This is a genomic window from Butyricimonas sp. BSD2780061689_150309_C8 (genome assembly GCF_015560935.1).
GTDB classification, from domain to species: domain Bacteria; phylum Bacteroidota; class Bacteroidia; order Bacteroidales; family Marinifilaceae; genus Butyricimonas; species Butyricimonas paravirosa.
Window position 1 is genome coordinate 57,672 of sequence record NZ_JADMSV010000013.1, and the last position, 57,671, is coordinate 115,342.

Genomic DNA, 57,671 nt, shown 5'->3' on the forward strand with positions numbered 1-57,671 from the left:
CCAATATTTCTCCCGTAGAAGGTTCAATAGCCACGATTCCGCCTTTTTTGTTCTGCATGAGTTCGTAGGCGTATTCTTGTAGGTCAACATCTAACGTGGTGTATAGATTTTCACCGACAATGGCGTCTTCGTCATATTCTCCGTCCGCAAACGAACCCTTCACCCGGTTTTTATTGTCGACAAGAACGACCCGTTTTCCCTTGGTACCGCGAAGGTGTTTTTCGTATGTTTTTTCCAACCCACTGATCCCGATGTAGTCTCCTTGTGCATAATAGGGATCTTTCATCTGTTCGGAATTCACCTCTCCGATATAGCCGAAAACATCTGCAGAATGGTTTACGTTATATTTTCGTAATGTTCTGGTTTGTATATAGAAACCTGGATAACGATAAAGTTTTTCTTGAAGGACAGCATATTTGTTTCCGGGGATCTGAGAAACAAGAACCGAAGGTTTGAATTTCGCATAATCCCGACAATCCTGAATCCTTTTTTCCAAAGATTCTTTCGTTATATCCAGAATGGAAATCAATTCTAAAGTATCAAATTTTTTTACCTGGTTGGGGATAATCATTAAATCGTAGGCCGCTTGATTATCAACCAAAAGTTTGTTATTCCGATCATATATTAATCCTCGTGCCGGATATTCGGTTTCCGTCCGCTGGGAATTATTTTCAGCCATAACTTTATATTTGTCGGACACCACCTGATAGGTAAACAATCGCAGGAGGTACACGACACATACACTGATAATAATTCCTGATATAATCCCTTGTCTATACCCGAATTTGTTCATTTCAAGAATTCATTAATCGATTAAAACCACGCTTTTATTATTGCTGTACTTTCTTAATTCCGATGAAATAGTAGAGTAGCATGAATAACATTGAGATAAAGGTACTTAAAATAATCCGGATAATCGAGATCAGCATATCGTTAAAAGTAAAGGCCTCTGTCAAAATCAGTACCACGTTAAATAACAGCGTGGAAACAAACGTGTATTTCAGAAACCACCTGACATCCGTTAGACCTTGCCCTCCATGCGTGTCGTCTATTTCTTCCCGGGTAGAGGTCAACTGCAATAACCGGGGACGAATATAAGCGATGAAAGTAGATGCCGCGGCATGAATACCGACCGTGTTATCAGCCAAGTCCATGATTAAACCTAAAAAGAACCCGAATAACAGCAATGGTATACCTTTCATCTTATAAGGTAAGATGTAGAGAGCCAGAATATAAATATTCAAGTAAAAATAGGAGCCAAGGTGGATATTATCCACGATTACAATCTGTAATAAAGAAAGTATCAACAAATGAATGAAATAGTTTATATTATTCATGATAGTTTATGGCTTCTAAACTTGTTTGCTCATTTTTCTTGTTATTCAATATGACATAAACATGGTTTATGCGTTTGAAATCAACGGCTAGTTTGACCTTTATCTTTAAGAAGTTCGCGGTTTCCTTGTCAACAGATTCTACATATCCCACGACAATTCCTTCCGGAAAGATTTTTGAGAGACCGGAAGTGACAATCGTGTCCCCGGCATTTACTTCCACGTGATAGGGAATATCATTCAGATAGGAGTAGGCATAATCATTACCATCCCATTGCAAGGAACCGTAATAGTTATTCTTTTTTATTTTGGCCGAAATTCGAGAATCCACGTTGATCAAGGGGATGACTACGGCAAAATGATCACTTAAATCCTGAATAAGTCCCACGATCCCTTCCGGAGTGCAAACGGCCATTTCTTTCTGAAGACCGTTTTTTCGTCCTCGATTTAAAGTAATGTAATTTTTCGTCCGGTTATATGTTGCGTTGACTTGTTTTGCCCCGATATACTCGTAGACAGGTATACTATCTTGTACAACCGTCCCATGGATAATCGTATCCCGTAAAAGCTCATACTCTTCCAAACGATTTTTCAGCAAGATATTTTCATTTGCTAAAGATTCGTTCATCTCTTTTAGACGAAAATAATCTTTTATGCTCGTGATCGTTGACGAGACGTTTCCGAATAGAGTAGAAGCACTTTCAGAGAAAATTGCTCTCTGATATTCGTTATGACGAATAATCAGAGAGAAACTTACGATTTCCAGTAATATAAAAATAATAGTAAAATGATATTTTAATATCAGTTTTATAATCTCTTTCACATCACTATCTTATAAGGAATGAGAACCTGTCCACGTTCTTTAATGCAATTCCCGTACCTCTGGCCACGGCTCGCAATGGATCTTCAGCAATATGGAATGGAATGTTCAGCTTGTCGGTCAAACGTTTATCCAACCCGCGCAACAATGCACCACCACCGGCCAAGTATATTCCTTTGTTCACAATGTCTGCATACAACTCGGGAGGCGTCTGTTCCAAAGCGGCCAAGATTGCAATTTCAATTTTAGAAATGGATTTCTCGATACAATGGGCTATCTCTTGATAGGAAACAGGTACTTCAACCGGAAGAGAAGTCATCTGATTCGGTCCTTGCACCACGAAGTCGGCAGGAGGTTCATCCAGTTCGGACAAAGCTGAACCGACATGAATTTTAATTTCTTCTGCTGTACGTTCCCCAATCTTGATATTGTGTTGATGTCTCATGTATTCCTGAATATCATCCGTCAAGTCATCACCCGCAATACGGATGGACTTATTCGTAACGATACCTCCCAAAGAAATCACGGCGATCTCTGTGGTACCACCACCTATATCCACGATCATGTTACCTTCCGGGGCTTCCACGTCCAAGCCGATACCCAAAGCGGCAGCCATCGGCTCGTAAATCATATAGACATCACGTCCTCCGGCGTGTTCGGCAGAGTCTCGTACGGCACGTAGTTCAACCTCAGTACTTCCGGAAGGTATGCAAACCACAATACGCAAAGAAGGAGAGAAGAACTTGCTCTTTCCGTTTGCCATCTTAATCATACCCCGAATCATCTGTTCGGCAGCGTTAAAGTCCGCGATCACACCATCTCTCAACGGGCGAATGGTCTTTATATACTCGTGTGTCTTACCCTGCATTTGGCGAGCTCTCTCACCAATAGCAATTACCTTCTCTGTTTTTTTATCGACGGCAACAATGGATGGCTCGTTTACAACCATCTTGTCATTCATGATGATGATCGTGTTCGCTGTCCCCAAGTCGATCGCTATATCTTGTGTTAAAAAAGAAAACAAACCCATAATCAATTAATGTTTGAAGTGTCTCATTCCAGTAAAAATCATCGCAATATTATACTTGTTGGCCGCATCAATCGAATCCTGATCATGGATAGATCCGCCCGGTTGAATGATCGCGGTGATGCCGGCTTTGTGGGCAGCCTCAACACAATCAGCGAAAGGGAAGAAGGCATCGGATGCCATCACGCTCCCCGCAATTCGCTCCCCGCCTTGACGAATGGCATTTTCCAATGCCCAGATTCGACTTACTTGTCCCGGACCAACTCCCGTGGTGCATTTGTCTTTTGCAATCGCAATTGCATTAGATTTAGTATGCTTGACAACTTTCCATGCAAACAACAAGTCTTCCAGTTCTTTTTCCGAAGGACGACGATTTGTAACGTATTTCAATTCACCATCAAGCAACTGTTGGTCCATATCTTGAATCAACAGACCTCCCAATACGGTTTTTGCTTTGGGAGAAGTATAATCTCTTTTACTAATATTTGATACCTGTAATAATCTCAGATTTTTCTTTTTGGTAAGAATTGCTAAAGCTTCTTCCGAGAAAGAAGGAGCTACAATCACTTCCAAGAAAATAGGGGACATGACTTCTGCCGTTGCCTTATCTACTTCCCGGTTTACCGCGATGATTCCACCAAAAATAGAAACAGGATCCGCCTCGTAAGCTTTCTTGAAGGCCTCAGCAAGAGTAGCGGCACTACCAACACCACAAGGATTTGCGTGTTTTGCAGCTACAACTGTCGGTTCTTCGAACTCTTTCAAGGTTTCTAAAGCCCCGTCGGTGTCACCGATATTATTATAAGATAATTCTTTTCCATGTAACTGAACCGCCCCGGTCAACGTACCCTCCGTCTCCTGAATTTGGGTATAGAAAGTGGCTGACTGGTGTGGATTTTCTCCATAACGAAGATCTTGTTTCTTTTCGAACGTTAAGGTCAAGGTCTTCGGTGATTGAATATTCAATCGTTTAGAGAAATAGTTGGCTATTAGAGCATCATAGTGTGAAGTATGAATAAACACTTTAGCTGCTAATAGCTCTTTGGTTTCAAGTGAAGTATCTCCATGAGCTTGAATTTCCTCGATTACTTTCGTGTAATCTTCCGGATCTGTAATCACCGTCACGAAAGGATAATTCTTCGCTGCCGCCCGAATCATAGTCGGCCCGCCAATATCGATATTCTCGATAATTTCTTCGTGTGAAACTCCTGCTTTAAGAATGGTTTCCTTGAAAGGATATAGATTACAAACGACCATATCAATAGGTTCTATCCCAAGTTCGGCCATCTGTTGCTTATGTTTCTCGTTGTCTCGTATCGCTAAGATACCTCCCTCAACATTCGGGTGAAGGGTTTTCACTCTTCCGTCAAAACACTCGGGGAATTGGGTTAAATCTGAGATATCTTTCACCTGTAGTCCCTCTTCTTTCAATTTCTTAGAGGTTCCCCCAGTAGAAATAATCTCCCAACCCATAGAATTTAGCGATTTAGCAAAATCAACAATCCCACTTTTGTCAAATACACTGATTAATGCTCTTTTCGTTCTCATCCGGATATTTAATTTTTATTGTTCCAAACGTAATATTACTTGCAGACAAAGGTAAAAAAAGAATATTATTTTTTTATATAAAAAAGCGTTTCGTGCAATATTTTTCTTGCGATCGCTTTCCCGTGTTCAAAAAAACAGTATATTTGATAAATAATTGGATATTATTAAAGGTTTCGGAATAATTTATTTGTTGATATTATGAGCGATAAAGGTGTTGATTTAATTGTTTACTTACTGTTGACGTTAGGTGCGAGTGCAATAGGCTGGTTTAAGGCTTCCAAGGAGAAAAAAGCAAAAAATACACCTCCCGAATTTCATCTTCCGGAAGAAGAACATGATGATTTGGATGATGAGATTGTCGTGATTTCACAAGAACCGGAAATCCCATCTCCGGAACCTGTTCTTGCTCCTATATCTAATAGCGATGAACTTGTAGAAAGAGCGGGGAGAGAGATAAACGTGAATAATTTTGGTAAAACAGATGAAGAACGTTATGCCATGCTTGAACAACTGCAACAAGCCAGAAGAGGACGGACTAAGAAAGAGGTGGTTCTCTTTAAAGATGACGAAGAGTCTAACGAGCAACCAAACAATTCAATTACCGAACATTTTGATTTTGATATTCGTCAAGCGATAATTTCCAGCGAGATATTAAATCGTAAATATTAATTAGAAATTAATTCCGATTCCAGTGGAGAACGTGAACGAGTAAGGTTTAAAATCAATTTCTGCACTCTTACTCAAGGATTGTAAATAATATTTGAATCCCGGTTCCACTTTTATGTGGATTGATTTTGAAAGGGGATACTCGATACCGAAACCGATATTCGTACTGATATTAAACGTTCTGATGTCCTCGGCTTCTCCCATAAATTCTTTCTTCCCATTGTAATTCACGTAAGTATGGTTACGTACCATAAAACTGGCACCAAACCCACCTAACACACTAAATTTTACTCTATTATCATTCAAATGATAACGGAAAATTAAAGGAATCTCGATAGCATCGAATTGCTGCTCGATGCTTCCGTCTTCATCCTGTTCTGTTTTTAACGAAACAAAGGTTTCGGGAGAAGAAACGGTCGCATTGGCTTTGTTTTTTACGCTACCAAGTGGGGTATAGGCATGAGTGTTAGCATTATATGACACCATATCGGAACGAGGCACATACACTTGTGCATCATCCGTCTTTTGTCCCATACGGGAATACCCCAAACCTGTTTCTATAGAGATTCGTTTAGTCGGTTTTACGGCGAAAGTCAACCCTCCACCTACATTAAAAATACCACTCATCTGGCTACTTTCATACTGGGCGGAGCGGGCATTTGTTCCACTCGTTTTATAGCTACCGGACGAATATCCGGGAGAGACATATCCACCTACAGTAAACATTTTAGCATCTTCTGATTTTACTTTATTGGTAGTCTTTACCGTGGGTGTATTTTTCCCATCCAAAAGTTCCGTGTATTTACGTTGATTTTCTATCGCATTTTGATTTACCAAAGGGATAAACCCTGCACGAACGGATGTTTTTTTCAAATCACTTTCCGGCTGCTCGTTCTCCAAACTGGTTAAAGTAGAGGTAGAAACCGGAAGCGGAGCAAGATGCTCTACGGTATATTCTTCTCTTTTCTTCTTTATTTCTGGTATTGAATGAGGGGTGGAAGTAAATGCTAGTATCTTATTATTATCCTGATTGTTAATGTCTGAGTTTAGAGTGGCAACAGATGTCGGAGTATAGATGTTTGTATGTTTGCTTTGCATGAAAAATCCCACGCCGAACAATAATATTACCGCTGCAGCAATACCACTATACGTGTAAATTCGCCTTAGACGTCTTTGCTTCATCACGAAATGGGAGTTTATTCCTTCCCACACTCGTGCTGGAGGTTCAACGGAAACTTGTTCCAAAGCGTTTTTAAATAATTTCTCAATCTTCTCACTCATCTCTCAAATATGCATTTATCTTCCTTTTCAAAATTTCTTTCGCCCGTGCCAGGTTAGATTTCGATGTACCGTCGGATATACCTAATAATGCTGCTATCTCCTTGTGTTGCATGTCTTCCATGACGTACAAGTTGAAGACCAGCCGGTATTTCTCCGGTAATTGATTGACAAACTCGAACAGCACCTCGGGAGGTATGCTCACGTCATCATCAACATCATCTTCATCCACCACTTCCGGAACTTCTTCGACAACTTGCACGGATCGATTTTTTCTGAATTTCTCTAACGCCGTGTTGATGAAAATGCGTTTCATCCAACCTTCGAAAGATCCTTTTCCCTTGTATTGGCCAATGGACTCCAACACTTTGATAAAACCATCTTGCAAATTATCTTCCGCCTCTTCGCGTGATTTGGAGTATTGGATACATACGGCAAACATTTTAGCCGAGAACATATGGTAAAGTTGTTCTCCCGCTTTTCTGTCTCCCTTTTTGCATCGGTCTACTATTTTGTCCAAATTACACATTGATAACTATTGCTTAGATGCGCTATTTTGTAAATGGTTGCGTTCACTACGCGAAAAAAATGAAAAAAAATCATTATCAGCTAAAAAGCTGTCTTTTTTTTTGCATCGTATTGTTTTTTTGCGAATCTTCGCAGTGTGAAATGAAAATATGTGGTGATAATCACGGAATATTTAAAACTATAAAACAACTAAAATGAAGACAATCTTAAATTTAAAACAGTATGTAATTTTATTGGTTGCGGCTTTCGCAATGACATCTTGTTTGGATAGTGATGATCCAGATTTTCAATTTATAGGTGGTGGTGGATATATAATTCAAGTTACTCCTACCACCTTTTTTCCTATGATTGCTGCGTATACAAATGAGCCTATGACTAATGGATGTAAAATTTCTAATGGAAAAACGAATGTTTCATTAACCGATATCGAAGGGTATCAAAAAATGGGGGTTCAAACTGATCCGAATATGCAACAGATGCTTGCAACAAAACTAACAAACGTGACTGGGCAATACACACTAGAAGCCACTAATAGCGAAGGAAAAACTGCACAAACATGGATGAGTCTTTCTGCATCCAAAGGAATGGGAGAATTAGATGCAAAAATTGAATGTAGTGATGATGGAAAAATTACTGCTTATTTTAAACTAGCTGAAGAGGTTGATTATTATTATATTTTCTTACAAAAAGATAGTTATGATTTTACGAAATACGGATTAAAATACTGGAGTGAAGCTGACTTAAAGAAAGTAACACCTGAAACAAAAGAGCCATACAAGGATTACTACAAACTTTCGCTTAATGTAAGTGATCTACTATCTAGTTCGGCAGAGCTTGCTGCAGGAAGATATCGAGTTGTTGCTGCAGCTGCCATTACAGGTACTAACTATGGCAACTTTGTTGTATTACAAGAAGGGGATTACGATACCTATACAAAATAGTAAGATTTTTTTTAATAATAAAGCCGGAAGTTTTCTCTTCCGGCTTTATTATTAAAAAATTATATGAATTAATTTAGTATGAATAAAAACATAAGTTACGACTAAAAGTTTGCATACATTAACCCTGCAATTTATAGCCGTTTCATCACACGTGTTTCAAACGTAGGGGAAACGGCTATAATTCGTTTATGGTGACTTATCTCGGAACAAACTCTCGCTTAATTCTTATCAAATTGCTTTTGTCTTATTTCGCAACCAAACCTTTTCTTGTTTTTCAAGATAAGGAGATACTTCTTGATAAACCCGTTCGTTGTAAGCATTTAACCAATCGATTTCATTTTGATTCAAAAGTTTAGTTAATAGTGCGGAAGTGTCGAAATAACAAAGAGTTATTGTTTCAAATTGATAGAATTCTCCAAATTCATTCACCGCTTTGGGTTGGCACACGATCAAGTTCTCGTGACGGATTCCATGTAAACCTTCCCGGTACAATCCCGGTTCGTTAGAGGTTACCATACCCGGCAACATTTCTTGATTCTTCAAATCCGGGCGAATGGATTGCGGTCCCTCGTGTACATTGAGAAAATATCCTACACCATGTCCAGTTCCATGTCCGAAATTTCGAAGATTCATGTATAATGGTAATCTAGCAACTATATCAATATTACATCCTTTCGATCCTTTCGGGAAATATAGCATACTAAGATCAATCATACCCTTTAAAACAAGCGTGTAATCCTCTTTTTCCAATTCTGTCAGTTCTCCCAATGGCATCGTACGAGTTATATCCGTCGTACCGTGCATATATTGAGCGCCGGAATCCACAAGATATAATCCTTTGGGATGTATTTCCGATTGTTGTTCCGGAGTTGCGGAATAGTGTGGCAGGGCTGCATTAGGACCATAGGCAGAAATACACCCAAAACTATCCGACACGTATTCCTTATCCTGAGAGCGGAACCAAGTTAATTGTTCTGCTGCCTCCAGTTCTGTTATAGGTTGTTGTGATAATCTATTTTCCAACCAATAATAGAATTTGGATAACGCAACTCCATCTTTCCGGCAAGCTAATCTAAATCCATCCAGCTCGGTTGTATTTTTTACAACCTTCAGCAAGGGAATAGGTGATTCGATTTCACGTACCTCGAATTTTTTCGCCAGATGATTAAAAACAGCATAATTGCAAGTATTAGTATCAATGAAATACGTGTTTTCTTTATTCTGTTCATCCAGAAAGAGGAACAAATGATGGTAATCATGTAACTCAATCCCATCTTCTGCCAATTGTTGTTCTATTTCTTGAGAAATCTTGTCTAATTTGATGAATAAATGAGCTTTATCCTTTTCTACAATGGCGTAAGAAATGGCTACCGGGTTATAGGCAATATCGTTACAACGGATATTATATAACCAAGCAATTTCATCCAAACAACTGAATAACATGGCATCACCATGATTATCGCGTATAAACTCACGAATTTTACCTATTCGTTCTCCGGCAGATTCCCCAACATATTTTGTATCCAAACGAATTATTTTCTCCACGGGAAGAGCCGGACGGTCAAACCACATTTCTCCCAGCAAATCTATTTGTTCTTGGATAGTTATATTTTTAGGGCTTAATGCGTTTTTCAGGTTACGTACATCACTAACAGACATACAAAAGCCATCAATTCCTACTTTAGTTCCAGATTCAAGCACTTCAGCCAACCATTGAGGATAATCGACAGCACCGGGAATACGCAATTTATGGAGTTTTATGCCGGAACCAGCCAATTCTTTCTCTGCTTGAATAAAATAGCGGGTGTCAGTCCACAATCCAGCCTCGTTTTTCGTGACCACGACAGTACCGTATGACCCGGTAAAACCGGAAATCCATTTTCTCTGTTGCCATGGAGCGGGAAGATATTCGCTATTGTGAGGATCTGTTCCGGATATGATATAAGCCGCAATATTTTCTCGATCCATAATGCGTCTTAATTCGATTAATTTCTCTGGTATATTCATGACTATATTTTTTTATTTCTCAAATGTAGAGTTTTTGTTGAATATAACAAAATAGAGGAAAATTACATTTGTAAAGTCGTCGTGACGGAAGTTGTGTATTACATTTGTAATGCACATGCTGTTACAAAAAGGGGAGAGGAGTACACAAATGTAATCATTACAAGTGTCAGCTAACTCAAGGCGTTTTACGGATTAACAGTTGTAAACACATCAATTTATAATATTGAATTCCAATAAATAAACGCATAATATATGATGTTTATATTTAATGATGATTTAACCATAATAACAAATTCAGAATATGTTCGTTGTTAATTAGATTTAAATTTGAATTGTAAATCGCTAATATTTAGAGGTTATTAAGCACGAATATAAAGTTTAAGTATAAGTATTATCTCCTGTCACGAATGTATGTAAATTGTTGATTATTAATAATTAGAAGGTTTCATAATATAAGCGGCACAATAAAAAGATATAAATATTATGAATCATATTGATAACAAGCACATTACAACCATAGAATATAAATTGACAAATATCATCACGAATCATTGATTACATTTGTAATTCGTGTTGATTACAAATGTAATTTTGATTTCTCGACACGAATGATTACATTTGTAACTCTTGATTTTACAAAATAACAGACCTATGCAAGAACGTTTGAATCAAATTATCGAGAAAAAAGGATTGACCGCAACAAAGTTTGCCGCCATGATTGGAGTAAATGCCTCTACAATTTCCCATATTCTTGCAGGTAGGAATAAACCCGGTTTTGATATTATCAATAATATAGCTAAAACATTTCCGGATCTCAATCTGACTTGGTTAATCACAGGAAACGGATCAATGGATAATTCTCCTATACAAGAAGAAAAAAATCCGGTAGTAACCGAGCCTACGTTATTTGACATGGAACCGACGGAAAAACAAAATACACCTATTATGTCCGATAAAAATGTAAAATCAGAAGAAACAAGAGATCCGATAACATCCGTCAGGTCTTTAACGAAACAGACAAAAAAAATAAAACGGATTATATTATTTTTTGAAGATGGCAGTTTTGAGGACTATGAGAAAGAATAAAGAGAATGAGTCAAAAATCCATAAAATCGAACGGACTTTTGACTCACCTTCTTTTGTTTTCTATTTTTTATATCAAGCCAATAATTTCCTTTACAGACTTAAAACCGTTCTGATCCAGGTAATCGTTAATTCCATCAATCACTTTTATCGTTATTGTCGGATCGATAAAGTTTGCCGTACCGATCTGTATGGCCGAGGCTCCGGCCAATAAAAATTCTATCGCATCATTGGCGCAACTTATTCCCCCCAAACCAACTACTGGAATTTTCACGACTTTGGCAACTTGCCAAACCATACGAAGTGCAACAGGTTTCACGCAGGGACCGCTCAATCCTCCTGTAACTGTACTCAATACAGGTTTTCGAGTTTTTACATTGACAGCCATTCCCATCAACGTGTTGATGAGTGATACAGAATCTGCACCAACTCCTTCCACAGCCAAGGCAATTTCCTGTATACTCGTGACATTAGGAGATAATTTAACCATCAAGTGTTTTTTGTAGACTTTCCGAACTTCCTTGACTACTTCAGCCGCCGAAACACAACTTGTTCCGAAAGCCATACCACCTTCTTTCACGTTAGGACAAGAAATATTCAGTTCGATTGCCGGAATATGATCCAAAGCGTTGATTTTTTCTGCCGTGGCAACATAATCAGAAATAGTTGAACCGGATACATTCACCAGTATATTACTGTTTATGTCTTTTATCGTCGGGTAAATATGCTCGATGAAATAGTCTACACCTTTATTCTGTAATCCCACGGCATTCAACATTCCGGAAGGAGTTTCGGCCATCCGGGGATAAGGGTTTCCTTCACGATGTTTTAACGTTGTTCCTTTCACGATGAACCCGCCTAGACGTTCTAAATCAATAAAATCCTGGAATTCAGTTCCATACCCGAAAGTTCCGGATGCTGTCAACACGGGATTTTTCAGGGGTAAGCCGTTGATATTTATATTTAAATCTGCCATTTTAAATCTTTTATATTGAAAATAGGACCTTCCGTACACACGCATTTGTGACCTTCTTTCGTGTCGGTTACACAACAGAGGCATGCTCCAATACCGCAAGCCATCGTGTTTTCCAAGGATACTTCACAATTGATGTTATTTTGGTTCGCATACCCTGCAACTGCTTTCATCATCACTTCCGGACCACAACAAAAGATATGATCGAATTTTTCTTTCAAAACGGAATGTTGCGTGACATATCCTTTTTCCCCGAAGGAACCATCTTCAGTTGTATAGTATACCGTGGCATATTTTTCGTACTCTTCTTTCCGAAGAATATCTTTATCTGTTCGGGTACCAATCAACACGACAGGCGATAAACCCTGTGCTTTCATGATCCGGGACAAATGCAACATGGGAGCCACCCCGCAACCACCACCGATAAGCAAAGGTCTACCGGAAGTCGGGATAGAAAAATGATTACCAAGAGGTAGCATCACGTTCACTTTATCACCAATTTGTAGTTCGCCCAAAGTTGATGTTCCACATCCCACGATTTTGATAAAAAGGTAAAGTAACCCGCGTGATTCATCCACGTCATGCACGGAGATCGGTCTTCTTAAAAAAGTCGAGGGAGAATGATCCACCCGCACATTCACGAATTGTCCCGGCTGAATTTCAGGCAATTCATCCGAATGTAACACCAGCAAAATGGTGTCGTGATTTAATCTTTTGTTCTCAGTAACAGTGAAATCTATTAACTTCTTCATATTTAAATATTCCAAATGAGCAATATCTGTTATTTATTCTCCTGCAATTTCTCTGCAAGATATTTCCCGGTATAAGAGGCTTCACACGTTATCAATTCCTCCGGTGTACCCTCGAAAACGAGATACCCGCCTTCACTTCCACCTTCCGGTCCCAAATCTATAATATTATCGGCACATTTGATCACATCCATGTTGTGTTCAATAATTAGTACCGTGTGTCCTCGCTCTATCAAGGCATTCAGAGAATCCATCAATTTATGAATATCATGAAAATGTAATCCCGTGGTCGGTTCATCAAACACGAAAAGGGTAGGTTCCGCGTTTTCCTGGCTAAGATGGTAAGCCAGTTTTACTCGCTGGCTCTCTCCACCGCTCAACGTGCTGGATGCCTGGCCTAATTTTATATATCCCAAACCTACATCGATTAATTTTTGCAGTTTGCTAACGATACTGCGCTCACTATGACTTGTCCCGGAAGAGAAAAATTCAACTGCCTGGTTCACGGTCATCTCTAAAATATCGTATATATTCAGGCCCTTGTATTTTACTTCCAGAACTTCATCCTTGAAACGTTTTCCTTTACAATGTTCACATTCCAAGTAGACATCTGCCATAAATTGCATCTCGACCTTGATGATTCCTTCCCCCTGACATTCTTCACAGCGACCTCCCGGCACGTTGAAAGAAAAATGTGCCGGTTTGAAACCGTTCAATTTCGATAATTTTTCGTCAGCAAATATTTTACGTATATCATCCCACGCTTTCAGATAAGTAACCGGGTTAGAACGAGAAGATTTACCAATCGGATTCTGGTCAATAAATTCCACTCCATGAATAGAATCCACGTCCCCGCTTAAGCGGTTGAAACTTCCTGTACGGTCGGAATAGTCTCCATAATATTTTTTCAAAGCTGGAACCAGAATTGTCTTGATCAATGTACTCTTGCCCGACCCACTGACCCCGGTCACGGCTGTCATTATCCCCAAAGGAATTTTGACATCAATATTCTTAAGGTTATTTTCTGTGGCACCGGAAAGGAGTATGTAACGATTTGATTTTCTCCTTTTTGCCGGAACAGGAATATTCTTTTTTCCATATATATAATCTGCCGTAAGAGTGTCCGCTTTCTTCAAGTTTTTCAGTGTTCCCTGGTACACGATTTCTCCACCCAATCTCCCGGCCAGGGGACCAACATCAATAATTTCATCCGCGGCTTTAATAATATCCTCGTCATGTTCGACTACTACCACGGTGTTACCAATATCACGAAGACGATGAAGTACCTGTATCAAGCGATCCGTATCCCGGGAATGTAACCCGATACTCGGCTCATCCAAGATATACAAGGAACCGACAAGAGCTGAACCCAACGAGGTCGCCAGATTGATACGTTGCGACTCTCCACCGGATAATGAAGAGGATAAACGATTTAGCGTCAAGTATCCAAGACCAACATCCAATAGAAAATCAATCCGGTTATGAATATCCGGAAGGACTCGTGCGGCAATCGTCTTATCGTGTTCGGATAACTGAAGATTGTCAAAATAGACTTTCAGTTCCGAGATGGGCATATCCACGAGTTCCGTGATGGACCGGTTGTTTATTTTCACGTACGTGGCTTCTTTTTTCAAACGAGTCCCGTGACACACCGGACATTTGGTCTTTCCCGTGTATCGGGCAATCATTACACGGTTCTGTATTTTAAACTTTTTGGACTCTAGGTATTCAAAAAATGCGTATATCCCGTTTTCACTATTCCAAAGAAGATCTTTCTCCTTGGCCGTCAGCTCAAAATAAGGGGTATGTACCGGAAAATTTATCTTGTGAGCGTGTTGTACGAAAAAATGCTTCCACTCGCTCATTTTTTCTCCCCGCCAGCACATAACCGCATCATCGTAAACACTTAATGATTTGTTGGGGACCACGAGATCCTCGTCGATCCCGAGTATCTTCCCGTATCCCTCACATTTCGGACAAGCTCCGATGGGGGAGTTAAAGCTGAACGTGTTAATGGTCGGTATTTGGAATTCAATACCATCGGCCTCAAATTTATTTGAGAACGAACGTGTTACTCCATCAATATCAATGTAGCAAGTACCGTTTCCCTCGTAAAGGGCTGTCTCAACGGAATCCTTGATCCGGGATACCGTGTCTTTCTCGTCATTTATCCGGGTCCGGTCTATCACGAGAAACATCTCTTTCGAAGAGTCTACCGGAATATTTTTCTCGATCAAGTCGGAAATTCGTATAAACTCATCCCCGTATTTTATTCGCGAGAATCCCTGACTAATCAAAAGAGGAAGATTTTCATTTGTCGTCTCGGCTAATTTTGCCATGATAACAACCGTCTGATCGGTATGCCCTTCCAGAATATACGAGTAAATATCATCCACGCTATGACGCTTAACTTCTTCACCCGAAATAGGGGAGTAGGTTTTACCGATTCTGGCATACAACAGTTTGATATAATCGTAAAGTTCCGTGGATGTCCCCACGGTTGAACGCGGGTTCGAGGTATTCACTTTTTGCTCGATCGCCACGGCAGGCGGGATTCCTTTAATGTAGTCACATTCCGGTTTATTCAATCTTCCCAAAAACTGACGCGCGTAGGAAGACAAGCTTTCAACGTAACGTCTTTGTCCTTCTGCATATAACGTGTCAAAAGCCAGTGAAGATTTACCACTTCCGGAAACTCCGGTAATCACGACAAACTGGTTTAACTTGATATTCAGATCTATATTTTTCAGGTTGTGAACCCGTACTCCTTTCAACTCAATGCTCTGCTTACTCATATATGTCCTTCCAAAATATATACAAAGATAAGACTTTTCGTAAAAAAAGCACCCTTTGGGGGTGCTTTTAGCGTTTGGAATATGTTTGGAAATACGTTTAAGTCTTGTTAATGACTCGTTTTAATTATTCGGAAACTACTTCGAACTCAACATCAACTTTCACTTCTCTGTGAAGTTTGATAAGAGCGGTGTAAGTTCCAATCTCTTTTACATCTTTCAGCACGATCTTCTTCCGGTCGATGTCGAAACCTTTCTCCTTCAAACTTTCAGAAATCATGATGCTGTTAACAGAACCGAAGATCTTACCGGTAGAGCTGGTTTTAGCTCCAATAGTAAGTTTAACCTCAGCCAATTGTGCTGCTATTTCTTCTGCCTCTGCTTTCAGTTTAGCTTCTTTGTGAGCTCTTTGTCTTAAATTTTCTGCAACAACTTTTCTTGCTGAAGGTGTTGCTAAAATAGCGTAACCTTGAGGGATAAGGTAGTTACGTCCGTAACCTTGTTTTACATCAACGATGTCATCCTTATGTCCTAAGTTTGCTATATCTGTCAATAATATTATCTCCATTTGTGTCCTCCTTCCTTAAAATTATTTCATCAAGTCGGTTAAGTAGGGCAACAAAGCAAGATGTCTTGCTCTCTTCACAGCGGTTGCTACTTTCTTTTGGTACTTTACAGAAGTCCCGGTAATTCTTCTAGGAAGAATCTTTCCTTGTTCATTCAAGAATTTCTTTAAAAATTCCGGATCCTTGTAGTCGATGAATTTGATTTTTGCTTTTTTGAATCGACAGTACTTTTTCTTTTTGATTTCAACCGTTGGGGGGGTTAAATATCTAATTTCGCTTTCGTTCTGTGCCATGGCTTATTTCTCCTCTTGTTTTACTTGATTTTTAGCTCTTCTTTTCAATGCATACTCGTAAGCATACTTGTCTAATCTGAACGTCAAGAAACGAATCACTTTTTCGTCACGTCTGTAAGAAGTTTCCAGTTTGTCAACTAGAGAACCTTCTCCTTCGAATTGGATTAAGTGATAAAAACCTGTCGTTTTCTTTTGGATTGGATAAGCCAGCTTGCGTAGACCCCAAGCCTCCTCGTGCTCGATATTACCGCCATTTTCGGTAATAACAGCCTTGAATTTTTCTACCGCTTCCTTTACCTGTATTTCAGATAAAACGGGAGTTGTGATGAAAACGGTTTCGTAATGATTCAACATAACTGATTGTTTATTAATACATTAATGTAATAAAAATTTATTTATCGCCCGCAAAGTTACTACTTTCCTTCGGATTTACAAAGAAATTTACCATTTTAGATTTTAGATCCTATTAATTTCGTGATTTAGCGATTATAGATTAAGTGATTCACACCCATGATCTAACGCTTGTTTTCAATCACTTGGTCTCAATATCAGCAATCTCAGAATCTTTCATTTACCTCCATATTTTCCGTTTATTCAATTCTTGATGGTACTCCCGGGCATAAATATTATGCTGCCGAAGTGTTTTCGAGAAATTATGATACCCGGAAAAGTCACTTTTAGCGCAGAAATACAGATAATCATGTTTTTGATAATTCAACACGCTATCAATGACCTTGATGGAAGCCATCCGGATCGGTCCCGGGGGAAGTCCGGCGTACATATACGTATTATAAGGTGAATCAATCTTCAAGTAACGATCTAAGATACGACTTATCGTGAAATCTCCCAACACAAATTTTAGTGTCGGGCAAGCATCCAATTTAATTCCCCGGTTCAACCGATTGATGTAAACGCCGGCGATGACTGGGTATTCTTCCGGTTTCACGGTCTCTTCTTCGATGATAGAGGCTAACGTGATCACTTCTTCCGGGGAAAGCCCAATTGCAGATGCTTTTGCCATTCGGTCTTCATTCCAGAAACGATGGTATTCTCTTTTCATTCGTTTCAACAAATCAAGAGCCGGGGTATTCCAATAGATCTGATAGGTATTAGGGATAAACATGGCCATAATCGTAGTAGAATCAAATCCTAAATCGGCAAGCACATCAGCATCTTTCAGTAGCGTTAGCAATTCTTCTTTGGAAGTACCTAATTCTCCATGAGCTTGCTCGGCAAATTCAGCCAGCGTTCGCATATTATTAAACGTGAAGTAAACCGGGTATTGGTTACCGGAACGGAACATGTTGATCAACTCATTATTATTCATCCCGTCCTGAATTTTATATCTTCCGGGTTTCACGGGTGAAGAAAATCGTTTTAGCTTGGCAACCATGCTGGGGGTGTGCGTATTTTCAATATACCCATGTCGTCGCAAGGAATCAAGCACTTGTGATATAGTGCTACTATCGCGCAAGTAAACAATACCGTCATCTTTGACACTCGTGTTTGGAGCTAGAATATAGTAATATCCCAATCCCACACAAGCGAGAAAGATTATTGCCAGTACTCCTAATATGATAACAAATCTCCTGATTTTTTTATTCATAGGCAGGAAGTGTTAGTTTTCTTCTCTAAAATACAGCTTGTAATAATTCATATCCCGGTCCGAGTCATACCCTTTTTCGATGTATTTTTTTTGTCCGTGAATATAAACATGAAAGTTCTTGTCCAATTTCAACACGTGTTTAAAGTATCTTTTTTCGTCTTTTACCGCACTATTTGATACATCAAACTGGTCTTTTAACGCGAGTTCGTTCTTTTCTTCATAATAGTTTTTGAAATTCTCAAAAGCATCAATAATCTGCGGGTCGGAAACAACTTCCTCTTTGAACAAGTTTTCATTGAAAGTATCCGCTTTTTTGAAATAATCAATCGAACGGTTAAGCATATCGATCTGGTCTGCTTTGGGAATATCATTTTCCTGATTATAAACCTCTTGAACAAAATCTTTGCAGAGTTTCAAGTAATTGGATGTCTGGAAATAGTTATCTTCGCATTGTTCCAATCCCAAGAAATCGGTCGTCCAGTAAACAGCCTCCGTGGAGTTTGTCTTGTCCAAAATACTTACCCGGTAACCGTTTTCACTCTCGACATTGAAGACCAAACAAGCTTTATCCAGTTTTTTGATATTAATACCCGATTCGCTTTCCAGTTGATAGCTATTATCATTCATGATAATTTTCAAGAAAGTATCTTTCGTTTCTGATTTAAAAATACCGATAGCATCACAAGGGCCTTCTTCCAGCACGCAATTCTTGAAATGGACCATGTATAACTCTCCGGCTTTTATGTTTGGATGGTTTGACTGGTCGAATAAATGTTGAGCGATATTCAACGAAGCCTCGTAAAAATTCGTGTTATCCTCGAAAATAGAATTAACCGCATTGTACACCAGATTGTGATATAAATTATCTTCAATAGGTGCAAACCGGTAATAGGCGTCCTTCTTAAAAGGTGCAAGAAAATAGCTTTTAAGTAGGTTGTGAACATCCATATCATCCGGTAAAAAGCAAGATTCGGAGAGACGTAATTTTCCGTCCTCGTATTTATTGCCGATGTCATGGATCACGATATTATTGATCTCACAGGATTCAAAATTCATCATATGCTTTAAAATCTAAAATATACTCCTAAGTTTAATGTTTGTTTCAATTGTATCTTTTTCGAATCATTCTGGTTATAAACAGCATTAGCATAGACGGAAGTCTGCATGAAATAATTGATTTTAAAGTTCAGCGTTAACCGCCAGTCTAATGTCAATTTTTCCGGTTGTTCATAGTAACTGGAAAATATAATCAGATGATTGTCTATTTTCAGGAACTTGAAAAGTTCATGCTGGTTTTTTAATTCAATTTTAGCACCCGCATCACTTTTAAATTTTTTTCCTGTTTCCAAACCGTAACGGCTGGGAGCAACGAGGTTTGTATCACGCATATATACCCATTGTCCGGCGATAGGGGACAGGTATAAAGAAATGTTATTTTTGGGTTTATAGTCCAAACCTAGAGATAAGGTAAAATTTCCCGGAGTCAAAAAGGCTGCAATAACCTCTTTGTCCGGATTATTCTTTGTCTTGAACAATACGGTATTCATATCGAACTGTGTGGCGTAATTCCAATGTTTAAAAGCCTTTATTCCCAGTTTCGATTGGAGTTCCAACTTATCTTCATTTTTACTCAAATCTTCGCTACCGCTTTTTAAGGCTCCCAAGCGATAACGGATCGAGTTTTCCCACGTCGTGTTATTCTTTTTATACGTTGCAAAATACTTTATATCGGAGAGAATTGACAGAGAGTTTTCACCGCCACTGGCCCAGTTACTACTGATAAAACCCTGTCCGAAAGAGAAGGTTACGTCAGAATAGTACATCCAGCGCCTTTTGGTTATTTTTCCAATTTTCATTTCCGATAGTACAAAATACATTGAGTCAGGGGCTTCCAGAAGACATTCCTCAACAATTTCTTTAGGCTCTGAATATTTCTGATATTGATAAACATTTTCATCCAGGAAGAATTTCAGTTGATTTCCTCGCGGCATTACCTTCACCCAGGTTCCTATGGTGTCACCAATAAAATTCTCTGCCATAAAACGATAATATTGTGTTTTACCGGTATTAAGCCACAAGTTTTTAGGACGATTAGAGGCTGATAGTAAGGTGATTTGTACGGAATCACGACTTTTCTCCTTCAACCATTGATAATTCACGTCCTGATCCATAAAAGAGAGTAAGGCTTTCAAGTTCTGGTTCAACAGTTTATCGTATTGTACGGAATCTTCCGGGTGTTCTTTATAAAAATCGACACTGTCTCTTTTAATACGATCTTCAATTTGACGAATCGCTTCTTCTTTTGCCTGTACCGTTTCAAAGTAGTTTCTCACGTAATTGAGCATATATTTAATATGTTCGTTTTCAGCGTAATCACTTAACGTGTTGATGGCCTTGTATAACTCATAATATTTCATTCTTTCTTTCTTCAAGTTATCCAATGCATAACGAACAAGCGGATCATCAATATGTTGATTTTTATGGCGTAAATAAATATACTTGAGCTGAGGCCGTGTATGATAAAGAGAATCTCTCTTGTTATGTTTCAATGGTAACACGTAAGAATGTGACAATTTAGGCACAACACGTATATGTTCTCTCTTCTGGGCAAAAAGTGAATTTATAGATAATAGAAATATAAAAGTAACAAGTACAAGATTCCTCATGTGCTTTTTTTCGTTATTTAAACGGTGAATCAGGTTCTTTAGCCATGTGGCTGTAAGCAAGTTTATCCAACAGGCTAGGGAACCACTTGCTTAAAAACACGGATATTTTTCCTTCAACCAGTGTCATCACAATTTCCCGTTTGCGTTTCACAACACCATTTACAATTATTTGAGCGCATCTTTCTGCACTCATCATTTTATTTTCTGCCCGCGGGCTATCGCCTTGTTGATGTCCGTCTGCTACTAAAGCTGTTTTTCGTATGTTAGACGCCGTGAATCCCGGAGCGGCAACAAGAACATGCAATCCTTTCTTTAAATTCTCAACTCGCAATGTATTCAAGAATCCGCGCACGGCAAATTTACTAGCAGAATATCCGGTTCTTCCGGGTAGTCCCAAGAAACCGGCAACAGAGATAATTCCGACTAAACTACCTTTTGTTTTTAATATATAAGGTAGAGCAAATTTGGTACAATAAACCGTTCCCCAAAAATTCACATCCATTAAACGCCGGATGACATCCAGTTCCAAATCTTCAAATAGCGCACGCATGGATATTCCGGCATTGTTTACAAGAACATCAATTTTACCAAATCGTTCAACAGTTTTCTCAACCAGATTTTTACAATCCAACTCCCGAGTAACATCCGTTTGAACGGAAAGGGCATCAATACCCCGAGATTTTAAATCTGTCTCGATTTTCTGTAATTCATCCAAATTCCGAGCTCCCATGGCAATTTTTGCTCCACGTTTTGCAAATTCATAAACAAGCGCTTTACCTATGCCAGAAGAAGCTCCTGTAATAATTACAACTTTATTTTGCATGAATAATTTTCTTAGATGAATGAAATATTTATTTTGTAACTTACAAATATAGTAACTTTTAAAGGATCATGAAAAGAAAAAGTACTCTTTTCTTCTATTATAATATTTGTCTTATAATTAACCTTATGTTAATATTTAAACACAAAAAAGAAGAAGGACGAATGTGTATCTCCTTCTTCTTGTGATATTTACAAGCTATTCAAAGCCTCCATTGTCTTGTCATACTTCTCTTGATAAACTTTATTTTTTGTTCTCAAGCGGAAATATAATTCTTTCAACGTAGTCAACGTATTCTTGTCATTAGGATTCAATTCTAATGCTTTTTCAAAATAAGGAATTACAGCCTCATATTTCTCCATAACCTTATCCAAGGCGGCGTTATATTCCTTTGCATCAACGATATCCTGTACAACTTTATGATCTTCAATAACCCGGTTCAAATGAATGTTACCCAAGTTATATTGTGCGAAGAAATCATTCGGATTCAGTTCCAAAGTCTTGATATACATTGCCTCAGCCTTTTCCGGTTGATTCAATTTTTCGTATAAAGATCCTTTAGCTCTGTAATATTCAGCTTTATTCGGCTCTTGTTTAATGGCAGCATCCAGGAACTCTTCAGCTTTAGCCGGAGTATCACCCATCAAGTAATAGTTGATTAACTCAACCAGCATATAGTTATCATCCGGATACAATTTGTGTCCTTCATGTAAGAAATTAACAGCTTCTTCCTGTTTTGCTTTTCCAGTAACAGAATCTCCGGCCTCGTTAGCGGCACGGCTTTGTCCTAAAAGGATATTTGCCACCATCGCATAAATCTTTCCGGCTTCATAATTCAATTCCAGAGATTTCTTATAGAATTTAATTGCTTCATCCAGATCTCCGGCTTTGTGTGCAGCAACTCCGGCATTATAGATAACGGTCGTGTCTACTTTTTGTGTTCCTAACGGGGATTCATTGATTTCCAATACTCGTTTAAAATTGTTTACAGCATCTTTAAAATCTTTGGTATCATCTGTTTTCATTCCTTGATTGTAACAAACAACACCTTGGTTAGTAAAGTCTATAACCAAGTTAGCATACTGGGTCTTTAAATCTTTCTCGAATTTATTCTTATCGTCCAGTTGGATAACTTTTTGATAAGAGTCCCAAGCTACACTTAACGGATCTTTGGAGAGTTTTTTGTAATTCTCATCCTGAGTTTCGAAAATCGCTTGATAGATTTGTCCTCTAACCATATAAGCTTTCGCCCAGTTTACGCAATTCTCATGGCCAATAGCTTCATCTATCAGCTCTTTCGCTTTATCCAGCTTTCCCTGCGTGAAAAAGCTAACAGCCGATGTTACTTTCCCCTTTTGCGCGAAAGATATATTCACGCAAAGCAGAAGGGCAATGATAAAAGATAGTTTTTTCATACGTTAAAAATTTGTGTTCCAATTAGATATCATGTGTAAATAATTATTCTTCATCATTCGAATCTGCTACTTCTGTTCCCTCCTGCCCTTCTTCCGGAAGATTCTCTTCTTTCGAAGCGGATACTTTCGCTACTGCTGCAATAGCATCATCATTTCTCAAATTAATTAATCTCACTCCCTGCGTGTTACGTCCCATAACTCTCAAGGTACTAACATCCAGTCTTATCGTCAATCCTGACTTGTTAATAATCATCAAGTTATCTTCATCCGTAACGTCAAGCAAGGCGATCAGGTTACCTGTTTTTTCCGTCATGTTGATGGTCTTAACACCCTTACCACCTCTATTGGTGATACGATAATCCTCGATACTGGAACGTTTTCCATATCCATTTTCAGACACAACCAACACGTCGGATTTACCGGATTCAATGCAAATCATACCGATTACCTCGTCTCCTTCGTTATCCAGCGAGATACCCTTTACCCCGGATGCAGTTCTACCCATCGGACGAACTTTTTCTTCCGGGAAACGGATGGCTTTACCGGATTTGACCGCTATCATGATGTCACATTTACCATTGGTCATTTTTGCATCCAACAGTTGATCCCCGTCTTTAATTGTAATTGCATTCACACCATTCGCTCTCGGACGAGAGTAGGCTTCCAAGGTTGTTTTTTTCACAATACCTTGTTTCGAGCATAATACAATATAGTTATTATTAATATACTCTTCATCTTTCAAATTGAGGATGTTGATATAAGCCTTCACCTTATCATCCGGCTCGATATTCAATAAATTCTGGATAGCTCTACCCTTGGATTGTTTAGTTCCTTCCGGGATTTCCCATACTTTCAGCCAGAAACATTTTCCTTTTTCAGTAAAAAACAACATAGTGTTATGCATCGTGGCCATAATCATGTGTTCAAGGAAATCTTCATCTCTCGTGGCAGATCCTTTCGAACCTACTCCCCCGCGATTTTGAACCTTGTATTCGGATAGCGGAGTCCGTTTGATATATCCCATGTGAGAAATAGTGATTACCATTTCTTCATCGGCATAAAAATCTTCTGGGTTGAATTCTTCAGAGGCATAAACGATGTCTGTTTTACGCTCATCGTTATATTGAGCTTTCACCTGAAGTAGCTCATCTTTGATAATTTGCATTCTTAATTCTAAACTAGCTAGAATTTCTTTCAAATGCTCGATCAATTTCATGATGTCGTCATACTCGGCTCTTAGCTTATCTTGCTCCAGACCTGTTAGTTGACGTAATCTCATTTCAACGATAGCACGAGCTTGTACCTCCGTCAAGGAGAAACGTTCAATCAAATTATTCTTCGCTTCCTCCGGAGTTTTAGATGCCCGGATAATCCGGATTACTTCGTCAATATGATCACTGGCAATGATCAAACCTTCCAGAATGTGAGCCCGGTCTTCCGCTTGCTTTAATTCAAATTGAGTACGCCGTGTAATGACATCATGACGATGTTCCACGAATAACCGGATCAAGTCCTTCAAATTCAACAAACGGGGTCTACCTCCCACGAGCGCGATGTTGTTCACCCCAAAAGAAGTTTGAAGAGCCGTATGTTTTAATAATGTATTCAGTACGACATTGGCAATAGCATCTTTTTTCAAATCAATAACGATACGCATACCGCTACGGTCGGATTCGTCATTGATATTAGAGATACCATCTATTTTTTTCTCGTTCACCAGATCAGCAATGCGAGAAATCAATTCTGCCTTGTTGACCATATAAGGAATTTCGTGAACGATCAGTTTTTCCCGGCCATGAGGAGTTGTCTCCACGGATGTTTTCGAACGCACAACCACGCGACCTCTTCCCGTGTGATATGCCTCTTTCACCCCGGCATACCCGTAAATTGTTCCTCCCGTAGGGAAATCCGGAGCTTTTATGATCTGGATCAAGTCATCTATTTCAATATCCCGGTCATCAATATAAGCACAAATAGCATCGATCGTGTCACGCAGATTGTGGGGAGGCATATTAGTAGCCATTCCAACCGCAATACCTGACGCACCATTCACGAGTAACAACGGAATTTTAGTGGGTAGAACGCTGGGTTCTTTTAATGATTCGTCGAAGTTCGGAATCATGTCCACGGTATCCTTATCCAAATCCACCAACGTGTCCTCGGTTACCTTCATCAAACGAGCCTCAGTATAACGCATTGCCGCGGGGCTATCTCCATCCACGGAACCGAAGTTTCCTTGTCCGTCAACCAGCGGATAACGTAAAGACCAACTTTGGGCCATACGTACCATCGCCATGTAAACCGAGCTATCACCATGAGGGTGGTACTTTCCGAGTACCTCTCCGACAATTCTCGCTGACTTTTTGAATGGTTTACCAGACGTAACACCCAATTCGCTCATTCCATATAATACCCTTCTCTGTACCGGTTTCAAACCGTCCCTAACATCAGGTAATGCACGCGACACAATCACCGACATTGAATAGTCAATGTACGAAGATTTCATCTCCTCCTCGATGTTGATCTTGATAATTTTTTCTCCGACGTTTTCCATTTATAATATTAAATTACACTATTAACGCATTGTTTTATAGGGCATTATTCTAAATTTCACCCCTATATTACTAAAATCCCACAAATGTAATAAAAACAGTGGATTAACGGAAATTTTAAGTCCTTTTTTATTCACATTCACTCTTGCCTTTCAGCAAGCATTTAACAAAAAGGAAACCGGAGCGAGTAATAAGATTTTAGAACTCAAATGATAACATATCATGAGCCAGTTGTATATTTTCAGGTAATTCCCGCGAGACCTCTTCGTGCAATCCCATCTGATGACCGATATGCGTGATGTAGGCCTGTTTCACGTGTAAGGTTTTCACTACATCAATGGCTTGATTCAGCGTAAAGTGAGAAAGGTGGACTTCTTTACGTAAGGCATTAATCACCATGTATTCGACGCCTTTCAGTTTTTTCATACTTGCCTCCGATATGAAATTCGCATCCGTGATATAAGCGAAGTTATCAATACGAAATGCCGTCACGGGGAGCTTGTAGTGCATCACCGTAATAGGTTCTATTTTAATATCCCCAATCCAGAATGGGGCTTCATCTATCACGTGAATGTTCATTTCAGGTACACCGGGATAACGGAATGCTGCGAAAGCGTAGTCATAATCCTTACTGATAACGTCTTTCGTTCTCTGGTTACAGTAGATGTCTACCTCGCCATTTTTGACCCAGTTAAAAGCCCGAATATCGTCCAGTCCCCCGATATGGTCTTTGTGTTCATGTGTCAGCAGCAAAGCTGTCACGTCCTTTACACCCGCCCGTAGCATCTGTGTTCGGAAATCAGGTCCCGCGTCTATAATTAGTTTTTTATCCCCAATATCAATCATGGCAGAACTCCTTAAACGCTTGTCATTCTCATCCGTAGATTGACAAACAGGACATTCGCAAGCAATAACGGGAACCCCTTGTGAAGTTCCACTTCCTAAAATCGTTACTCTCATCTGTTGAAGACTGAAAAATAATTATATTCTGACATCGAAAATTCCATACAGAACGTTTTATTGTGTCATGCAAAAATAATAAGATTCGGAATAATCCTGTATATTTGCCCCAAACATTTTATTATGGGAAAATTATATTTGATCCCCAATTTACTTGGGGAGACACCGATAGAGCGGGTTATTCCTGATGATGTAGTTCATATCATTAAGAATATCAAAGTTTTTGCAACTGAAAACGTGAAAAATACCCGTCGTTATTTAAAGAAAATAGATAAAGCGATAAATATTGATGAACTCGTTTTTTTAGACCTGAATGAACATTCGGACATAAAAGATATTGAAACCTATCTCCCCTATCTGGCCGATCAAGATATGGGGATTATCTCCGAGGCCGGATGTCCCGGTATTGCAGATCCGGGAGCCGAATTGGTAGCATTAGCCCATAAACACGATTATCAGGTAATTCCTTTAGTGGGTCCCTCTTCTATTTTATTGGCTCTGATAGCCTCCGGGGCTAACGGGCAAAACTTCTCGTTTAATGGGTATTTACCCATTGCTAAGCCTGAACGCATTAAAACGTTGAAAACTTATGAGAAACAATCTGCCGTGGAGAACCGGACACAATTATTTATAGAGACCCCCTATCGAAACGTGCAATTATTCGAGGATATGATAGCCACCTTGTCTCCCACGACACGCCTCACGATAGCCTGTGATATTACGACAGAAAATGAATACATAAAAACCATGTTAATAAAGGATTGGAAACACGTGAAACCGGATATAAATAAACGCCCGACGATTTTCGTGTTATATGCCCGATCATTCTAAACCTTTTATTTGTCATGAAAACCTACAAGAGAGTATTATCTATAGCCGGTTCCGATAGCGGTGGTGGTGCCGGAGTTCAAGCAGACTTGAAAGCGATCTCCGCCTGCGGGTGTTTCGCCATGACCGCCATTACAGCCGTAACAGCTCAAAATACATTAGGTGTGAGAGCCATTGAACCTCTTCCCGTGAATGTCATAGAGGCCCAGATTAGGGCTTGTTTAGACGATATTGGCGTGGATGCGGTAAAAATTGGTATGTTACATTCCGTGGAAGTGATTCAAGCCGTCACGAGAGTATTAGCCGATTACCCGATCAAGCACATTGTCGTGGACCCGGTAATGGTGGCGACCTCAGGCGATCTGCTTGTGCAGCAAGAGGCCATTGCCGTGATGCAAAAGGAATTATTCCCGTTGGCTACCGTGATCACTCCCAACCTTTACGAGATAGAAATTCTCACCGGAAAGAAAATAGGCTCTCAGGAAGATTTATATCTTTCCATTCCTGCATTGAAGAATATCGGTGCTCGCAATGTCTTATTAAAAGCCGGACACTTGGAATGTGAAGAGATAACAGATGTTTTAATTGATTGTGAGAATGATTTGGAATATCGTTATCCGGCAAAGAAAATAATCACCCCGAATACACACGGTACCGGGTGTTCTTTATCATCCTCCGTGGCCTCTTATTTAGCCCATGATTTTCCCTTGAACATAGCCGTGGAAAAAGCCTTGAATTATTTGCACGGGGCCATAGAAACGGCAGCCGGGTACCAAATAGGGCATGGACATGGAGCCATTCATCATTTTTACAAGTGGTGGTGAGCCTTTCAAATATGCTCGTTTATAGGTAAAACCCTAGTATAACGTTGTTATAACCCATAGATAAGGATAAATCTAACAATAAAGCCGCCTCTATCAACTAGAGCCGGCTTTTTCCTAATATAGTGTGATTGTCAATGTGTTTTAAACCAGCGGAAGACATTCCTTACCGTTTTATCCAGAACAAGAGGATCTTCAAAATATTGTGCATGAGTAACGGAACCTTCCCATATCGCTAATTTTTCCTCCGCACAGATTGTGTCGTACACGCGTTGAGCGGATTGGTACTCCTTTTCGTTTTCACCTCCGTGAATAACGATTGTTGGTACTTTTACTCGAGATGCCTCTTTGCGTTTGTAGCATCCTGCCACTAAAGCGATAGCTTTCAATCGTTTTTCCGCTTCTGTACTGGCCAGAACTTCATTCGTTCCGTTACATATTCCCATGGCGTACATTTTATTCGGATCAACTTCATCTTTCAAACTCAAATAATCAATGGCTGCTTTAACATTTTGAGTTTCCTCCATTCCTAAAACGACAAAACCATAGTTTGCCAATCGCGTGGCATATTGTAATAATACCGTGTTATTCGAGGCATCTTTGGGGCCTAAAACAAGTATTGCCGGTTTTTTACCCTTTTCTTGTGGATTACACAACCAACCTTTACTATCAATTCCTCTATCTGATAAAGTGACGTCTTCGCATCTATAAGTTCTCATACAATTCTCCGTGTTAAATTCAATTTCGAGTGTTATTACGGGAACTTATAAGGTAAAGTTACATAAAATACATATAAAAAATGTACTATTTTATTAACAAAAAGAGATCGTCTAAGCCTTGACGATCTCTTTAATCTTATAAAGTAACCTACAATAGATTACTTGAAGTAACGATTGTATAAACCTTCGAAACCTTTACCATGACGGGCTTCGTCTTTACACATTTCATGAACGGTATCATGGATAGCATCCAAATCCAATTTTTTAGCCAAGGTAGCAATACGTTTTTTATCCTCGCAAGCACCAGCTTCTGCCTCCATACGTTTTTTCAAGTTTGTTTTGGTATCCCAAACACATTCTCCCAATAATTCTGCAAATTTAGCCGCGTGCTCTGCCTCTTCAAAAGCATAGCGTTTGAAAGCCTCTGCAATCTCCGGATAACCTTCACGATCAGCCTGACGACTCATAGCCAAATACATCCCGACTTCTGAACATTCCCCGTTGAAATGCGCTCTCAATCCTTCGAGAACTTCAGGATCAACTCCTTTTGCTACACCGAGACGATGTTCGTCAACGAACGTCAAAGCACCTTCGGTTTCAACTAATTCTTTAAACTTGCTTTTCGGTTGTTTACATTGAGGACAGATTTCCGGAGCTTCATCTCCTTCATGAACGTAGCCACATACGGTACAGATAAATTTTTTCATAACGCACTTTTTAAATGTTATAATAATATGTTTTTTCTTTTCTCTTCGGCGCATTTTTTACAATACCCCTTGTAATAAAGATGAATTTCTGTAATAATCAATTCCCCTACTCCTTCCAATTGTATCGCATCCTGATTTTCAACCGGAAGATCATACACGCAACCACATCCCAAGCACATGAAATGAGCGTGACTCGACGTGTCAATATCGAATCGCACGTTTTTTTCATCGATCACGAGAGCTTTCACCGCACCTTGCTCCGTGAACAATTTCATCGTATTGTATATAGTCGTTTTAGACAAAGTAGGCATGGTCGGATATAAAGCATTATAAATCTCGTCAGCCGTCGGATGTACCCGGTGTGCCATCAAATAATCCATAATTGCCATTCTCTGCAAGGATGGTTTGATGTTATATTTTAGTAAATACTCCCGTGTTCCTTCAACTGTATTCATTGCTTATTTGTAATCGTTACAATTTTATATCGAGTGCAAATATCGTTATCTTTTTTATAAATGCAACATCTCGAATTGTATTTTGCAAAAATTTAGAACAGTTCTAATTAGTGATGTTCACATAGAATTTTGATCATCCCTATCTAATTATTTTATAGATTTGCACCATGTTTTTTATCGGACCATCGGCAAACATATTCGTTTATTTGCTTGTTTCAGCGTTCTTTGTGATATGTTTCTATGCACAAACTGAAATAAGACTCCCGGAAGGTATTCCGGGACAAGAAAGAATTATCGAATACCGGATCGGGAAAAACGAGATATGCTATTGCCAGACGATGGAAGACGAGGAGGTTATATCCTCTCCAAACTCTCCTTATTTAAAAATAACAGACGATCGATCGAAAACCAAACAATATGTCTATTTTGGTCACTATGACGATCCTAACCTTATATTATTAACACTAAGGGCTCCTCCCGCTATCCACTTGTCGTAATCCTTTAAGAGGAAAGAGTGGAATAATTCACGGGATATATTAATTTAAAACAACATCAAATGCGGATCATATATAGCATTCTGCTATTGACATTTATTTCCGGTCATTTGTTTGCGCAACGGTCCGAGACCGTGCAGACGAATGATTCTACATTCAGTGTCATTAAACAATTGAAAGAAGTCGTCATTACGGCTGAAAAGAGGGAATTATCCATTAGCGAGATTCCTGTTGCTCTTAGCGTGATTAGCGGGAAAAACTTGTTGAACGAGAATAATCCGGATCTCCGGAACCTGTCGGGAATCGTTCCGAATTTCTACATGCAGGAAGGTGGCTTGAAACTATCAACTCCGCTCTATGTTCGTGGAATTGGAACGGTATCCGGGACTCCACCCGTCGGTTTGTACGTGGATGGAGTTCCAATTTTTGACAAAAATGCTTTTATATTTGATTTGTATGACATTAGGCAAATAGAAGTACTGCGAGGCCCTCAAACAACCTTGTACGGTCGGAACAGTATCATCGGTTTGATTAATATTCGGACAAATCCTCCTGCGACAAAGTTTTCTTTGCAAGCAAAAGCTGGTGTTTCCAGTTATAATTCGCAGAATTACATGATTATGGCTAATTTGCCTATAAATAAAGTCCTGTATAACAAATTATCTTTTGCATATAATCGCACGGACGGATATTTCAAGAATGATTTTACCGGGGGAAAATCGAACAAGTCGGATTCATACGATATTCGTTACCAGGGAAGCGTGTTTACGGATGCAACATGGAAAGTGGCGTTTGGTCTGAACTATAACCATAGTTTTGATGATGGTTACGCTTATCATGCCGTTGATTCTTTAAAAGCACACCGCTATCGGGTTAATTATAACGCAGACGCATCCTATAAACGGGATTTATTGTCCACGTACGTGAACATTCAGAAACATTTTTCTCAAACTCTGTTGAACTGGATCACTTCCTATTCCCGGGCTAAAGATAAACAGGTTCTGGATGCCGATTTCACGTATCATGATGTATTTCAAAATGAAAAGGAATCGAAACAGGATCTGATCACGCAAGAGATTAATTACCAATCCTCCCAAGGCGAGAAAATCGATTGGACATTAGGAACATTCGGTTTTTACAAGGACCTGACGAATGATTACTTAGCCACTTTTGGTACGGAACGTCACTTACTTCTCCCGCTAGATTTGGATCAAGCGTCGTATTATAACAACACTTCGACTTGGGGAATTGCCGGATACGGGCAAGTTACCGTGAAAAATCTCTTGCCGGGGATGTTCGTTACTGCCGGAATCAGGTATGATTACGAGAAAGCGTCTCTCTCCTACCGGGACAGTTTGTTATTTCACGACGCAGACCAGTTTACCGGTTATCATGATTGGGATGAAAACCATTCTTACGCGGCTTGGTTACCCAAATTTTCCATTCTACAAAAATGGAACGAGCAGTTATCCACCTACTTGAACATATCTAAAGGATATAAAGCCGGCGGGTATAATATCATTTCAAACGAAATGACCACGCAGGTTGTAGAACTGGAATATAGTAAAGAATCCTTGTGGAACTACGAGCTTGGGGCTAAATACTTCAGCGCTAATGGACGGTTTAACTTGAACGGAGCGCTTTTTTATATTGATTGGAAAGATCAGCAAATCTTCGTCATGGAGATGATGGGGCCGATTATCAAGAATGCAGGAGACGCCCGCAGTATCGGTGCGGAGATTGATTTAAGTTGGGAATGTCTGCCACGATTGGTTTATTTCCTTTCCTCAGGATATAGTAATTCGGAATACTACCACCACTTAACCAAGGAATATGAGGGTAATAAAATTGTCATGGCCCCGGAATTCACGATGAACACGGGAGTATCGTATTCCAAGACAATCAAGTCCTTATTATTCAAATCTTTCACGGCAACTACGTCTGTTACTGGTTTCGGGACCCAATATTTTGACGAAGCGAATACCATGAAACAAGATCCCTATTTTCTTTGGAACATGGATTTGGGTATTTCCGGTAAACACATCGATTTCCACGTGTGGGGTAAGAACATTTTGGATAAAAGTTTCTTTTGCTATATGTTCAACAGTCCCGTGGGAAAGAACTTGCCGGAATACATGCAATCCGGACAATCCGGGGCTCCCTCTCGATTCGGGGCATCTATAACAATAAAATTATAAACAATCATTTTAAATTTATCTATATATGAAAAACAAATTAATTTACTTGATCTCTGTATTATTTGTGGCAGTTGCATGTTTCTCTTGTAGCGACGATGATGATAATAATAACAATAAAGACCTTATCGGGACTTGGAATTATTCAGGAAAAGCGGCTGATATTCATTTTGAATTTGACTATAATGGCCAAATCAGTATTCCCGAAGGAATAATTCCTCCAGAGGTGGTTCTACCTGATGGAGTTGCTGGCATGATCAGCAACGGAATTGACGCTAGTATAGTTAAACTGTTTTTACCGGGAATTGCAAACAAATATATGTCTCAATATTTCCAAGGAATTAAATTTACTTCTGAAACCGAGATGGAAATATTAATGACCATGAATGACCAACCAGCAACTTTAAAGACGGCTTATACGATTCAAAAAGATATTATAAAAGTCAGTACACAAAGTGATGGTTTTAAAGAGCTATTAGGCACCATTCCCGTTACCTCGATTGATTTGAATTACAAAATAGCAAACAATGAATTGACAGTATATTTAAATACTTCTTACGTGAAAACACTCCTTGCAGCAGTTCCGGCTATTTTAAAAGTTACAGACTTGCCAGCAGAACAACAAACAATAATTGAAGACTTTGTTGAATCTTTTTCAAAAAATCTTAAAACACTGGAATTCGGTGCAAAACTGACGAAATAGAATCATCCATGTACATGGATAAAAACGGGTAGTGAAAAATAGTAACTACCCGTTTTATTTTTTTCATAGAAAGCAGTAACTTTATTCATATTTTATCGTATCCTTAGTAATAGAATTTGTAAATTTAAAAACAGTTTAATTTAAAACATAAAGATATGAAAACAGAAGAGTACAAAGAATTGGATGTGTTGATGTCATCAGAGGTTATAAATACAAAAGGTGAGGACAACAAATTTAAACTACCCCCTCTACCCTATAAAGAAAACGCATTAGAACCTTATATCAGCGAACGTACCATCCAATACCACTACGGAAAACATCTTGCAACTTATATTACGAACCTGAATAATTTAATCGTGGGTACCGAATACGAAAAAATGTGTTTAGAAGGTATCGTGATCAAATCCGAAGGTGGTATTTTCAATAATGCAGCACAAACATATAATCATATATTCTACTTCGAGACCTTCCAGGCTCATCATGCTGCACAAGTTGCTCCGACAGGAAAAATAAAGGAATTGATTGATAAATCATTTGGAAGTTTCGATGCCTTCAAGGAAGCGTTTGCTAAAGCAGCCACCACTTTATTTGGTTCAGGATGGGCCTGGTTGGTTGTGGACAAAGAGGGTAAACTGGAAATCGTACAAACCGGTAATGCAGATACTCCATTGAAACATGGAAAGAAACCCGTGTTGACAATTGATGTCTGGGAACACGCTTACTATTTGGACACCCAAAACGCTCGTCCGAAATACATTGAAAATTATTGGAACATTATAAACTGGGACGTTGTAAACAAACGCCTTTAAAATCCATAATGCATAGAACATCTCTAGCGGCAATTCAATTCCATTGCCGCTATTTTTATAACCTTTTATTTGTGAAAACAGAACTAATTCGTTACATTTGTTATAAACTAGAAAATACATGAATTATGCCCGAAATTTGTAGGTTTTTTGGTATTATAATATTCCTTTATTGGAAAGATCACAATCCACCACATCCATTTCACTTATGGAAATTATGAATGTTCAATCAGTATTCTGGATCGAATTGTTGATGGTCAAGCCCCAGCAAAGGTGATTGTTAAAGTCAATGAGTGGATTGATTTACATGAAACAGAGATTCTTACACTTTGGGAAAAAGCCCAAAAAGGTGAAAAAATAGATAAAATAGAACCTTTAAAATAATTATTTATGTTACGAGTAGTCGATGTTGATTATATCAAAGATTATGAACTTCTTGTAACTTTCAGTGATGGGAACAAGAAGAAAGTTGATTTGAGACCTTACTTAACGGGAGAAGTTTTTGGTGAACTATTGGATAAAGAAAAGTTTGTTCAATACGGCTTAACCCGTATCACTATTGAATGGGCCAATGGAGCTGATTTAGCACCAGAATTTTTGTATGAAATCGGAACTGCCGCATAATATTTAGGTGTCTTGAATTTGTCGGTCTGAGAGTTAAATTCACAAATAAAAAACAAGCCTTTATCGCTGATTTTGCTGATAAAGGCTTGTTTTTTAATACTTTTCCGAAGATGATATTATTATTAATGAATGATTACCATCTCGTCAATCAATCTTTGCGCTCCTGCATATTTATCAATGATAAACAGGACATAGCGAATATCAACGGCAATATTCCGACAAATCTCCGGGCTATATTGCATATCTGACATTACACCTTCCCAAGCACGGTCAAAGTTTAAACCGATCAAATTACCTTCTGCATCTAGAACCGGACTACCGGAATTACCGCCAGTCGTGTGATTCGTTGCGATAAAGCAAACGGGAACTTCCCCGTCTTGAGTGTAGGGGCCGAAATCCCGGTTCTTGTACAAATCCCGTAATTTCTGGGGTACATCATAATCATAGATATTCGGATTATCCTTTTCCATGATACCTTTCAATGTCGTGTAGTGCGTGTAATAAACAGCATCAGTTGCATGGTATCCGGCAATTTTCCCATAAGCTACACGTAAGGTAGAATTCGCATCCGGATAGAACGTTTTATCGGGCTGCATCTCCATCAATCCGGCAATCCACAACCGATTCAATAATTTCAATTCACTTTCAATTCGGCTCAATTCGGGACGAATTTTATCTGCATACAACGTGTAAATTCCGGTCGCCACTCCAAGAATCGGATCTTTTTCAATTTTCGTGATTGATTTCTCTGATAAATTATCGATAAATTTCAGCAAATTATCCTTATGCGTGAATATTGATTTTTTAAACAAGTCGGCAGCATAACGATCAGGAGCGTTCAGTTTAGCATATTTAGGGCTCAAACGAACGACTGACGGTATCCATTGGTCTCCGACTTCCTCATTATTATACAACTTAAACATTTCGGTCAATATCCGTTGATCCGTGGCCACATCGTAATCTTTATAGAAGGCCTCAACGTAATTTTTCAAAGATGTTTTAAGTTGTTCCTTATCTGCGAATTTGTCATAGTTATCCAATACCTGTTCTATTTCACGGGCAAATTTTATGATTTCCGCACCTCCCAATCCGGCCTCCGAAGCATAAGCTGCAGCCAGAATATATTCTTTACGAGCGTCATATAACGCTTTGTAACGATCCGTCAAACCGATATACTCGGTTTTTCCATTACTTTTAGCCCAGTTGTTGAAATTATTTTCAAGAATTCTTTTATTATCTGCCGTGTTGAAACGATCCAATCCTTTAATCTCCCCCTGCCATTTTTTCCAGGCATTAGCAACGCTTGCAGCTTTCGCAGCATATTTTATACGCAACAATTCATCCGACTCCATAGCGGCATTGATTACCTCCAATTTTGCCGTACGGATTTTGATCTTATGCGGGTCTTCAACAGAAACAATTTGATCTATCGCGTAAGAAGTCAGGTACTCGTTTGTCGTTCCGGGATAACCGAAGACCATCGTAAAATCACCTTCTTGTACCCCCCGTGCAGAAATCTTAAAGAATTTAGCCGGTTTATAAGGCACGTTCTTATCTGATATAGCTGCCGGCTCATTGTCCGGTCCCGCATAAATACGCAAAACGGAAAAATCACCCGTGTGACGCGGCCATGTCCAGTTATCCGTATCCCCACCAAATTTACCGATAGCAGAATTCGGAGCCCCGACTAAACGAACATCCCGGAAGATTTTAAACACGGAAAGAAAATATTGATTTCCGTTAAAATATGGCTTTATATTAGCCGCCAGATTGGTTCCTTTAACAGCTTCCGCTTCCAATTTCCGGCATATTTCATTTACCTTCTTCGTACGTTCGCTTTCAGACATCCCGGCATTCAATCCTGCATTGATTTTATCCGTGACATCCTCCATCCGAACTAAAATAGAAGCTGTTATCTTGGGATTAACCAACTCATCCGCCATGGATTGAGCCCAAAAACCATCCCGTAAATAGTTATGTTCCAAACTGGAATGAGCTTGGATCATGCCAAAAGAGCAGTGATGATTCGTAATCACCAATCCTTGATCACTCACGATCTCCCCGGTACAAAAGTGATGAAACGGAGAACCTTCATTACCCAGCCCGATAACGGCATCTTTCAATGAAGCTTGGTTAATGTCGTAAATATCCTCCGCTGTTAATTTAAAACCGGCTTTCTGCATATCTTCTATGTTGTATTTTTTCAACAACATGGGAATCCACATTCCCTCGTCAGCTAAACTTGGTAAAGTCAGCAGAATGAAAGCCAAAAAACATAATGTAATTTTTCTCATTTACTGGTATTTTTGAATGTTATTTATTGAAATTGTAATTTCCGCAAAGTTTCATATAATTTCTGTATCGGTAATCCCATCACGTTATAGAAAGAACCTTCTATACGCTCGATCCCGATGTACCCGATCCACTCCTGAATCCCGTAAGCTCCCGCTTTATCGAATGGCTTATACGTGTCCACGTAGAATTCAATCTCTTCATTTGATAAATGCTTGAAAAACACGTCTGTCCGTGAAGAGAAAGAAAGTTGTTCCGTACGAGTGGTTACGCTCACACCCGTTACGACCAGATGACGATTTCCCGATAGCTCCTGTAACATCGAAATAGCCTCTTTCCGGTCAGCGGGTTTACCTAAAATCCGGTCATGAATACAAACTACCGTATCGGCTGTTATCAATACTTCATCAGCCTTTAGCTCCTCTCGAAAGGCTGAGGCCTTTACTTTCGATAAATATTCCGGTACATTCTCCAAATGGAGTTCTTGAGGATATTTTTCTTCAACATTTTTCAACCGGACTTCGAAGGTAAACCCAGCATCTTTCATCAATTGCTGTCTCCGTGGTGACGCAGAGGCCAATATTAATTTATAATTTTTAATAGAATGCATCATTCACACAACTTACAAAATACACTGACTCCTATGCACAAAACCATAATCAAACGAATCATTCGCAACTGGAATTTCATCTTGTCATTCTTCAATACCGCATAGCCGTAAAACAAGTATGGTATAATCAAAGCTACAACAAAATAAATCCATACGATCGGGGTTCGTGTAAATCCGAATAACAAAAATAGGATCAACGATGTGATGGCAATCGTGATCAACCCGATGATCACCTTTCTCGTTGCCGGAATACCAAATTTTACAGGTAAAGTAACGATTCCATCAGCCCGGTCGCCATTTATACTATATATGTCCTTGTTGATCTCGTAGATCAGCATATTAATAAAAAGAAAATACGAGAAACATACTGTCCAGTAGAACACGTAGGCAAAACTAACGTGCGTTTTCAAAACGACATCCGAGTACACATCACTCAATAACGGGATTTCGAATGTAATCACGGTAAGCGGGATTAATCCGGCCAAAATAGCCACGACGATATTTCCCCAAATAAAACGTTTTTTTATCCGGGAGGAATAAAACCACAATACCAATGATATAATTAAAAATAAGAATACGATCTCAGCATGATGAGCTTCTCTCGCCAGATAATACGCGATTCCCACGGCCACAACATTCAAAATAGAATGTAGAATGATTGCAGCCCTGCGGCTAATGGTTTTCCCAACAATCACGGGTCTGTTTCCCGAAATACGGTCCGCCTTCGTGTCAAAATAATCATTTATGACATAAGCGGCCGACACCAGACAACACACGGCTATTACCAGTAACGAGAAATTGCCTTCCGGCATTTGCAGGGCAAAACCAGCTTTCTCCAGCACGGGCTGGACAACAAAGAAACGCATGGCATACATGGTAAATGCCGTGAATGCGATCGTTCGTAGGCGTATTAACTTGAGAATTTCCAACATCTTATTCTTTAACTTACATACATTTCACGTAGCATTGGGTATCCATCCATTCGCCTTTTGCTTTCAGGACTTGAGCCACGACATCCCGTACGCATCCGAGTCCCCCGGGCGTGTCTGAAATATAACGGGAAATAGCTTTGATCTCTTCGCACGCATCCGAAGGACATACCGGCATACCCACGATTTTCATCACGTTGTAGTCTGGTATATCATCTCCCATATACATCACATTTTCCGGGTTCAGATTATATTTTTGCAAGAACTCGTTCAACGCTTCAACTTTATTCGCCACGCCAAGATACACGTCCTTCACTCCCAATTTCTCAAAACGTTCTCTTACCCCAGGAGCCTGCCCCCCGGAAATGATACAAACCGGGAATCCCTTCTTCGTGCAGTACATCATGGCATAGCCATCTTTCGTACAGGATGTACGAATCAAGTCGCCTTCCGGTGTTATATTCATTTCATGACGTGAAAAAACTCCATCTACATCGAAAGCAAAAGCTTCTACCTTCTTTAATTCCTCTTTGAATAATTTCATAGCGTTCGTATTTATCTAATTTACCACAATGTGGGCATATCTATTGTATCTTGCGAGATCTTTTGATCCCCCGTCTCTTCTTTATCTTGCGTTTCCTTTATTCCTTCCGACAATATCGTGTATATTTTCAGCAAGTCTTTGTCATTCTTCAACATATTCTTGTGCATATTCATGATACTCTCGTCCCCCCGCTTGGCCGGTCCGGTTTGAGCCTCTTCCGGATTTAGGAGCATCACTTTATGTGCCGTCTCGAAAATCAAAGGACGCAGCATAGCAAAAGATAGTCCTTTGTCTTCTAGCAATTTGCCTGCCACTTGATACAAATAATTAGGAAAATTACAGGCAAAAACTGCAGCCAGATGCAATTCTTTACGCTGGACCGAGTCTATCTCGTATATTTTATCCGACAACTTTTCCGCAAACTTTTTAATTCGTTCCTTCACGGGGCCCGTGTTTCCCTCCACACATAATGGGATCTCCCTGAAATCCAGTTCTCGTTTCTTGGAAAAGGTTTGTACCGGATAAATCACCCCGTAGTGTTTGGAATATGACTTGAATACATCCATCGGTTGACTTCCTGAAGTGTGTAGAAGTAACGCATCATCTGGCATTCTAATCGTCTTAATAATAGATGGTAAAACATCATCACTTACACAAAAAATATAAATATCCCCATCCGGATACACCTCATTTGCTTCAGCCGTGTAAGATATTCCCGTCTTCATTCCCAGTTGCCGGGCAGAATCAAGCGTACGACTATAAATCTGACATAAATTCTCTCCCGCTTTTAAAAGGGTCCCGGCCAAATGATGAGCGACATTTCCAGCCCCGATCAATATGATTTTATCTTGTTGTTCCATGTATTAGTAAGCAATATTTTTAGGAGATAATACCCCGTTTTTAATAGCTTCTAAAAGACGTTCACTCGCCTTGCAAATATCTTCATTGAAAACTTCGGAAATTAAAACTAATTTGCCATCGATTATTTGTAAATGTTTATATCCGTTCTTATTGTCCGCTTGATTCAATAATATCAAATCATTCCCGGGAATGAACGTGTGAGTCATTTGGTTGCGAAGTTTATCATACAAAAAGCCATTATCATTTAACAACCGATAACGCCCGCCGAATAACTTTTTTACCCCAAGAGAAAAACGTTTGGCCGACTGCCCTTTGGCTTTCATGGGTTTATTATCTAAAAAACTTCCCAGAACCTCAATCGCTTGCCCCATGATGACAAATTGCATATATGACAAGCCCACGCCCTGCAACTTAGTAATTTCATCCACAATCACTTCACGTATGAAATGCTCTATCCGTTCTATTTGCTCTTGTGTTTCCATATATCAGCCAAAAATAGCGCAAATTATCGAAAGTAACAAGCCCCATTTTCTCTCTCTAAAATTTCTGAACATTTCCGGTTATATAATCGTTTTAAAGCATAAATTCGCGACACATAAAGGAGAAAAATTATGATGTTATTTAATAATAAACCCATCGATAACAAGGAATATTCCGAAGACATCCTAAATGAAGGACTTAGTATATATGAGGTATGCCGGGTTTTTAGAGGAAAAGTTATATTTCTAAACGACAATCTTTTACGACTTGACAATTCAATAAAAAAATCAAATATTGCCATTGATTTGAATTCATTACACGTGGCAGACCAATTAAATCGATTGATTCAGCTTGAAAATATCAAGGAAGGAAATATTAAATACGTACTTCGAGTTACCCCGAAGGGAATCGAGCAATATGTCTATCAGATAAAACATTCCTACCCGTCGGAAGAAGCTTACCAACATGGAATTGACACGGTTACTTGCCATGCTATCCGTGAGAATGCCGAAGTGAAATATGTCAATTCCGAGTTACGGGAAATGACAAACAAGATCATTCAGGAACAAGGAGTTTCTGAAGTTTTATTAATCGATCAGGATAACTGTGTGACAGAAGGTTCTCGTTCAAATGTATTTTTTATCCGGGATAACGTGTTTTACACGGCTCCTCTTCCTCATGTTTTGCCGGGAACTAGTCGGAAACGGGTATTAAATATCTGTCAGGAAGACGGGTTGACCGTGGTGGAACAAAGAGTGAATTACAAAGACATTGCCTCCTATCAAGCAGCCTTTATAACGGGGACTTCCCCACTTGTGTTGCCCATCGCTCATATAGACGGAATAGCTTTCGACCCGCACCACCCATTGCTGGTGAAAGTTATGGAACACTACTTCAATTTATTAAGTAAGAATTTTTAAAGGTGTTTCACATCTGATCTCTTTGAATAAAAATGTATTTTTATTAATATTGCAAGCGTAATATTCCATCTCAAAAGAATATTACGCTTTTTTCTTTAGATTGCAGATGTAATGAAATATATTATACTAATTATACTATTCTTTTCAGTTATCAGTTTCAGACCTTGGAATTCTTTCACGAAAGAAATTCAGGTTGAAAAAGATTCTATTCCCCAAGACACGCTTGCCGTAGCGGTACATGATTTATTCACGAATGAATATTCTGATCTAGTTGAAACCAAGCGTTTAGATCAAACGATTGAACGTTTTATGAGTCAGTGGGAAATAAAAGGGGCTTCCCTCGCAATCATGAAAGATGGAAAACTGATTTATAGCAAGGGATATGGGTATGCCGATGAAGAAAATGAGGTGAAAACCGATGTGAACCACATCTTCCGAATTGCCTCGGTTTCCAAGCTAATCACGGCGGCAGGAATTATGAAATTAGTTGAAAACGGGATTCTATCTTTGGATGATAAAGTATTTGGTGAAGAAGGTATTTTAAGTGACACGACACTTTATGCCCCGATAAAAGATAAACGGGTGAATAATATCACCGTGGAAAATCTTCTACGCCATCAGGGGGGATTCACCAATCGCGCAGGAGACCCTATGTTCTGCCCGGTAGACATAGCGGAAAAAATGAATGTTCCGGCACCAGCTGACTTGAATACCATCATTAAATTTGTTTTATCCCGACGTTTAGGTTTCACACCGGGAACAAGCACGTGTTATTCAAACGTGGGTTACGGAATATTGTCAAGGGTGATAGAAAAAGTTTCCGGAAAAAACTACGAAGAATTTATTCAGGACAGTATACTCATTCCTGCCGGGTGTTATGATATGCATTTGGCACATAATTTGGATAAAGACCGATATTTCAACGAGGTCAGGTATTACGAACAATCGGACGCAGACCTGATCCGTTCATGTGATGGGCGGGACACGCTAGTATATCGCAGTAACGGGGGAAACAATATTGAGGCTCTTTATGGTGCCGGTGGTTGGGTGGCTTCCCCGACCGAATTATTACGTTTCCTTTCTGCCATAGACGCTGACGATTCATATCCGGATATATTGACAAAAGAGAGCGTGGAGACCATGACAAAATGCGTGAAAAACGCTTTACCTCTTGGCTGGATGAACACGAACAATCAGGGTGATTGGTGGCGTTCCGGTACTTTGGCAGGAACCAGTGCCATGTTGAAACGTCAACGGGACGGGTTCTGTTGGGCATTTATCACCAACACGAGCAATTGGACCGGACCTCGTTTTCCCCACAAGATCGAAGGTATGATGGTTCGTGCCATGGATCGGGTAAAAGAATGGCCGGACAGAAATCTGTTCGATCCTGATTACTGCAAGGCTTTCGAAGACGGGAAAAAATTGCTGGCCAATGAAAAAGGAGCCCAAGCACATCCCGTGCATCCTGACAATATCTAACCATGAACCTCATAAACAATCGTAATATTCTTCTAGCTCCTAACTCATTCAAAGGAAGTCTGGATGCTTTCGAGTTTTGTCGAATCCTAGCCACTGAATTAGAGGAATGTGGATTTCATACGATCTCTCTTCCATTAGGAGATGGCGGTGATGGAACAGCCCGAATTGTGGCACATTACCTTCATGCAGACCCTATCAAGACGAAAACGGTAGATGCCTTGGGACGTGAGCATTTTGCCTCGTATTACTTAAAAGACAACACGGCTATCATTGAATTAGCTGAAGCTTGTGGTCTGAAACATTTGAAACGAGAGGAGTATGACATCTTGAACACGAACACGGCAGGGTTCGGTGTTTTAATCAATCATGCCCTCTCTCAAGGAGCGACCCATTTGATTCTTTGTGTCGGTGGAAGTGCCAGCGTGGATGGTGGTACAGGAGCTCTGCAAGAAATGGGATTGACAATTGTCAATAACTCTCTGAACAGAAATTATATTACAGGTATTAAGGATATTAATATCGAATTATTGCAGCAAAGGTTTAAAGGAATACATATTACAATACTATGTGATGTTGATAATTCTATTTGTGGACCGGAAGGTGCAGCTGCTGTGTTTGCCCCGCAAAAAGGAGCATCACCAGAACAAGTTGTCATGCTTGATAATCAATTGCGCCTTTGGAGTACTTTATTAAAACAGCATACAGGTAGAGATGTAACCCGGTTAAAACATGGAGGTGCCGCGGGTGGAATCACGGCGGCCATGCACGCTTTACTAAACGCACAACTTGTTTCGGGTTCCGAATATTGCTTGACTCTCTCCCATTTCCACGACAATCTTTTACAAGCCGGAATTGTTATCACCGGAGAAGGAAAAATTGATATCCAGTCCTTTTATGGCAAAATTCCGGGAACAGTTGCAACCTTATGTTTGCAACAAAACGTTCCGGTTTATGCCGTTGTCGGATTGGCAGAAAAACAGGTCCTTACCCGTTTCGATAAAGTATTCACGATGAGCCAGTATGCCCGTTCTATTCAAGATTCTATAAAGAATGCCCCGTACTACCTAAAGATCATTGCTCAAGCCATTGTTGATGCCCTTTATTCATCCGCTTATTCGGATTGATTCTCTATTATAAATAAATTATCACTTTTTCTTTGAGTTTTGCTTACAATTTATAAATTTTGCAGCCTCATAACGTGCGAAAAAGAATAATTATTAATATTTAAAATAACAATTAAAACTATGTCATTTAAAATTCTTGCGATCAATCCGGGATCAACTTCCACGAAAATTGCAATCTTTGAAGATGAAACAGAGAAATTTGTAAAGAACATCAAACATTCCGCAGAGGAAATTGCGAAATTCGATAACGTGGCTTCACAGTTCCAATTCCGGAAAGATATTATTCTTTCTGAACTGAAGAATGCTGGATTTAATATTAATGAAATCAACGCAATTGTTGGAAGAGGAGGTTTAGTTAAACCTATCGAATCCGGTGTATATGAAGTAAATGAGGCGTTAATTAACGACTTGAATAATCCTCCTCTTGGAGAACATGCCTCCAATTTAGGTGGTCTGATCGCAAACGATATCGCAAAATCTCTTAACAACGGAACAAAAGCTTATATTGCAGATCCCGTGGTGGTTGATGAATTGCAAGATGTAGCTCGTTTGACCGGACATCCTGATTTTACAAGAGTATCAATCTTCCATGCCTTGAATCAAAAGGCAATAGCACGGACTTATGCAAAAGAAATTGGGAAGAAATATGAAGATATAAACTTGATTATCGCGCATCTTGGTGGAGGGGTTTCTGTTGGAGCGCATGATCACGGACGGGTAATTGACGTGAATAATGCTTTGGATGGTGATGGTCCTTTTTCACCGGAACGTTCAGGAAGTCTTCCTACAGGTCAGTTGGTAAAACTATGCTTCAGCGGTAAGAAAACCGAAGCAGAAATCAAGAAAATGTTGAAAGGTGCAGGCGGATTAGTGGCTTATCTTGGAACAAACGATGCTTACGAAGTAGAAATAAAGGCAAAAGAAGACCCGAAATATAAATTGGTACAAGATGCCATGTCCTACCAGGTAGGTAAAGCCATTGGTGAAATGGCTGCCGTGCTAAAAGGTAAAGTTGATGGTATCCTGTTAACCGGAGGAATTGCTCACAACCCCTTCTTGGTTGACTACGTGAAAGAGATGGTCGGATTTATCGCTCCGATAAAAGTATATGCCGGTGAAGATGAGATGAGAGCATTAGCTATGAACGGACTGATGGTTCTTCGCGGAGAACTTTCCGGAAAAATCTACAAGTAATAATTTAGGATTAGTAATAGATTACAAGTGACTGGTTAATAAATTTAGCCAGTCATTTTTTACTGAGTACAATACCTTATATTTGCCTCGCAGACACACGGGTATCTCTCCGTACTCTCGTTAATATCTCATTTATATTTTAATATATTCTATCTTAAAAATCAATTGTTCGTATCGTTAACCTATCGTTGACCTACAATTAACCTATCAGTGAGACACCGGGTTATCTATAATGTAATACTACCGGAAATCCAAGGAACACTCTAATGGCTCTAAAGAAGTATCTTTGCATATTTTTTTGTAGTTTTGCAACAAGACAAAATACAAATAACAAAATGAAAGATACCATTTATTCCTTCAAAATGTTGAGCTTGTTAATAGTCCTTGCATTTTCTAACTATAGCATGGCTCAAGAAGTATCCTTGAAAAAACAGGATGTAAAAACAAAAGAAAAAATCACGACCCATTTCTCCGGTCACCTGTCAGGTAATACTGATGCCTATAACGACAAAAGCACACTCAAATCAACTGATGTGAAAAAGATGCAGCAAATCGTGTGGGATGCATGGAAGGAGGCAAATAACAAATTCTCCGAGCAGAAGCTGATTAATCTTGATAAACTGGAAAAAGCAAATTCAGGAAAATGGACTCTTCCGCAGGAACTGGAACCCAATGCAATCATGCCGTATTACTGGGGTTACAAGGGGGATGCAGAACCGGAAGGAGGTTTCCCATTATATCTATACACGCATGGTTCTGGAGATAAAACCAGTGAATGGAGAACGGGAATCAACATATGTCAAAAGTTCGATGATGCTCCATCGGTTTACTTCATACCTCAGATCCCCAATATGGGCGATTACTATCGTTGGTGGCAAAAGGCAAAGCAATTTGCTTGGGAAAAGATGTTACGTTTAGCTTTCGTATCCGGAAAAATAAATCCCAATAAAGTTTACTTTTTCGGAATATCAGAAGGCGGATACGGTAGTCAACGGTTAGCATCATTTTATGCGGATTATCTGGCTGCAGCAGGCCCGATGGCTGGAGGGGAACCTCTGAAAAATGCACCTGTTGAAAATTGCAGAAACATCGCCTTCTCTCTGTTAACAGGAGCAAATGACAGGGGATTTTACAGGAATAAACTCACGCAACGCACGAAAGACGAATTTGATAAATTAGAAAAAGCTAATCCGGGTAACTTTATCCATCGTATAGAACTGATTCCCGGTATGGGACATGGTATAGATTACAAACTTACAACCCCTTGGTTGAAACAATATACCCGGAATCCTTATCCCAAGCATGTAAGCTGGGAAAACTTCGAAATGGACGGTCTATATCGTAATGGATTCTACAACTTATTTGTTGAAGAACGTTCTAATGATGATACGAAATCCAGAACCCATTATGAAATGGATATACAGGAGAATAATATTTCCTTAAAGGTTGATTTAGTTACTTATAAAGCAACAGAAATTGATCCGAACTGGGGTATTGAACTGGATTTTGAAAAGAGCTATCAACCCGCAACCAAAGGGAAAGTAATCATTTACTTGAATGATCAACTGGTAGATTTAGACAAAGAAATTACATTGGTAGTAAATGGGAAAGAGGCTTTCAAGGGAAAAGTTAAACCACAACTTAAAAACATGGTGAACAGTTGTGCTGCATTTTTCGACCCGAAAAGAATCTATCCGGCAGCAATAGAAGTAAATATTGCAGATTTACAGTAATCATCGGAATATACGATAAGAAATCCCCAAGACTCTAACTCTTGGGGATTTTTAATATGTATCCTAAAGTATTTCATTAACCCAAAATCCTGACACAATTTTCCACCATTAGTGCGATACCCGCTTTCATAGCATTCTCGTCGGGAGCCATTCCCGGATTGTGAAGTGGAGGCATACTCTCCTGTTCCGGCGGACAAACACCCAAGACCCAGAAGACTCCTGGAATCTTCTCCAAGTAAATGGCAAAATCTTCTCCTAAGGTAAGATGATCCATTGGGATCACATTGTGTTCTCCCAGTAAATCTGTTGCATTTTTCTTCACAAATTCTGTCAAACTCTTATCATTCACCAACACGGGCAATCCATTCCAAGTTTTATCCAAATGGAATGTACAACCGTATAAATCACAAATGGAGTTTGATTTTTCCTCAATTAACTCGAATATCTTATATCGTAAAGAGTTGTCATGCGTCCGGACAGTACCCAACACGTCTACCCGATCCGGAATTACGTTATTACACGTGCCACCATGGATAGAAGTGATCGAAAGAACCGCCGGGATCAACGGGTCTCGAAATTTAGTAATCAACGTCTGGTAAAATTGTATCAAGCAAGCCGTGGCCAATATGGGATCCGAACCCATATGCGGCATGGCCGCATGAGTACCTTTACCTTCCACGGAAAAAATAATATTATCTGAAGAGGCGAAAAAGGCCCCGGGACGAATTCCGACAGTTCCGGTCGGAAGGTTCGGGAAAACGTGTTGTCCGAATATAGCTTGCGGAACGGGGTCTTTTAAAAGTTCGGGAAGTAATAGACGAGCCCCTCCCGGACGTTTCTCTTCACTGGGTTGAAAAACAATTTTTATTGTTCCCTGTAATTTGTCTTCTCCGGATTTAAGAACAAGTGCTGCCCCTAAAACCATAGCCATATGCATATCATGTCCACAAGCGTGCATCATGCCTTCATTTTGAGAACAATAGGGTAATCCGGTCTCTTCCTTGACTTTCAGAGCATCCATATCAGCCCGAATTGCGATACATTTCTCTCCTTTCCCCACGGTTGCAATTAATCCCGTCCCCACTTTTTGGTACGGGATTCCATTTTGTTCCAGTACTTCCGTAATATAGCGTTGCGTCTCCACTTCTTGCATGGCGAATTCCGGATGTTGATGAAAATAACGCCGGAATTCAACAGCCAAAGGGTAAATCTCTTCTATTCCTATCATTTTATGCTATTAATCTAATCATTATTAATCCTAACAAGATGGCAATCGTAAAACTTGCAAATGTTCCAATTAAAAACAAACTTATAAGGTTGTTTTTTTAAAATCAACTCTTAAAGGTTGTTTTCACGATTATTCTTTCACGTGTATCAGTACATTCGACACAATTGCCGTCAAACCTCCCGTCGTAATCCCGGATGAGAATATATTTTTAATGGTATCGGAACAACTGTTCAATATTTCCGGAATGAATTCGACACTTAATCCCAAGGAGAAACTTAATGCTATAACCAGCGTGGCTTTCCTATTTATATTCTGGGAGGCAATAATACGGATTCCGGCAGCAGCAACCGTACCGAACATAAGTAGTGTCGCTCCCCCCAGAACCGGTTCCGGCATTAACGAGAACACCAGCCCAACAGCAGGAAAAAGTCCCAGTATCACTAAAAAAGCAGCAATATAATATCCCACGTAACGACTGGCCACTCCCGTTAATTGTATCATCCCGTTATTCTGGGCAAACACTGAATTCGGGAAAGAATTAAATGCCCCTGCCAAGAAAGAATTGAAACCATCGGCAAGGATTCCCCCGGAAGCCCGTTTAATAAACTTCTCTCCTTCCACGGGTTCCCCCGAAATCATGGAGTTAGCCGTAATATCACCATAAGCCTCGATAGCAGTAATCATGTAAATCAACCCGACGGCAATAAATGATGACCAACTAAAAGCTAACCCATATTTAAAAGGAACAGGAATATTTACCCCGGAATAACTCTGTACAGAAGAGAAGTCAATCATACCCATGAAATAAGCGACAACATATCCCACGACTAACCCGATCACGATGGAACTCATCCGTAGATATTTATTATTACTCCGGTTAAAAAAGATGATCAAAACTAACACCAATAAAGCCAATCCGAGATTCTCGAAACTACCGAAAGTACCGTTTTCTTTAGCAATAACACCCCCACCACAAGCCGTAATACCTACTTTCACCAGACTCATCCCGATTAATGTTACCACAATTCCCGATACCAGAGGGGTAATGACTTTCTTGGCATATTTCAAAATCCTACTTATCAGCATCTCAACCACTGAACCTGCCATGCACACCCCGAATATCAGAGGCAAACCACCCGCCAATCCCGTAGATATAATCGGGCCGATAAACGAAAAACTTGTTCCTTGAATACATAATAACCCGGTTCCGATAGGTCCAACCCGTCTACACTGAATAAAAGTAGAGACACCAGAGGCAAAAAGAGCCATCGAAACGAGAAAACCCGTTGTTTCCAAGTCAAGGTTCAACGCCCCGGCAATAATTAACGGTGGAGTTATAATAGCAACAAAGATGGCTAATAAATGCTGTAACGCAGCAAAAAAAGCCTCTTTAAAAGGTGGACGGTCCTCTATTCCATAAATAATGGCCGAGCTAACCTGACGATTGGTCGTTTCACTCATGCCGGATTATCTTATTTTTATCTGACAATTATCCAGACTATCTATAATAGCTAAGGATTCAACGTGAATCCCACGTTCTCTCAGTACTTCGCCCCCATGTTGAAAAGCTTTTTCAATAATAAATCCCATGCCTACAAGTTGTGCCCCCGCCTGGTCAATCAAATCAATAATACCATTCGCGGCATTCCCGTTTGCAAGGAAGTCATCAATAAAAAGCACACGATCCTCTTTACTCAAGAAATCTTTACTGATACAAACATTATATTCCCGGTCTTTTGTAAAAGATCGTACTGTCGTTGAAATCATATTTTCCATCGTTTTCGGTTGCTTTTTCTTGGCGAAGACCACGGGCAATTCCAAAAGATACCCCACCATGATTGCCGGAGCGATACCGCTAGCCTCAATGGTCATCACTTTATTAAAATCCTTATTCGCGAAACGACGCACAAATTCCACCCCGATCGACTTCATTAAAATCGGGTCCATTTGGTGATTAATAAAACTATCCACTTTTAAAATGCCACCTTCAAAGCATTTTCCATCCTGTAAGATTCTTTTCTTGAGCAAATCCATATTGATCGTACTTTTTACACTTCGGCAAAAGTAAGAATAATAATCAAAAAACAGGCTTTTTACTATAACTTGAATAAAAATTAATGAATCACCTCGTCCAAATCAACAATGGTTATCTTATTTTCTTGGGCATCGTACAATTTATTCCCAACGCGTACGGCATCTTTACTGATTCGTAAATGAGCCCATAACTCTCCTGAAGGAGCGATTACAATAGTTTCCTCTCCACGGGAAAGAAAAGAATACCCCTGATAAGTCAGGTAACACAGACTGTACTCGCTCGGCAATAACATTCTTGCGCCCTGAGCATCCGCCTTGACACACAATATATTTTGTTTTCCGGTAAGGATATAACATTGAGTACTATCCATCTCCTGCAATGTCTTGTATCTAGAATCTTCCAAAACAAATATCCGGTTACTGGCAAAATATCCTGCCCGATCTTTATCCAGAGAAAATTCTACTTGAATTCCCTGAGCCAAATCCGACGAGGACAATTTTATCAGATGCTGGTCAAATAATATATACAAAGTATCTTTGGACACTTGTACGTGATTTACAATTCCCAAAGTAGTTGGGAATGAGGAAAACGCTTCTTGAAGTCCCGTATTCTGATTGAACTTAGCGACATAAGGAATCCCCCATTTTTTCGTCATCGTGCCTTTAACGAGACCACTTCCGTAGTTTACCATGTAAAGCGAACTGTCCATTGTAAATATCTGGGATTCTCCGGTTATTTTTCGGGACAGCCCTTGTAACCAAAGCACTTTTCCCATGTGATCCAAACAAAACAAACGATCACATGATGCTATATATATTTTCTCTTTTTCAATGAGAATATTCGAGGTAAACCTTTGCATAAATTCCTTTTCAGCTTTAGGGAAAGGTAATTCTTTTAAAAAGATCTCATGCCTCCATCCTTCCCCGTTTTTCATGTTAATCGCATACAAGGCATCTGAAAGCAGGAGAATAACCGAATCATTCAAGGGTAACATATCCGCCCATCCTTGTTGGGAAAAGATCTTCCTTTCCCATATTTTCTTCCCATTATACAAGTTGATCCCTTCCAGTTTCGAAACCTCCGTACTCCCCAAATTATCTTTACATCTTATCCCCACGCCCAATTTCTGATCCACGTAACTAATGCTACCTCTATCATTCCAACGTTCCTTTCCACTCCGTCGGTCAAAGCACCGGGTCTTGAAGTTGGACGTCAAAAATAACACGTTCTGAACAGGACTGAGATTCTCAATATCACTATTAATTTTACAATGCCACAAGGATCGTTCCTTTTCCGGGTCCCAAACAAATAGTATTCCCGAACCTTGTGGAACCCCTTTCCTTGAAAACCGGTCCAATTGCACGGAAATAGTTTTCGTGATAGAATCCGCATACAAATGCCGTACATACCCCTCTACCAATATTTCTTTCCCCGAAATATTTTCCTGCCTTTGATAATGACGCCCAACCAACCGGGGCATCACCTGGTCTTCCGACTCTTGTTTTGTGGACTGGGCAAATCCATCGATACAAATAACCGACAATAACATACTCCATAAAAAGAAAATCCTAACGAAAGACATTTCTGTAACCATGATCGAGAAATTTATATCTACTTTCACAAATATATCATTTTATTTAGAGTTTGTTTAAATTTTGTTGAACAAAATCTTGTCGTTACTTGATTACCACTAGATCATGCTAATGTTCCTTCGAGGTTCCTATATGTCTCCGTCTCGATTTGTGCCGTATTCAAATGTATTTCCTCCGGCGATCACTCGCTAGTGACACGGAGAAAGCACGGAGAAAGTACGGAGAAGACCTAGCCAAACAATAGAGTAACAGCGTATTATAAGAGTAGCGAAGTGCTTGTTGTCTGATAACCATCTTATACCGAGATAGTTGATCTAAAAAAGTACATATAAATTCGAGAAATCCTCTTCATGCAAGGGAGTATGAAATAAAAGAAGGCAACCCCAAAGCCTTGTTTAAATGGCTTTGGGGTTGCCCTCTTTTATTTTGACTCCCAAGATTTATATTAGGTAATTATATACCACTTTACAGTCTATTAAGGTAATGCTTGTTTTCATTCTCAAACTCCTCCGTCACTTCGTGCCACCTCCTCTATGAACAGAGGAGGAGCTGGTGATTCTTCCCGAAGAAAGGGAGTATTTTCAACTCTCCCTCTGTTTATAGAGGGAATACGGCGAAGCCGGGAGGGAGTTGGTTTCCTGTAAATTCATATATAAGTTCCTTATATTATTTATGCTCTTCAATCCACAAACGGGCATTTACAAACGCTTCAATCCACGGGCTGACTTCATCTTCCTCCCGATCCTCGGCATAATATGCCCAGTTCCACGGGTGAAGAGAACGTTCCAAGTGAGGCATCATTGCCAAGTGACGCCCGTCTTTACTACAAATAGCTGCCGTGGCAAAAGGTGATCCATTCGGATTCGCCGGGTAAGTGTCATGGCTGTATCGAAGTGGAATATTATATTCTTCTTGTCCGTAAGGTAATTGGAATTGTCCCTCTCCGTGAGCCACCCAGATTCCCAAACGAGATCCGACTAATGACTTCAATAACACGGAATTGCTCTCCACGACATCCACGCTCAAGAATGCGGATTCCAGTTTGTGGGATGCATTATGCAACATCTTCGCCTTCTCGCCATGTTCCGGGTAGACCAAGTCTAGCTCAACCATCAACTGGCAACCGTTACAAATACCCAAGCTCAAAGTATCTTCACGTTTATAGAAGTTTTCCAAAGCCACCCGAGCCTTTTCGTTATATTTAAAAGCTCCGGCCCATCCTTTAGCAGAACCAAGCACGTCCGAGTTCGAGAACCCACCAACAAACACGATAAAGTTCACGTCTTCCAAAGTCTCTCTTCCGGAAACAAGGTCTGTCATGTGAACATCCTTCACGTCAAAACCGGCCAAGTGCATCGCCCATGCCGTTTCCCGCTCGCACTGACATCCTTTCTCCCGGATAACGGCAGCTTTTATACCCGAAGGTTTAACACGGTTAACATCCAATCCATATTGGGAAAGCTTACCGCTGAATGAAGGTGCAAACTTGTATTTTAGATCATGATTCTTATAGTTTTTATATCTTTCAAGGGCCAACTCATTGCCACTCTGACGACGATCTAACAAATAAGATGTCTTAAACCACAAGTCTCTTAATGACGGAATATCCAAATGGAAGTTTTTACCGTCTTTCTTGATATTCAACTTTCCGGCCTTACCCAAGCATCCCAAGAAATTGTAAGCCACTCCCGCTTCATCCAAGATAGCGGCAACCTTCTTGCAATCCTTAATCTGTACTAGTACACCCGGATTCTCCGCGAACAAGATCTTCACGATGTCCTTTTCAGCTAGGTAAGAAAAATCAATATCCAATCCTAAGCGATTATCAGCAAAACACATTTCCAACAAAGTCGTGATCATACCTCCGGCAGAAATATCGTGTCCGGCTAAAACATACCCTTCCTCAACCAAACGCTGTATTGCCATGAAAGCATTCACGAAATAATCGGCATCCTTTACATCCGGGGTCTCTTTACCTACCCGGTTCAACACTTGAGCAAAACTGGAACCTCCCAATTGCAATGTATCAAAAGAGAAATCGATATACACGATTTCAGAATCCTGATCCGGTTTCAGTACCGGAGAAACAATCTTCTTCACATCGGTAACCTCACCCACGGTAGAAATAATCACGGTTCCCGGGGCGTACACTTTATCCTTACCATACTTTTGCGTCATGGAAAGAGAGTCTTTCCCTGTCGGGATATTAATTCCCAACTCGATGGCAAAATCACTGGCAGCTTGTACGGCTTTATATAAACGGGCATCTTCACCGGCATTTTTACAAGGCCACATCCAGTTAGCAGACAAGGAAACACCTTTAATTCCCTGTTCGATAGGAGCCCAAACCAAATTGGTCAAGGCCTCTGCAATAGCCAATCTCGAACCGCAAGCCGGGTTTGCCAATGCCGCTACCGGAGCGTGCCCGATGGACGTGGCAATACCTCTTTCTCCTCGATAATCGAGAGCCATGGCACCCAAGTCATTCAAAGGTAACTGTAAAGGTCCGGCGCATTGCTGACGGGCCACACGACCGGTAATAGAACGGTCAACTTTACTTGTCAACCAATCCTTACAAGCAACAGCCTCAAGCTGCAAAACTTGCTCGATATATTCTTCAACTTTATCTTCACTATATTCAACATCGGCGAAATGTTCTCTTTTGGTTTTATCCTCCATCACTGTTTTCGGGGGATTTCCGAACATATCCGTCATCTCCAGATCAATGGGTTTCTCTCCGGTTCTGGCATCTTCAAACACGAAACGATGATCTCCCGTGGTCTCCCCGATCACGTACATCGGAGCCCGTTCCCGATCAGCCACACGCTGCAAGGTTTCCACGTCCTTTGCTTTCATTACGAGGCCCATCCGTTCTTGGGATTCATTTCCCACGATCTCTTTGTCGGAAAGAGTCGGATCACCGACAGGCAATTTCTCCAAGTGAATCAATCCACCTGTTTCCTCCACCAGCTCGGACAAGCAGTTCAAATGTCCTCCTGCCCCGTGGTCGTGAATAGAAACAATCGGGTTTACATCGCTCTCGGCCATAGACCGGATGGCGTTACATACCCGTCTTTGCATTTCCGGATTGGAACGTTGCACCGCATTCAACTCGATAGCGTTGGCATATACTCCCGTATCCACGGAAGAAACGGCCCCACCACCCATTCCGATGCGGTAATTATCCCCTCCTAGCAAAACAACCTGTTCGCCAACCTCCGGGGTCTTTTTCATGGCTTGTTCTTTATTACCAAAACCGATACCACCTGCCTGCATGATTACTTTATCGTAACCATACGTCTTTTCGTGTTCCTTATGCTCGAACGTGAACACGGAACCCACGATAAGGGGTTGTCCGAATTTATTTCCAAAATCAGATGCCCCGTTAGAAGCCTTGATCAGAATGTCTTCCGGAGTCTGGTATAACCATTTCCGAGGATCAATAGCCGATTCCCAAGGACGACCTGCCTCCAAGCGCGGATATGATGTCATGTAAACGGCCGTGCCTGCCAACGGAAGTGATGCTTGTCCCCCGGCGATACGGTCACGGATCTCACCACCGGAACCGGTTGCCGCCCCGTTAAAAGGCTCTACCGTGGTCGGGAAGTTATGAGTTTCCGCTTTTAATGAAATAACCGTGTTAATATCTTTTTGCGTGTAGAAATCCGGTTTGTCCGGTGTTGCCGGGGCAAACTGCACCGTGGCCGGTCCTTCAATGAAAGCGCAGTTATCTTTGTAGGCCGAAACAATCCGGTTCGGGTTCGTTCGGGAAGTTTTCTTGATCATGGAGAACAAAGACTCTTCTTGTTCTTCCCCATCAATAATAAATGTACCTCCGAAAATCTTATGACGGCAATGCTCGGAATTCACTTGTGAAAAACCGAAGACCTCGGAATCTGTCAACCGACGGTTTAATTTCTTGCTCAGACCTTCCAGATAAGAGATTTCATCTTCATTCAGCGCCAATCCCTCCTGTTGGTTATATGCCCGGATATCCTCGATATACACGATCGGGTCCGGTTTCTTGTCAATGGTAAACGTATCTTGATTCAGACCTTTGTAAAATGCTTGAAGCATCGGGTCAAAAGCCGCTTTTTCATCTTCCACACGAGTAAATTCCTCTATCCGCAAGATACCGGAAATACCCATATTCTGAGTAATCTCCACGGCATTAGTACTCCACGGGGTAATCATTTCCCGACGAGGTCCCACGAAAAAGCTTTTCAGTGAATCGCTTTGAACTTTCTTAGCCCCACTGAATAACCATTCTAACTTACTTACATCTAAAGGATTTTCCGATTCTTTATAGTGTACGGCATACACTGTTGCATCTTTTTGATAGAATACTATAGCCATGTGTTTTATTTGTTTATTTTCAACTACACGTATTTGCACCGCGAATATAATAAAAAGCGGGCAAATAAACCTATCCGATCTTCAATTTATGATCTCAGACTTTGGAGATATTTTAATGTGAACACCTTTCGGCTCCATAAAGTCTGCATAACCCCGCGTAACGCAAGGTAAACCAAGAAAGCCAACCATAACATATGATTATTCGTAGCCCCGGAAAAACAATAATAGATCACAAAAAAACTACCGGAAGCCACCAGCATGGCCCATAACATAAAACGGGTAGCCGTGGCACCAATCAGAATTCCATCCCACAGAAAGGCAGCAAATCCCGCTAGCGGAATAGCAAGCACCCAGTAAAAATAATGCCCGGCAGTCTCTATCACGACCGTGTCATTCGTTAACAATCCCAAGAAATTCTCTCCTCCTATCCCGTACAATAACGTGAAAACCAACGATAAACCGACTCCCCAGCCGAACAATGCCTTCACCGCCCGTTTCAATTGTACCAAATTACAGGCTCCCACGTAACGCCCCGACAGAGCTTCCCCCGCGTATGCAAAACCGTCCATGATATAGGAAAACAAGGTAAACAACTGCATGAGCAATGTATTAACAGCCAGAATTACATCTCCTTGACGGGCTCCTGTTGAAGTAAAGAATGTTGTCACTCCGATCAAGCAAAGTGTCCGAAGAAATATATCCCGGTTCACGGCAAAAAAACGCCGCATAGCTATCAATTGAAGACTTCCTCTAAACGTGATCCGTCCCCGCAGTTCTTTGTAATTATAAAACCAAAGCCACCAAGCCATCATCACTCCTGAATATTGCGCAACAACTGTCCCCAAAGCCACACCTTCCACCTTCATCCCGAACAAAAAGACAAAACAGGAACTACACACGATATTAATCACGTTCATCACAATGGCAATATACATCGGGTAACGGGAATTCTGCATTCCGATAAACCACCCCGTGAATCCGTATTGTGCCAACACCGCCGGGGCCCCCCAAATACAAATTCTAAAATAAGTGACCGCGTATTGTTCCACCTCCGCACTTGTATCCAATAGTCGAAAAGCCAGTCGTTCTATCGGGTATTGCAGAATCAACATGGCCAAGGCTGAAAATAAACCGACACTCACCGCCTGCACAAGTACCCGTATTTCAGCATCTTTATCTTTCCGACCGTATGCTTGTGAAGTCAGCCCACTGGTTCCCATTCGTAGAAAACCGAAATTCCAGTAAAGAATATTAAATAACAATCCTCCCACTGCGATGGCACCAATATAGGCTGTCGCCCCTAAATGTCCCACAA

51 protein-coding genes and 1 pseudogene (2 of these 52 cut by a window edge) are annotated in these 57,671 nt (G+C 40.1%); 16 read left to right on the plus strand and 36 right to left on the minus strand.

Going from position 1 to position 57,671, the window contains the following annotated elements; all coding sequences use genetic code 11:
• The 5 genes in view from mrdA to purH are tightly spaced (at most 37 nt apart) and all read right to left on the minus strand, a layout consistent with a single transcriptional unit that may run on beyond the window.
• A protein-coding gene (gene mrdA, locus I2I33_RS11260) for a penicillin-binding protein 2 (protein WP_087420244.1) crosses the window boundary here: on the minus strand, nt 1-793 show its 5' end (the start). Its footprint begins 1,049 nt before the window's first position; 793 of the gene's 1,842 nt are visible here — the first part of the coding sequence; the start codon lies at nt 791-793; the stop codon falls past the left edge of the window.
• Between the two features lie 37 nt (nt 794-830).
• The gene (locus I2I33_RS11265; protein WP_087420243.1) at nt 831-1,337 is read right to left on the minus strand and encodes a rod shape-determining protein MreD; all 507 of its coding nucleotides are present in this window, start codon (nt 1,335-1,337) and stop codon (nt 831-833) included.
• Nucleotides 1,330-2,157: a rod shape-determining protein MreC gene (gene mreC / locus I2I33_RS11270; protein ID WP_087420242.1), complete on the minus strand. Its 828-nt coding sequence runs from the start codon at nt 2,155-2,157 to the stop codon at nt 1,330-1,332. The genes I2I33_RS11265 and mreC overlap by 8 nt, the downstream gene beginning before the upstream one ends.
• 4 nt (nt 2,158-2,161) lie before the next feature.
• Nucleotides 2,162-3,184 carry a rod shape-determining protein gene (locus I2I33_RS11275; protein WP_027202431.1) on the minus strand — a complete coding sequence of 341 codons (1,023 nt, stop codon included), beginning with the start codon at nt 3,182-3,184 and terminating at the stop codon, nt 2,162-2,164.
• A gap of 6 nt (nt 3,185-3,190) precedes the next feature.
• Nucleotides 3,191-4,729, minus strand: coding sequence for a bifunctional phosphoribosylaminoimidazolecarboxamide formyltransferase/IMP cyclohydrolase (purH, locus tag I2I33_RS11280; RefSeq protein ID WP_087420241.1), 1,539 nt, complete (start codon nt 4,727-4,729; stop codon nt 3,191-3,193).
• 198 nt (nt 4,730-4,927) lie between these two features.
• Between purH and I2I33_RS11285 the strand changes: the two genes are divergently transcribed.
• Nucleotides 4,928-5,398: a hypothetical protein gene (locus I2I33_RS11285; protein WP_087420240.1), complete on the plus strand. Its 471-nt coding sequence runs from the start codon at nt 4,928-4,930 to the stop codon at nt 5,396-5,398.
• On the opposite strand, the gene I2I33_RS11290 is transcribed toward I2I33_RS11285, so the two are convergent.
• Both I2I33_RS11290 and I2I33_RS11295 read right to left on the minus strand, forming a co-directional pair.
• A complete protein-coding gene (locus I2I33_RS11290; protein ID WP_087420239.1) occupies nt 5,399-6,676 on the minus strand; it encodes an outer membrane beta-barrel protein in 1,278 nt (425 codons plus the stop codon).
• Nucleotides 6,669-7,202 (minus strand): RNA polymerase sigma factor, encoded by a 534-nt coding sequence (locus tag I2I33_RS11295; protein ID WP_087420238.1) that lies wholly within the window; start codon nt 7,200-7,202, stop codon nt 6,669-6,671. The genes I2I33_RS11290 and I2I33_RS11295 overlap by 8 nt, the downstream gene beginning before the upstream one ends.
• A gap of 193 nt (nt 7,203-7,395) precedes the next feature.
• On the opposite strand from I2I33_RS11295, the gene I2I33_RS11300 reads away from it, so the two are divergent.
• A complete protein-coding gene (locus I2I33_RS11300) occupies nt 7,396-8,142 on the plus strand; it encodes a hypothetical protein (protein WP_195666807.1) in 747 nt (248 codons plus the stop codon).
• Between the two features lie 228 nt (nt 8,143-8,370).
• Here I2I33_RS11300 and I2I33_RS11305 read toward each other — a convergent pair whose 3' ends face one another.
• Nucleotides 8,371-10,149 carry an aminopeptidase P family protein gene (locus I2I33_RS11305; protein WP_087420236.1) on the minus strand — a complete coding sequence of 593 codons (1,779 nt, stop codon included), beginning with the start codon at nt 10,147-10,149 and terminating at the stop codon, nt 8,371-8,373.
• A gap of 651 nt (nt 10,150-10,800) precedes the next feature.
• Here I2I33_RS11305 and I2I33_RS11310 point away from each other — a divergent pair.
• Entirely contained in the window at nt 10,801-11,235 is a 435-nt protein-coding gene (locus I2I33_RS11310) for a helix-turn-helix domain-containing protein (protein WP_087420235.1), read from the plus strand.
• A 67-nt stretch (nt 11,236-11,302) separates the two neighbouring features.
• On the opposite strand, the gene I2I33_RS11315 is transcribed toward I2I33_RS11310, so the two are convergent.
• The 13 genes from I2I33_RS11315 to I2I33_RS11375 form a co-directional block, all read right to left on the minus strand.
• Entirely contained in the window at nt 11,303-12,208 is a 906-nt protein-coding gene (locus tag I2I33_RS11315) for a dihydroorotate dehydrogenase (RefSeq protein ID WP_087420234.1), read from the minus strand.
• Nucleotides 12,196-12,957 carry a dihydroorotate dehydrogenase electron transfer subunit gene (locus I2I33_RS11320; RefSeq protein ID WP_087420233.1) on the minus strand — a complete coding sequence of 254 codons (762 nt, stop codon included), beginning with the start codon at nt 12,955-12,957 and terminating at the stop codon, nt 12,196-12,198. The genes I2I33_RS11315 and I2I33_RS11320 overlap by 13 nt, the downstream gene beginning before the upstream one ends.
• A 29-nt stretch (nt 12,958-12,986) precedes the next feature.
• Nucleotides 12,987-15,749, minus strand: coding sequence for an excinuclease ABC subunit UvrA (gene uvrA / locus I2I33_RS11325; RefSeq protein WP_087420232.1), 2,763 nt, complete (start codon nt 15,747-15,749; stop codon nt 12,987-12,989).
• 124 nt (nt 15,750-15,873) lie between these two features.
• Entirely contained in the window at nt 15,874-16,314 is a 441-nt protein-coding gene (gene rplI, locus I2I33_RS11330; RefSeq protein WP_087420231.1) for a 50S ribosomal protein L9, read from the minus strand.
• A gap of 21 nt (nt 16,315-16,335) precedes the next feature.
• On the minus strand, nt 16,336-16,605 hold the full coding sequence (gene rpsR, locus I2I33_RS11335) for a 30S ribosomal protein S18 (protein ID WP_018336357.1): 270 nt from the start codon (nt 16,603-16,605) through the stop codon (nt 16,336-16,338).
• Nucleotides 16,606-16,608: 3 nt separating this feature from the next.
• Entirely contained in the window at nt 16,609-16,956 is a 348-nt protein-coding gene (gene rpsF, locus I2I33_RS11340) for a 30S ribosomal protein S6 (protein ID WP_204247534.1), read from the minus strand.
• Nucleotides 16,957-17,176: 220 nt separating this feature from the next.
• The gene (gene mltG, locus I2I33_RS11345) at nt 17,177-18,211 is read right to left on the minus strand and encodes an endolytic transglycosylase MltG (RefSeq protein ID WP_087420229.1); all 1,035 of its coding nucleotides are present in this window, start codon (nt 18,209-18,211) and stop codon (nt 17,177-17,179) included.
• Nucleotides 18,212-18,223: 12 nt separating this feature from the next.
• Entirely contained in the window at nt 18,224-19,270 is a 1,047-nt protein-coding gene (locus I2I33_RS11350; RefSeq protein ID WP_087420228.1) for a nucleoid-associated protein, read from the minus strand.
• Between the two features lie 5 nt (nt 19,271-19,275).
• Entirely contained in the window at nt 19,276-20,877 is a 1,602-nt protein-coding gene (locus tag I2I33_RS11355; protein WP_087420227.1) for a DUF3078 domain-containing protein, read from the minus strand.
• A gap of 13 nt (nt 20,878-20,890) precedes the next feature.
• Nucleotides 20,891-21,700 (minus strand): SDR family oxidoreductase, encoded by an 810-nt coding sequence (locus tag I2I33_RS11360; RefSeq protein ID WP_087420226.1) that lies wholly within the window; start codon nt 21,698-21,700, stop codon nt 20,891-20,893.
• A gap of 188 nt (nt 21,701-21,888) precedes the next feature.
• Nucleotides 21,889-23,112, minus strand: a complete 1,224-nt coding sequence (locus I2I33_RS11365) for a tetratricopeptide repeat protein (protein ID WP_027202448.1) — start codon at nt 23,110-23,112, stop codon at nt 21,889-21,891.
• Between the two features lie 43 nt (nt 23,113-23,155).
• Nucleotides 23,156-25,666, minus strand: a complete 2,511-nt coding sequence (gene gyrA / locus I2I33_RS11370) for a DNA gyrase subunit A (RefSeq protein WP_087420225.1) — start codon at nt 25,664-25,666, stop codon at nt 23,156-23,158.
• A 196-nt stretch (nt 25,667-25,862) separates the two neighbouring features.
• The gene (locus I2I33_RS11375) at nt 25,863-26,624 is read right to left on the minus strand and encodes an MBL fold metallo-hydrolase (protein WP_087420224.1); all 762 of its coding nucleotides are present in this window, start codon (nt 26,622-26,624) and stop codon (nt 25,863-25,865) included.
• A 123-nt stretch (nt 26,625-26,747) separates the two neighbouring features.
• Between I2I33_RS11375 and I2I33_RS11380 the strand changes: the two genes are divergently transcribed.
• Entirely contained in the window at nt 26,748-27,455 is a 708-nt protein-coding gene (locus tag I2I33_RS11380) for an SAM-dependent methyltransferase (protein ID WP_209279499.1), read from the plus strand.
• A 14-nt stretch (nt 27,456-27,469) separates the two neighbouring features.
• Entirely contained in the window at nt 27,470-28,276 is an 807-nt protein-coding gene (gene thiD, locus I2I33_RS11385; protein ID WP_087420223.1) for a bifunctional hydroxymethylpyrimidine kinase/phosphomethylpyrimidine kinase, read from the plus strand.
• A gap of 131 nt (nt 28,277-28,407) precedes the next feature.
• On the opposite strand, the gene I2I33_RS11390 is transcribed toward thiD, so the two are convergent.
• The 3 genes from I2I33_RS11390 to I2I33_RS11400 all read right to left on the minus strand — a co-directional run bounded on the left by I2I33_RS11390 (nt 28,408) and on the right by I2I33_RS11400 (nt 30,154).
• Nucleotides 28,408-28,992 carry an alpha/beta hydrolase gene (locus I2I33_RS11390; RefSeq protein ID WP_118302384.1) on the minus strand — a complete coding sequence of 195 codons (585 nt, stop codon included), beginning with the start codon at nt 28,990-28,992 and terminating at the stop codon, nt 28,408-28,410.
• 158 nt (nt 28,993-29,150) lie between these two features.
• Complete coding sequence (locus I2I33_RS11395) at nt 29,151-29,699, minus strand: NADH peroxidase (RefSeq protein ID WP_087420221.1); 549 nt, start codon at nt 29,697-29,699, stop codon at nt 29,151-29,153.
• Between the two features lie 17 nt (nt 29,700-29,716).
• Nucleotides 29,717-30,154 carry a Fur family transcriptional regulator gene (locus I2I33_RS11400; RefSeq protein ID WP_087420220.1) on the minus strand — a complete coding sequence of 146 codons (438 nt, stop codon included), beginning with the start codon at nt 30,152-30,154 and terminating at the stop codon, nt 29,717-29,719.
• Nucleotides 30,155-30,321: 167 nt separating this feature from the next.
• Here I2I33_RS11400 and I2I33_RS11405 point away from each other — a divergent pair, with 167 nt between their 5' ends.
• From I2I33_RS11405 to I2I33_RS11430, 6 genes and pseudogenes are all read left to right on the plus strand, one after another.
• On the plus strand, nt 30,322-30,651 hold the full coding sequence (locus I2I33_RS11405; protein ID WP_140402556.1) for a hypothetical protein: 330 nt from the start codon (nt 30,322-30,324) through the stop codon (nt 30,649-30,651).
• A 59-nt stretch (nt 30,652-30,710) separates the two neighbouring features.
• Nucleotides 30,711-32,846 (plus strand): TonB-dependent receptor, encoded by a 2,136-nt coding sequence (locus I2I33_RS11410; RefSeq protein WP_087420219.1) that lies wholly within the window; start codon nt 30,711-30,713, stop codon nt 32,844-32,846.
• A gap of 25 nt (nt 32,847-32,871) precedes the next feature.
• On the plus strand, nt 32,872-33,546 hold the full coding sequence (locus I2I33_RS11415) for a hypothetical protein (protein ID WP_087420218.1): 675 nt from the start codon (nt 32,872-32,874) through the stop codon (nt 33,544-33,546).
• 155 nt (nt 33,547-33,701) lie between these two features.
• Complete coding sequence (locus I2I33_RS11420) at nt 33,702-34,355, plus strand: superoxide dismutase (protein WP_087420217.1); 654 nt, start codon at nt 33,702-33,704, stop codon at nt 34,353-34,355.
• A gap of 125 nt (nt 34,356-34,480) precedes the next feature.
• Nucleotides 34,481-34,736 (plus strand): annotated as a pseudogene (locus tag I2I33_RS20470) (DUF4160 domain-containing protein).
• 6 nt (nt 34,737-34,742) lie between these two features.
• Complete coding sequence (locus I2I33_RS11430) at nt 34,743-34,976, plus strand: DUF2442 domain-containing protein (RefSeq protein WP_087420216.1); 234 nt, start codon at nt 34,743-34,745, stop codon at nt 34,974-34,976.
• 122 nt (nt 34,977-35,098) lie between these two features.
• Here the strand turns inward: I2I33_RS11430 and I2I33_RS11435 are convergent, their stop codons facing one another.
• Genes I2I33_RS11435 through I2I33_RS11460 form a run of 6 tightly spaced genes read right to left on the minus strand, consistent with a single transcriptional unit; the run spans nt 35,099 to nt 40,694 of the window.
• The gene (locus I2I33_RS11435) at nt 35,099-37,270 is read right to left on the minus strand and encodes a S46 family peptidase (protein WP_087420215.1); all 2,172 of its coding nucleotides are present in this window, start codon (nt 37,268-37,270) and stop codon (nt 35,099-35,101) included.
• A 23-nt stretch (nt 37,271-37,293) separates the two neighbouring features.
• Nucleotides 37,294-37,881, minus strand: a complete 588-nt coding sequence (locus tag I2I33_RS11440) for a Maf family nucleotide pyrophosphatase (RefSeq protein WP_195666808.1) — start codon at nt 37,879-37,881, stop codon at nt 37,294-37,296.
• Nucleotides 37,878-38,810, minus strand: a complete 933-nt coding sequence (locus I2I33_RS11445; RefSeq protein WP_087420214.1) for a geranylgeranylglycerol-phosphate geranylgeranyltransferase — start codon at nt 38,808-38,810, stop codon at nt 37,878-37,880. The genes I2I33_RS11440 and I2I33_RS11445 overlap by 4 nt, the downstream gene beginning before the upstream one ends.
• A 13-nt stretch (nt 38,811-38,823) precedes the next feature.
• Nucleotides 38,824-39,351, minus strand: a complete 528-nt coding sequence (locus tag I2I33_RS11450) for a KdsC family phosphatase (protein WP_087420213.1) — start codon at nt 39,349-39,351, stop codon at nt 38,824-38,826.
• 20 nt (nt 39,352-39,371) lie between these two features.
• Entirely contained in the window at nt 39,372-40,211 is an 840-nt protein-coding gene (locus tag I2I33_RS11455) for a Rossmann-like and DUF2520 domain-containing protein (RefSeq protein WP_087420212.1), read from the minus strand.
• 3 nt (nt 40,212-40,214) lie between these two features.
• The gene (locus I2I33_RS11460) at nt 40,215-40,694 is read right to left on the minus strand and encodes a hypothetical protein (RefSeq protein WP_087420211.1); all 480 of its coding nucleotides are present in this window, start codon (nt 40,692-40,694) and stop codon (nt 40,215-40,217) included.
• A gap of 129 nt (nt 40,695-40,823) precedes the next feature.
• Here I2I33_RS11460 and I2I33_RS11465 point away from each other — a divergent pair, with 129 nt between their 5' ends.
• The 5 genes from I2I33_RS11465 (at nt 40,824) to I2I33_RS11485 (ending at nt 47,145) form a co-directional block, all read left to right on the plus strand.
• Nucleotides 40,824-41,612 carry an aminotransferase class IV gene (locus tag I2I33_RS11465; RefSeq protein ID WP_087420210.1) on the plus strand — a complete coding sequence of 263 codons (789 nt, stop codon included), beginning with the start codon at nt 40,824-40,826 and terminating at the stop codon, nt 41,610-41,612.
• 111 nt (nt 41,613-41,723) lie between these two features.
• Nucleotides 41,724-43,094 (plus strand): serine hydrolase domain-containing protein, encoded by a 1,371-nt coding sequence (locus I2I33_RS11470; RefSeq protein ID WP_087420209.1) that lies wholly within the window; start codon nt 41,724-41,726, stop codon nt 43,092-43,094.
• A gap of 2 nt (nt 43,095-43,096) precedes the next feature.
• Nucleotides 43,097-44,218 (plus strand): glycerate kinase, encoded by a 1,122-nt coding sequence (locus I2I33_RS11475; protein WP_087420208.1) that lies wholly within the window; start codon nt 43,097-43,099, stop codon nt 44,216-44,218.
• Nucleotides 44,219-44,338: 120 nt separating this feature from the next.
• Nucleotides 44,339-45,412, plus strand: a complete 1,074-nt coding sequence (gene buk / locus I2I33_RS11480; protein ID WP_087420207.1) for a butyrate kinase — start codon at nt 44,339-44,341, stop codon at nt 45,410-45,412.
• A gap of 335 nt (nt 45,413-45,747) precedes the next feature.
• Nucleotides 45,748-47,145 carry a hypothetical protein gene (locus I2I33_RS11485; protein ID WP_087420206.1) on the plus strand — a complete coding sequence of 466 codons (1,398 nt, stop codon included), beginning with the start codon at nt 45,748-45,750 and terminating at the stop codon, nt 47,143-47,145.
• 76 nt (nt 47,146-47,221) lie between these two features.
• Here the strand turns inward: I2I33_RS11485 and I2I33_RS11490 are convergent, their stop codons facing one another.
• The 6 genes from I2I33_RS11490 to I2I33_RS11515 all read right to left on the minus strand — a co-directional run.
• Entirely contained in the window at nt 47,222-48,373 is a 1,152-nt protein-coding gene (locus I2I33_RS11490; RefSeq protein WP_229128281.1) for a M20 family metallopeptidase, read from the minus strand.
• 129 nt (nt 48,374-48,502) lie between these two features.
• Nucleotides 48,503-49,834 (minus strand): nucleobase:cation symporter-2 family protein, encoded by a 1,332-nt coding sequence (locus tag I2I33_RS11495; RefSeq protein ID WP_087420205.1) that lies wholly within the window; start codon nt 49,832-49,834, stop codon nt 48,503-48,505.
• A 6-nt stretch (nt 49,835-49,840) separates the two neighbouring features.
• Nucleotides 49,841-50,407, minus strand: a complete 567-nt coding sequence (gene xpt / locus I2I33_RS11500) for a xanthine phosphoribosyltransferase (RefSeq protein ID WP_087420204.1) — start codon at nt 50,405-50,407, stop codon at nt 49,841-49,843.
• 80 nt (nt 50,408-50,487) lie between these two features.
• Entirely contained in the window at nt 50,488-52,029 is a 1,542-nt protein-coding gene (locus tag I2I33_RS11505; RefSeq protein ID WP_140402555.1) for a PQQ-binding-like beta-propeller repeat protein, read from the minus strand.
• Between the two features lie 637 nt (nt 52,030-52,666).
• Nucleotides 52,667-56,356 carry a phosphoribosylformylglycinamidine synthase gene (gene purL / locus I2I33_RS11510; RefSeq protein WP_087420202.1) on the minus strand — a complete coding sequence of 1,230 codons (3,690 nt, stop codon included), beginning with the start codon at nt 56,354-56,356 and terminating at the stop codon, nt 52,667-52,669.
• 86 nt (nt 56,357-56,442) lie between these two features.
• Nucleotides 56,443-57,671, minus strand: partial view of an MATE family efflux transporter gene (locus I2I33_RS11515; RefSeq protein ID WP_087420201.1) — the 3' portion only. The gene runs 85 nt beyond the window's last position; 1,229 of the gene's 1,314 nt are visible here — the last part of the coding sequence; its start codon lies beyond the right edge, outside the window; its stop codon occupies nt 56,443-56,445.

Bases quoted from the DNA above. Each gene is read 5' to 3' on its own strand.
- I2I33_RS11305 (WP_087420236.1), bottom strand. From the start codon at position 10,149: ATGAATATACCAGAGAAATTAATCGAATTAAGACGCATTATGGATCGA.
- I2I33_RS11485 (WP_087420206.1), top strand. From the start codon at position 45,748: ATGAAAGATACCATTTATTCCTTCAAAATGTTGAGCTTGTTAATAGTC.
- I2I33_RS11470 (WP_087420209.1), top strand. From the start codon at position 41,724: ATGAAATATATTATACTAATTATACTATTCTTTTCAGTTATCAGTTTC.
- I2I33_RS11475 (WP_087420208.1), top strand. From the start codon at position 43,097: ATGAACCTCATAAACAATCGTAATATTCTTCTAGCTCCTAACTCATTC.
- I2I33_RS11295 (WP_087420238.1), bottom strand. From the start codon at position 7,202: ATGTGTAATTTGGACAAAATAGTAGACCGATGCAAAAAGGGAGACAGA.
- I2I33_RS11445 (WP_087420214.1), bottom strand. From the start codon at position 38,810: ATGTTGGAAATTCTCAAGTTAATACGCCTACGAACGATCGCATTCACG.
- I2I33_RS11285 (WP_087420240.1), top strand. From the start codon at position 4,928: ATGAGCGATAAAGGTGTTGATTTAATTGTTTACTTACTGTTGACGTTA.
- thiD (WP_087420223.1), top strand. From the start codon at position 27,470: ATGAAAACCTACAAGAGAGTATTATCTATAGCCGGTTCCGATAGCGGT.
- I2I33_RS11365 (WP_027202448.1), bottom strand. From the start codon at position 23,112: ATGAAAAAACTATCTTTTATCATTGCCCTTCTGCTTTGCGTGAATATA.
- I2I33_RS11395 (WP_087420221.1), bottom strand. From the start codon at position 29,699: ATGAAAAAATTTATCTGTACCGTATGTGGCTACGTTCATGAAGGAGAT.
- I2I33_RS11310 (WP_087420235.1), top strand. From the start codon at position 10,801: ATGCAAGAACGTTTGAATCAAATTATCGAGAAAAAAGGATTGACCGCA.
- mltG (WP_087420229.1), bottom strand. From the start codon at position 18,211: ATGAATAAAAAAATCAGGAGATTTGTTATCATATTAGGAGTACTGGCA.
- gyrA (WP_087420225.1), bottom strand. From the start codon at position 25,666: ATGGAAAACGTCGGAGAAAAAATTATCAAGATCAACATCGAGGAGGAG.
- I2I33_RS11460 (WP_087420211.1), bottom strand. From the start codon at position 40,694: ATGGAAACACAAGAGCAAATAGAACGGATAGAGCATTTCATACGTGAA.
- purH (WP_087420241.1), bottom strand. From the start codon at position 4,729: ATGAGAACGAAAAGAGCATTAATCAGTGTATTTGACAAAAGTGGGATT.
- I2I33_RS11415 (WP_087420218.1), top strand. From the start codon at position 32,872: ATGAAAAACAAATTAATTTACTTGATCTCTGTATTATTTGTGGCAGTT.
- rplI (WP_087420231.1), bottom strand. From the start codon at position 16,314: ATGGAGATAATATTATTGACAGATATAGCAAACTTAGGACATAAGGAT.
- purL (WP_087420202.1), bottom strand. From the start codon at position 56,356: ATGGCTATAGTATTCTATCAAAAAGATGCAACAGTGTATGCCGTACAC.
- I2I33_RS11400 (WP_087420220.1), bottom strand. From the start codon at position 30,154: ATGAATACAGTTGAAGGAACACGGGAGTATTTACTAAAATATAACATC.
- buk (WP_087420207.1), top strand. From the start codon at position 44,339: ATGTCATTTAAAATTCTTGCGATCAATCCGGGATCAACTTCCACGAAA.
- I2I33_RS11410 (WP_087420219.1), top strand. From the start codon at position 30,711: ATGCGGATCATATATAGCATTCTGCTATTGACATTTATTTCCGGTCAT.
- I2I33_RS11455 (WP_087420212.1), bottom strand. From the start codon at position 40,211: ATGGAACAACAAGATAAAATCATATTGATCGGGGCTGGAAATGTCGCT.
- I2I33_RS11495 (WP_087420205.1), bottom strand. From the start codon at position 49,834: ATGAGTGAAACGACCAATCGTCAGGTTAGCTCGGCCATTATTTATGGA.
- I2I33_RS11430 (WP_087420216.1), top strand. From the start codon at position 34,743: ATGTTACGAGTAGTCGATGTTGATTATATCAAAGATTATGAACTTCTT.
- I2I33_RS11275 (WP_027202431.1), bottom strand. From the start codon at position 3,184: ATGGGTTTGTTTTCTTTTTTAACACAAGATATAGCGATCGACTTGGGG.
- I2I33_RS11435 (WP_087420215.1), bottom strand. From the start codon at position 37,270: ATGAGAAAAATTACATTATGTTTTTTGGCTTTCATTCTGCTGACTTTA.
- I2I33_RS11490 (WP_229128281.1), bottom strand. From the start codon at position 48,373: ATGATAGGAATAGAAGAGATTTACCCTTTGGCTGTTGAATTCCGGCGT.
- I2I33_RS11405 (WP_140402556.1), top strand. From the start codon at position 30,322: ATGTTTTTTATCGGACCATCGGCAAACATATTCGTTTATTTGCTTGTT.
- I2I33_RS11315 (WP_087420234.1), bottom strand. From the start codon at position 12,208: ATGGCAGATTTAAATATAAATATCAACGGCTTACCCCTGAAAAATCCC.
- I2I33_RS11420 (WP_087420217.1), top strand. From the start codon at position 33,702: ATGAAAACAGAAGAGTACAAAGAATTGGATGTGTTGATGTCATCAGAG.
- I2I33_RS11440 (WP_195666808.1), bottom strand. From the start codon at position 37,881: ATGATGCATTCTATTAAAAATTATAAATTAATATTGGCCTCTGCGTCA.
- I2I33_RS11320 (WP_087420233.1), bottom strand. From the start codon at position 12,957: ATGAAGAAGTTAATAGATTTCACTGTTACTGAGAACAAAAGATTAAAT.
- I2I33_RS11265 (WP_087420243.1), bottom strand. From the start codon at position 1,337: ATGAATAATATAAACTATTTCATTCATTTGTTGATACTTTCTTTATTA.
- I2I33_RS11390 (WP_118302384.1), bottom strand. From the start codon at position 28,992: ATGAGAACTTATAGATGCGAAGACGTCACTTTATCAGATAGAGGAATT.
- rpsR (WP_018336357.1), bottom strand. From the start codon at position 16,605: ATGGCACAGAACGAAAGCGAAATTAGATATTTAACCCCCCCAACGGTT.
- uvrA (WP_087420232.1), bottom strand. From the start codon at position 15,749: ATGAGTAAGCAGAGCATTGAGTTGAAAGGAGTACGGGTTCACAACCTG.
- I2I33_RS11465 (WP_087420210.1), top strand. From the start codon at position 40,824: ATGATGTTATTTAATAATAAACCCATCGATAACAAGGAATATTCCGAA.
- I2I33_RS11290 (WP_087420239.1), bottom strand. From the start codon at position 6,676: ATGAGTGAGAAGATTGAGAAATTATTTAAAAACGCTTTGGAACAAGTT.
- I2I33_RS11355 (WP_087420227.1), bottom strand. From the start codon at position 20,877: ATGAGGAATCTTGTACTTGTTACTTTTATATTTCTATTATCTATAAAT.
- I2I33_RS11360 (WP_087420226.1), bottom strand. From the start codon at position 21,700: ATGCAAAATAAAGTTGTAATTATTACAGGAGCTTCTTCTGGCATAGGT.
- I2I33_RS11380 (WP_209279499.1), top strand. From the start codon at position 26,748: ATGGGAAAATTATATTTGATCCCCAATTTACTTGGGGAGACACCGATA.
- I2I33_RS11350 (WP_087420228.1), bottom strand. From the start codon at position 19,270: ATGATGAATTTTGAATCCTGTGAGATCAATAATATCGTGATCCATGAC.
- I2I33_RS11375 (WP_087420224.1), bottom strand. From the start codon at position 26,624: ATGAGAGTAACGATTTTAGGAAGTGGAACTTCACAAGGGGTTCCCGTT.
- I2I33_RS11300 (WP_195666807.1), top strand. From the start codon at position 7,396: ATGAAGACAATCTTAAATTTAAAACAGTATGTAATTTTATTGGTTGCG.
- xpt (WP_087420204.1), bottom strand. From the start codon at position 50,407: ATGGATTTGCTCAAGAAAAGAATCTTACAGGATGGAAAATGCTTTGAA.
- I2I33_RS11450 (WP_087420213.1), bottom strand. From the start codon at position 39,351: ATGAAATTATTCAAAGAGGAATTAAAGAAGGTAGAAGCTTTTGCTTTC.